Origin of the sequence: Flavobacterium sp. H122, assembly GCF_004959765.1 — a bacterium.
Lineage (GTDB): Bacteria > Bacteroidota > Bacteroidia > Flavobacteriales > Flavobacteriaceae > Flavobacterium.
The window spans coordinates 346,028-403,698 of the sequence record NZ_SJZD01000001.1; the positions used below are offsets into that span (position 1 = coordinate 346,028).

The 57,671-nt window shown below is 33.4% G+C and carries 50 protein-coding genes (2 of these 50 running past the window's edge); 29 read left to right on the forward strand and 21 right to left on the reverse strand.

Translation table 11 applies throughout. The features are described from left to right. Positions 1–1,545, forward strand: partial view of a gliding motility-associated ABC transporter substrate-binding protein GldG gene (gene gldG / locus EZM65_RS01695; RefSeq protein ID WP_136666785.1) — the 3' portion only. It extends 123 nt beyond the left edge of the window; only the last 1,545 of its 1,668 coding nucleotides appear in the window; the start codon falls outside the window, past its left edge; the stop codon is at positions 1,543–1,545. 97 nt (positions 1,546–1,642) lie between these two features. Further along, positions 1,643–2,761, forward strand: coding sequence for a DNA polymerase III subunit beta (gene dnaN / locus EZM65_RS01700; RefSeq protein ID WP_136666786.1), 1,119 nt, complete (start codon positions 1,643–1,645; stop codon positions 2,759–2,761). A gap of 54 nt (positions 2,762–2,815) precedes the next feature. On the opposite strand, the gene EZM65_RS01705 is transcribed toward dnaN, so the two are convergent. Both EZM65_RS01705 and EZM65_RS01710 read right to left on the reverse strand, forming a co-directional pair. Beyond that, on the reverse strand, positions 2,816–3,202 hold the full coding sequence (locus tag EZM65_RS01705) for a two-component system response regulator (protein ID WP_136666787.1): 387 nt from the start codon (positions 3,200–3,202) through the stop codon (positions 2,816–2,818). A 3-nt stretch (positions 3,203–3,205) separates the two neighbouring features. Beyond that, positions 3,206–6,118 carry a PAS domain S-box protein gene (locus tag EZM65_RS01710; protein ID WP_169051614.1) on the reverse strand — a complete coding sequence of 971 codons (2,913 nt, stop codon included), beginning with the start codon at positions 6,116–6,118 and terminating at the stop codon, positions 3,206–3,208. 154 nt (positions 6,119–6,272) lie between these two features. Between EZM65_RS01710 and EZM65_RS01715 the strand changes: the two genes are divergently transcribed. The 8 genes from EZM65_RS01715 (at position 6,273) to EZM65_RS01750 (ending at position 14,606) form a co-directional block, all read left to right on the forward strand. After that, on the forward strand, positions 6,273–7,619 hold the full coding sequence (locus EZM65_RS01715) for a DEAD/DEAH box helicase (protein ID WP_136666789.1): 1,347 nt from the start codon (positions 6,273–6,275) through the stop codon (positions 7,617–7,619). A 176-nt stretch (positions 7,620–7,795) separates the two neighbouring features. Further along, the gene (locus tag EZM65_RS01720; RefSeq protein ID WP_248574817.1) at positions 7,796–8,161 is read left to right on the forward strand and encodes a PaaI family thioesterase; all 366 of its coding nucleotides are present in this window, start codon (positions 7,796–7,798) and stop codon (positions 8,159–8,161) included. Continuing rightward, positions 8,154–8,621: a hypothetical protein gene (locus tag EZM65_RS01725; RefSeq protein ID WP_136666790.1), complete on the forward strand. Its 468-nt coding sequence runs from the start codon at positions 8,154–8,156 to the stop codon at positions 8,619–8,621. Before EZM65_RS01720 ends, EZM65_RS01725 begins: the two co-directional genes overlap by 8 nt. A 51-nt stretch (positions 8,622–8,672) precedes the next feature. Further along, entirely contained in the window at positions 8,673–10,601 is a 1,929-nt protein-coding gene (locus tag EZM65_RS01730) for a BatA and WFA domain-containing protein (RefSeq protein ID WP_136666791.1), read from the forward strand. Next, positions 10,598–11,851, forward strand: a complete 1,254-nt coding sequence (locus EZM65_RS01735) for a dihydroorotase family protein (RefSeq protein ID WP_136666792.1) — start codon at positions 10,598–10,600, stop codon at positions 11,849–11,851. The genes EZM65_RS01730 and EZM65_RS01735 overlap by 4 nt, the downstream gene beginning before the upstream one ends. Positions 11,852–11,856: 5 nt before the next feature. Further along, complete coding sequence (locus EZM65_RS01740; RefSeq protein ID WP_136666793.1) at positions 11,857–12,186, forward strand: DUF4870 domain-containing protein; 330 nt, start codon at positions 11,857–11,859, stop codon at positions 12,184–12,186. 3 nt (positions 12,187–12,189) lie between these two features. After that, positions 12,190–12,840 carry an alpha/beta hydrolase gene (locus EZM65_RS01745; RefSeq protein WP_136666794.1) on the forward strand — a complete coding sequence of 217 codons (651 nt, stop codon included), beginning with the start codon at positions 12,190–12,192 and terminating at the stop codon, positions 12,838–12,840. A 107-nt stretch (positions 12,841–12,947) separates the two neighbouring features. After that, complete coding sequence (locus EZM65_RS01750; RefSeq protein WP_136666795.1) at positions 12,948–14,606, forward strand: S41 family peptidase; 1,659 nt, start codon at positions 12,948–12,950, stop codon at positions 14,604–14,606. 79 nt (positions 14,607–14,685) lie between these two features. Here the strand turns inward: EZM65_RS01750 and EZM65_RS01755 are convergent, their stop codons facing one another. Together EZM65_RS01755 and EZM65_RS01760 are read right to left on the reverse strand one after the other, a co-directional pair. After that, positions 14,686–15,153, reverse strand: coding sequence for a hypothetical protein (locus EZM65_RS01755; RefSeq protein WP_136666796.1), 468 nt, complete (start codon positions 15,151–15,153; stop codon positions 14,686–14,688). A 2-nt stretch (positions 15,154–15,155) separates the two neighbouring features. Then, positions 15,156–15,920, reverse strand: a complete 765-nt coding sequence (locus EZM65_RS01760; protein WP_136666797.1) for an MBL fold metallo-hydrolase — start codon at positions 15,918–15,920, stop codon at positions 15,156–15,158. 83 nt (positions 15,921–16,003) lie between these two features. On the opposite strand from EZM65_RS01760, the gene EZM65_RS01765 reads away from it, so the two are divergent. Beyond that, positions 16,004–17,470, forward strand: a complete 1,467-nt coding sequence (locus EZM65_RS01765) for a TonB-dependent receptor (RefSeq protein WP_136666798.1) — start codon at positions 16,004–16,006, stop codon at positions 17,468–17,470. Between the two features lie 29 nt (positions 17,471–17,499). Here the strand turns inward: EZM65_RS01765 and bcp are convergent, their stop codons facing one another. Further along, positions 17,500–17,952, reverse strand: a complete 453-nt coding sequence (gene bcp, locus EZM65_RS01770; RefSeq protein ID WP_136666799.1) for a thioredoxin-dependent thiol peroxidase — start codon at positions 17,950–17,952, stop codon at positions 17,500–17,502. Positions 17,953–18,017: 65 nt separating this feature from the next. Between bcp and nth the strand changes: the two genes are divergently transcribed. Continuing rightward, complete coding sequence (gene nth, locus EZM65_RS01775) at positions 18,018–18,680, forward strand: endonuclease III (protein WP_136666800.1); 663 nt, start codon at positions 18,018–18,020, stop codon at positions 18,678–18,680. Positions 18,681–18,710: 30 nt separating this feature from the next. Here nth and EZM65_RS15420 read toward each other — a convergent pair whose 3' ends face one another. The 5 genes from EZM65_RS15420 to glpK form a co-directional block, all read right to left on the reverse strand. After that, complete coding sequence (locus tag EZM65_RS15420; protein ID WP_169051615.1) at positions 18,711–18,854, reverse strand: hypothetical protein; 144 nt, start codon at positions 18,852–18,854, stop codon at positions 18,711–18,713. Between the two features lie 52 nt (positions 18,855–18,906). Further along, a complete protein-coding gene (locus EZM65_RS01780; RefSeq protein WP_136666801.1) occupies positions 18,907–19,491 on the reverse strand; it encodes an RNA polymerase sigma factor in 585 nt (194 codons plus the stop codon). A 245-nt stretch (positions 19,492–19,736) separates the two neighbouring features. Continuing rightward, positions 19,737–20,441 carry an MIP/aquaporin family protein gene (locus EZM65_RS01785; RefSeq protein WP_136667154.1) on the reverse strand — a complete coding sequence of 235 codons (705 nt, stop codon included), beginning with the start codon at positions 20,439–20,441 and terminating at the stop codon, positions 19,737–19,739. Between the two features lie 87 nt (positions 20,442–20,528). Further along, complete coding sequence (locus EZM65_RS01790) at positions 20,529–22,082, reverse strand: glycerol-3-phosphate dehydrogenase/oxidase (protein WP_136666802.1); 1,554 nt, start codon at positions 22,080–22,082, stop codon at positions 20,529–20,531. Continuing rightward, positions 22,082–23,569 carry a glycerol kinase GlpK gene (gene glpK / locus EZM65_RS01795; RefSeq protein WP_136666803.1) on the reverse strand — a complete coding sequence of 496 codons (1,488 nt, stop codon included), beginning with the start codon at positions 23,567–23,569 and terminating at the stop codon, positions 22,082–22,084. The genes EZM65_RS01790 and glpK overlap by 1 nt, the downstream gene beginning before the upstream one ends. A 321-nt stretch (positions 23,570–23,890) precedes the next feature. Between glpK and uvrA the strand changes: the two genes are divergently transcribed. Further along, positions 23,891–26,680 carry an excinuclease ABC subunit UvrA gene (gene uvrA / locus EZM65_RS01800; RefSeq protein ID WP_136666804.1) on the forward strand — a complete coding sequence of 930 codons (2,790 nt, stop codon included), beginning with the start codon at positions 23,891–23,893 and terminating at the stop codon, positions 26,678–26,680. A gap of 208 nt (positions 26,681–26,888) precedes the next feature. Next, entirely contained in the window at positions 26,889–28,586 is a 1,698-nt protein-coding gene (locus EZM65_RS01805) for an ATP-dependent endonuclease (protein WP_136666805.1), read from the forward strand. A gap of 219 nt (positions 28,587–28,805) precedes the next feature. Here the strand turns inward: EZM65_RS01805 and EZM65_RS15425 are convergent, their stop codons facing one another. Next, entirely contained in the window at positions 28,806–28,955 is a 150-nt protein-coding gene (locus EZM65_RS15425) for a hypothetical protein (protein WP_169051616.1), read from the reverse strand. 437 nt (positions 28,956–29,392) lie between these two features. Between EZM65_RS15425 and EZM65_RS01810 the strand changes: the two genes are divergently transcribed. Together EZM65_RS01810 and EZM65_RS01815 are read left to right on the forward strand one after the other, a co-directional pair. After that, on the forward strand, positions 29,393–29,845 hold the full coding sequence (locus EZM65_RS01810; protein WP_136666806.1) for a hypothetical protein: 453 nt from the start codon (positions 29,393–29,395) through the stop codon (positions 29,843–29,845). Positions 29,846–29,898: 53 nt separating this feature from the next. Beyond that, entirely contained in the window at positions 29,899–30,483 is a 585-nt protein-coding gene (locus tag EZM65_RS01815) for a transglycosylase domain-containing protein (RefSeq protein WP_136666807.1), read from the forward strand. Positions 30,484–30,817: 334 nt separating this feature from the next. Here EZM65_RS01815 and EZM65_RS01820 read toward each other — a convergent pair whose 3' ends face one another. Both EZM65_RS01820 and EZM65_RS01825 read right to left on the reverse strand, forming a co-directional pair. Continuing rightward, positions 30,818–31,999: a M20/M25/M40 family metallo-hydrolase gene (locus tag EZM65_RS01820; RefSeq protein ID WP_136666808.1), complete on the reverse strand. Its 1,182-nt coding sequence runs from the start codon at positions 31,997–31,999 to the stop codon at positions 30,818–30,820. Between the two features lie 228 nt (positions 32,000–32,227). After that, the gene (locus tag EZM65_RS01825; protein WP_136666809.1) at positions 32,228–33,409 is read right to left on the reverse strand and encodes a M28 family peptidase; all 1,182 of its coding nucleotides are present in this window, start codon (positions 33,407–33,409) and stop codon (positions 32,228–32,230) included. A gap of 215 nt (positions 33,410–33,624) precedes the next feature. On the opposite strand from EZM65_RS01825, the gene EZM65_RS01830 reads away from it, so the two are divergent. Then, positions 33,625–34,311 carry a hypothetical protein gene (locus EZM65_RS01830; protein ID WP_136666810.1) on the forward strand — a complete coding sequence of 229 codons (687 nt, stop codon included), beginning with the start codon at positions 33,625–33,627 and terminating at the stop codon, positions 34,309–34,311. Positions 34,312–34,439: 128 nt separating this feature from the next. On the opposite strand, the gene EZM65_RS01835 is transcribed toward EZM65_RS01830, so the two are convergent. Beyond that, on the reverse strand, positions 34,440–34,853 hold the full coding sequence (locus EZM65_RS01835) for a DUF6691 family protein (protein WP_136666811.1): 414 nt from the start codon (positions 34,851–34,853) through the stop codon (positions 34,440–34,442). Positions 34,854–34,855: 2 nt separating this feature from the next. Then, positions 34,856–35,413, reverse strand: a complete 558-nt coding sequence (locus tag EZM65_RS01840; protein ID WP_136666812.1) for a YeeE/YedE family protein — start codon at positions 35,411–35,413, stop codon at positions 34,856–34,858. Between the two features lie 292 nt (positions 35,414–35,705). Between EZM65_RS01840 and EZM65_RS01845 the strand changes: the two genes are divergently transcribed. After that, positions 35,706–36,161 carry a 2-dehydro-3-deoxyphosphooctonate aldolase gene (locus EZM65_RS01845; RefSeq protein WP_136666813.1) on the forward strand — a complete coding sequence of 152 codons (456 nt, stop codon included), beginning with the start codon at positions 35,706–35,708 and terminating at the stop codon, positions 36,159–36,161. 45 nt (positions 36,162–36,206) lie between these two features. Here EZM65_RS01845 and rocD read toward each other — a convergent pair whose 3' ends face one another. Next, a complete protein-coding gene (gene rocD / locus EZM65_RS01850; protein WP_136666814.1) occupies positions 36,207–37,451 on the reverse strand; it encodes an ornithine--oxo-acid transaminase in 1,245 nt (414 codons plus the stop codon). 100 nt (positions 37,452–37,551) lie between these two features. Continuing rightward, positions 37,552–38,010 carry a DUF1003 domain-containing protein gene (locus tag EZM65_RS01855; RefSeq protein WP_136666815.1) on the reverse strand — a complete coding sequence of 153 codons (459 nt, stop codon included), beginning with the start codon at positions 38,008–38,010 and terminating at the stop codon, positions 37,552–37,554. 243 nt (positions 38,011–38,253) lie between these two features. Here EZM65_RS01855 and EZM65_RS01860 point away from each other — a divergent pair, with 243 nt between their 5' ends. After that, positions 38,254–39,690: an alkaline phosphatase PhoX gene (locus EZM65_RS01860; RefSeq protein WP_136666816.1), complete on the forward strand. Its 1,437-nt coding sequence runs from the start codon at positions 38,254–38,256 to the stop codon at positions 39,688–39,690. Beyond that, positions 39,691–41,466 carry a cytochrome-c peroxidase gene (locus EZM65_RS01865; protein ID WP_136666817.1) on the forward strand — a complete coding sequence of 592 codons (1,776 nt, stop codon included), beginning with the start codon at positions 39,691–39,693 and terminating at the stop codon, positions 41,464–41,466. 164 nt (positions 41,467–41,630) lie between these two features. On the opposite strand, the gene EZM65_RS01870 is transcribed toward EZM65_RS01865, so the two are convergent. The 4 genes from EZM65_RS01870 to EZM65_RS01885 all read right to left on the reverse strand — a co-directional run bounded on the left by EZM65_RS01870 (position 41,631) and on the right by EZM65_RS01885 (position 45,030). Then, on the reverse strand, positions 41,631–42,173 hold the full coding sequence (locus EZM65_RS01870) for a DUF1697 domain-containing protein (protein ID WP_136666818.1): 543 nt from the start codon (positions 42,171–42,173) through the stop codon (positions 41,631–41,633). 4 nt (positions 42,174–42,177) lie between these two features. Next, positions 42,178–42,897 (reverse strand): hypothetical protein, encoded by a 720-nt coding sequence (locus tag EZM65_RS01875; protein WP_136666819.1) that lies wholly within the window; start codon positions 42,895–42,897, stop codon positions 42,178–42,180. Between the two features lie 119 nt (positions 42,898–43,016). Next, on the reverse strand, positions 43,017–43,745 hold the full coding sequence (locus EZM65_RS01880; protein ID WP_136666820.1) for a hypothetical protein: 729 nt from the start codon (positions 43,743–43,745) through the stop codon (positions 43,017–43,019). A 346-nt stretch (positions 43,746–44,091) separates the two neighbouring features. Further along, positions 44,092–45,030, reverse strand: coding sequence for a hypothetical protein (locus EZM65_RS01885; protein ID WP_136666821.1), 939 nt, complete (start codon positions 45,028–45,030; stop codon positions 44,092–44,094). Between the two features lie 393 nt (positions 45,031–45,423). Between EZM65_RS01885 and rlmD the strand changes: the two genes are divergently transcribed. The 9 genes from rlmD to EZM65_RS01930 all read left to right on the forward strand — a co-directional run. After that, entirely contained in the window at positions 45,424–46,836 is a 1,413-nt protein-coding gene (rlmD, locus tag EZM65_RS01890) for a 23S rRNA (uracil(1939)-C(5))-methyltransferase RlmD (RefSeq protein ID WP_136666822.1), read from the forward strand. A 77-nt stretch (positions 46,837–46,913) separates the two neighbouring features. Further along, positions 46,914–47,408 carry a DUF6452 family protein gene (locus EZM65_RS01895; RefSeq protein WP_136666823.1) on the forward strand — a complete coding sequence of 165 codons (495 nt, stop codon included), beginning with the start codon at positions 46,914–46,916 and terminating at the stop codon, positions 47,406–47,408. Then, positions 47,389–48,081: a DUF6048 family protein gene (locus tag EZM65_RS01900; RefSeq protein WP_371682980.1), complete on the forward strand. Its 693-nt coding sequence runs from the start codon at positions 47,389–47,391 to the stop codon at positions 48,079–48,081. Before EZM65_RS01895 ends, EZM65_RS01900 begins: the two co-directional genes overlap by 20 nt. A 675-nt stretch (positions 48,082–48,756) precedes the next feature. Further along, a complete protein-coding gene (locus EZM65_RS01905; RefSeq protein ID WP_136666825.1) occupies positions 48,757–49,698 on the forward strand; it encodes a peptidoglycan-binding protein in 942 nt (313 codons plus the stop codon). A gap of 70 nt (positions 49,699–49,768) precedes the next feature. Continuing rightward, positions 49,769–51,469, forward strand: coding sequence for a hypothetical protein (locus tag EZM65_RS01910; RefSeq protein WP_136666826.1), 1,701 nt, complete (start codon positions 49,769–49,771; stop codon positions 51,467–51,469). Next, positions 51,457–53,010, forward strand: a complete 1,554-nt coding sequence (locus EZM65_RS01915) for a hypothetical protein (RefSeq protein ID WP_136666827.1) — start codon at positions 51,457–51,459, stop codon at positions 53,008–53,010. The genes EZM65_RS01910 and EZM65_RS01915 overlap by 13 nt, the downstream gene beginning before the upstream one ends. Before the next feature lie 26 nt (positions 53,011–53,036). Further along, positions 53,037–53,771: a hypothetical protein gene (locus tag EZM65_RS01920; protein WP_136666828.1), complete on the forward strand. Its 735-nt coding sequence runs from the start codon at positions 53,037–53,039 to the stop codon at positions 53,769–53,771. 486 nt (positions 53,772–54,257) lie between these two features. Continuing rightward, complete coding sequence (locus tag EZM65_RS01925; protein WP_136666829.1) at positions 54,258–55,367, forward strand: protein-glutamine glutaminase family protein; 1,110 nt, start codon at positions 54,258–54,260, stop codon at positions 55,365–55,367. 243 nt (positions 55,368–55,610) lie between these two features. Continuing rightward, a protein-coding gene (locus EZM65_RS01930; protein WP_136666830.1) for a hypothetical protein crosses the window boundary here: on the forward strand, positions 55,611–57,671 show its 5' portion. Its footprint extends 879 nt past the window's final position; only the first 2,061 of its 2,940 coding nucleotides appear in the window; it begins with the start codon at positions 55,611–55,613; its stop codon lies off the right edge, out of view.

Consider the following 57,671-nt stretch of genomic DNA (forward strand, 5'->3'; position numbering starts at 1 on the left):
ACTACTTTAGATATTTTAAAAAATACTAAAGAACCATTGTATATAGATGTTTTCTTAGAAGGAAATTTCCCGGGACAATTCAAAAAATTACAATCGGAAACCAAACAAATGTTAGAAGAATTAAAGGCTTATAATTCTAATATCGTTTTTCAGTTTGTAAATCCACTTGAAAATCCTGATGAAGCTGATGCCATCATGCAACAGTTTTACGAACGAGGACTTACTCCCATTAAGATTTCAGTTGACGACAAAGGAAAACAATCACAAGAAGTTGTTTATCCTTGGGCAATTGCAACTTATAAAAATAAAAGCACTAAAATTCCATTACTGAAAAACAAAATGGGAGCAACAACTGAAGAAAAAGTCATCAGTTCTGTACAACATTTAGAATATGCTTTTGCTGATGGTCTTCATAAAATAACGACTCCTAAAAAGAAAAAAATCGCTGTTATAAAGGGTAAAAATGAACTTCCTGATGTATTTAAGGCCGATTTTCTTCAAACGGTACGTGACAATTATTTCATTGCTCCATTCCCTTTAGATTCGGTAAAAACAAATCCGCAATTATTTGAGAAAGCATTAAAAACTTTCGATTTAGCCATTATAGCTAAGCCAAAATCTGCTTTCTCTGATGTTGAGAAACAAGTTTTAGACCAATTTATTATCAACGGCGGAAAAACACTTTGGCTGGTTGATGCTGTAAACATGGATATGGAAAACCTAAATCAAACAGGAAGTACTTTAGCTTTTCCAATGGATTTAGGATTGAACGACATGTTTTTTAAATACGGTTTTCGAATTAATCCTGTTTTGATTAAAGACATGCAATCTGTTCCTATTGCTCTTGCTACAGGAAAAAGAGGAAGTGAAACACAATATCAAAACTATCCATGGTTATATTCTCCGTTTGTATTTACAGAAAGTAAACACCCAATTGTAAACAATATTGACGGAATAAAATTTGAATTTACCAACCCTATAGACACACTTAAAAACGGAATTAAAAAAACAGTTTTATTGAAATCATCACCCTATTCAAGAAAAATAGGAACTCCTGTTGAAGTGAATCTTGAAATGGTAAATGAAAAACCAGAGGCAAAAGATTATACTCCAGGTAATTTTCCGGTAAGTATTTTGTTGGAAGGACAATTCCATTCGGTTTTTGAGAATCGCGTATTAGCTTTTAAAACAAACGATTTTAAAGCTGTTGGAAAATCCTCTAAAATGATTATTGTTTCTGATGGAGATATCATCAAAAACCAATTGGATGATAAAGGTCAGCCAATGGAACTTGGTTTTGACAAATGGACCAATCAGTTGTATGCCAACAAAGAATTTTTAATGAATTGTGTTAACTTTTTATTAGATGACAACGGACTTATTAACATTCGAGGCAAAGAAGTAGATTTACCATTATTAGACCAGGAAAAAGTTCACGAAGAGTATACATATACGCAATTCCTGACTATTGGACTTCCTTTAGTGATTTTAGGAATATTCGGAATTGTAATAAACTACTTCAGAAAACGTCGATTTGCAAGATAGTTGTTGAAAAAAATATTTCAAAAACTAATTGCTTTGCGATATATTTGTAACACATTAAAAATCCTATGTAAATAGGTAATATTTTAAATAGAGACCAATGAAATTTATTGTATCGAGTTCTTATTTATTAAAACAATTACAAGTTTTAGGTAGTGTTATTAACAGTAGTAACACTTTACCTATTTTAGATAACTTTTTATTTGAATTAAAACAAGAGCAACTTGTAGTTTCTGCATCTGATCTAGAAACTACGATGTCAGCAACTTTAAATATTGATTCAACAAGTGAAGGAAGTGTTGCAGTTCCGGCTAAGTTATTATTAGAAATTTTAAAAACGTTCCCTGAACAACCATTAACGTTCACAGTTGAAGAAAACAACACTATTGAAATCAGCTCTCAATCAGGAAAATATGCACTTGCATATGCTCCGGGAGAAGAATTCCCTAAGGCTGTTGTTCTTGAAGATCCTTCAAAAACATTAGTTCCTGCCGAAGTTTTATCTACAGCTGTTAGTAAAACAATTTTTGCTGCAGGAAATGACGATTTACGTCCGGTAATGAGCGGAGTATTCTTTCAATTTTCACCGGAAGGATTAATTTTTGTAGCTACAGATGCACACAAGTTGGTTAAATATGCCCGTACAGATGTAAAAGCTTCTCAAGTTGCAGATTTTATTATGCCAAGAAAACCTTTAACCATTTTAAAAGGTATTTTAGCAGCATCTGACGCGGAAGTTACTATAGAATATAACGATGCTAACGCAACTTTCTCTTTTGATAATTATGTATTGACTTGTCGTTTAATCGATGGAAAATATCCTAATTATGAAGCAGTAATCCCTAAAGAGAATCCAAATAAATTATTGATCGACAGAACACAATTTTTGAGTTCAGTTCGTCGTGTTTCTATTTTCTCTAATAAGACTACACACCAAATCAGATTAAAAATTGCTGGTGCTGAATTGAATATTTCTGCAGAAGATATTGACTACTCTAACAAAGCTGAAGAGCGTTTAACTTGTGATTATCAAGGTGACGATATGCAGATAGGTTTTAACTCACGTTTCTTAATGGAAATGCTGACAAACCTACAAAGTGATATGATTCAGTTAGAAATGTCTATGCCTAACAGAGCTGGAATTTTAACTCCGGCCGATGGTTTAGACGAAGGTGAAACAGTTACCATGCTTGTAATGCCGGTAATGTTGAATAACTAATTTGATTACCATAAATAGTAAAAACGCCATCTTTTAAAAGATGGCGTTTTTAATTTAATTCAGTGATTCCAGTATTTTATCCAGCTTTTCGTGGTTAATAGGTTTTGAGATAAAATCTTTTACCACTTCATACTTTTTAGCTTTTTCAATGTCGTTGGTATCGATTGACGAGGATAACACAAAAACATTCAATTGATTGCATATTTGGGAAGACTGTAATTCATCTAAAAATTGCCATCCGTCAACCATTGGCATATTCAAATCCAAAAGGATGATACAGGGAAGTTCAGAATTTTTATCATACAAAAGCTCTAAAGCATCATTAGCATTTTTAAAATCAACTACTTTTCCAAAATTTTGATGCTTCTCCAATAGTTTTTTCAGTACAAAAACAAAAATAGAGTCATCGTCAATAATATATGTTTTCTTTATATCAATCATAGGCTATGTAAAATGCAATGTAAATTTTGTTCCTTTATCAACTTGACTCTCAACTTCAATCTTTCCTCCCAAAGACTCAATATGGTTTTTAACCATAAATAATCCAAGTCCTACGGCATCAGGATTTCCATGAAAAGTCTTGTACATCCCAAAGACCTTATCTTTATACTTATCTAAATCTATACCTCTACCATTATCCTCAATAATCATTTTTATTTCACCCACCTCTTTTACAGCGCTTATATTTACTACAGGATTTCTTTGTGGGGATTTATATTTTATAGCATTAGTCAGCAAATTAAAAATAATACTTTCAAGGTAAGATTGCGTGGTTATTATTTCTATTGCATCATCAACAGCAATATTAATTTGCGCTTCATTTGTTCTAATTACTGCATTAATACCCACTAAAGCTTTTTCAATTTCTTCTTTTAAATTAAGAATTGCTTTTTCATTTTTAATACCACTTTGCACTGCAACCGTTTCATTCAAAAAGAAAATCGTATCTGACAATTTATTAGTGCTTTGCTTTAGCATTTTAAAATATTCTCTTTGTTCTTCTAAATTATTAGTATCATCATACAAATCTAAAATCATAGACAAATTACTTGTATGTGATCGAATATCATGAGAAACAATATGAGTAAAATTAATTAACTTTTCGTTTTGTGTTTGAGTTATTTTATAAAGACGATTCTTTTCGTTTTCAGACTCTTTTCTTTCTGTGATATCACGAGTAATGACAATGTACTTTGTATACTTACCATTTTCATCATAGATTACATTAGCAGAATCTTCACGCCAATGATATGTACCATCTACACCCCTGAACCTATGTTCATATTTGATTTCTTTTTCCTGTCTTGCTAATGCTCCATAAACAGTTTGCGTAACGCGTTCTACATCATCGAGGTGCATACAGGCAAAAATATCCTGCATTGTCATTTTGGTATAGGTTTCTTTATTGTACCCCAGCAAATCGGAAAATGAAGGTGAAACATAGGTTAACTTACCATCTTCAATTACCGCAACCCCATCAGAAGTATTTTCAGTGATTAATTTTAACTGTTTGGTACTTTCTAATAATTGTTCTTCAATTTTTTTTCTTTGGTCAATATCACGGGAAGTAATTATATATTTAGAATAATCATCTGAATTTTGTCTATAGATTACATTTATATAATCTTCTCGCCAATAATAATCCCCATCTGTTCCCAAAAAACGATATTCATACCTGAATTGAGATTTCCTCTTATCTAAATTATCATATACAATTCTTCTAACTTCATCAACATCTTCCGGGTGTATATAGCTAAAAAGCTCATCAACAGTCAGCTTATTGACAAAATCCAGCTTATATCCGGAAAGTTTTGAGAAAGCAGGTGAAACATAGGTAATATGCCCTTTTTCAAGTGTCATGATACCATCCGACGTATGTTCAGAAATAAACTCGAGTTTTTTTTGATTCTCAGATAGTTTTCTTTCGGCTTTTTTACGTTTTTCCTCTTCAATTGCAAGACTTAAATAATCAGCTAAAGCTCTGGCAAAAGAAATATCATTTTCGCTCCATACTCTTGGATCATCACGATGTTCACAACACAAAACGCCAAAAAATTTACCGTTTGCTCTGATAGGTACATCTAATGTATCTGTTATGCCAAGAGGTTTAAAATAACTATCAATCAATTCAGATGTTGAATCATTTGAATAAACATCATCAACCACAAGCGCTAATTGGCTATTAACAGTATTAATATATTTAGGAATAGACCTTATATCCAAGGTTTCTACATCTAAAAACTTATTCTCGACGCAATCAAAAAGAGATTTACAAACCAATCTCTTCTTCTTAATTTCCCAATAACTAGACCTCCCCAAACGCAATCCTTCAACCGAAATACCAATAACATTTCTCACCCTTTCTTCAAATGGTAACTCAATATGGGAAGAATATAAATTTAAAAGTAGTTTATTTTGTAAATCTGAAATCTTCTTGTTCTTTTCAAGTTCAATTTCCAATTCTTTTTCCTGAGATATATCCCTGGCAATTGTTACAGCTCTAAAAGCACGACCTGTAGAATCATAATGAATATTCATTATATCCTCCCGCCACATATAAGAACCATCTTTTCTCCTACATCTATGCTGGTATTTTATAGAAAGTTTTTTCTTTTCTATGGCTGAATAGATAATTCCTTTTACTTTTTCAACATCTTCAGGATGCACTAGATAAAACATATCCCTGTTATGAAAATTCAATTTCTCTTCTTCAGTCATACCTATCATTTCAAGGTATCTTTTTGAAGTAAAAACCAACTTATCATCTTCAACTATATAAATCCCGTCGGAAATATTTTCAGAAATAAATTTGAAACGATCCTGATTTTCTATTAATTTTTTCTCAATTTGCCTTTTCTTGAATTCTTCAAAAAACAAAGAATAGATATCTACTATCGATCTAACAAATGAAATCTCCTGTTCTGACCATTCTTTAATTTCAACATGCTCACAACACAAAACCCCCGAAAGCAATCCTTTAGTCCAAATAGGTATGTCCAGCATACTCTTAATATCATTAGGAACAAAATAGCTGAATAATATTTCTGAAGTGTATGGGGAAACAGCAACATTATCTATTGCAATGGCTAAATATTTTTGAAGCGCATCAAAATAAATTGGAAAGTCTTCTTTAAATAAATCATCCTCTACCTTGAAATCATTTTCGTTGGCATCAAAAAGTTTTTCACAATGCAAAACATCATCCTCAAAACTCCAAATACCAACTCTTTTGACACCTAGACCTTTAACTATCGATTTAACAATAGTTTCTTGTAGTTTTTCTAATGAAGCAAAATTTGAAAATGAAGATTTGTATAAACTCAAAAGTATTTCAAACTGCTTTGTTGAAAAATGCATCGGTATTGTGCTATTCTGTGGCATCTGAATACTTTAAATTTTACACGTCCAATATAGCGATTTTTTATCAAAAAACCTTTTTTTCAATCAACAACGACAATAAATTGACAAAATTTAGACTTTAAAACAATACCTTTGCATAAATTTATCTACCATGTCATCATTTGAACAATTTAATTTACCAAAATCATTACAAAAAGCACTTGACGAATTAAAGTTTGTAACTCCTACACCTATTCAGGAAAAGTCATTTAACGTTATCATGTCTGGTCGTGATGTAATGGGAATTGCTCAAACCGGTACAGGTAAAACTTTTGCATACTTATTACCATTATTAAAGCAATATAAGTTTGTAAACACCTACAATCCAAGAATCATGATCCTTGTTCCTACTAGAGAGCTAGTAGTTCAAGTGGTCGATGAAGTTGAAAAACTAACCGAATTCATGTCGGTTAGAACATTAGGCATTTATGGTGGTGTAAATATCAATACACAAAAAAATCAGGTATATCAAGGAATTGATGTTTTAGTAGGTACTCCGGGTCGTGTAATGGACTTAGCACTTGATGGTGTTTTATCACTACAGGAAGTTACCAAGTTAGTAATTGACGAATTTGATGAAATGCTTAATTTAGGATTCAGAACTCAAATTACCTCAATTCTATCAATGCTTAAAACAAAGCGTCAAAACATTCTGTTTTCGGCTACGATGACAGATGAAGTTGATGAAATGCTGAACGATTATTTTGATTTTCCGGAAGAAGTTACTTTAGCAAAATCCGGAACTCCATTAGAAAAGATCGAACAATTATCGTATCATGTTCCTAATTTCAACACTAAAGTCAATCTTTTAAAACATCTTTTGCGTACTGATGAATCATTGGAACGTATCTTAATTTTTGTCAACAACAAAAAAATTGCGGATATGCTTCATGATAAAATTGACGCTGAATTCCCGGACCAATTTGGAATCATCCATTCCAATAAATCACAAAACTATCGTTTGCTGACTATGGCATCGTTTCAAAGAGGTGAAATAAAAGGAATCATTACTTCAGATGTAATGGCACGTGGTTTGGATATTTCCGGAATTACACATGTCATCAATTTTGAAATGGCCGAAATTCCTGAGCAGTACATTCACCGTATAGGTCGTACAGGCCGTGCGGATGCCAGTGGAACTGCTATAAGTTTTATTGCACCGCGTGAAGAAGACATTAAAATTGAAGCGGAAGTATTAATGGAACTTGAAATTCCTATTTTAGAAATTCCTGCCGAAGTAGAAATTTCAACGCAATTAATCGGACCTGAAAAAGAAAAACAAAAAGTAAAACATTTACTTAAAAAACCTAAGATCTCTTCAGGTGAGGCTTTTCACGAAAAAGCTGAAAAGAACAAGAAAGTGAATTTAGGCGGTCCTTCCAAAACAAAGAAAAAAACAGGAACCTCTGTTAACCGAAATATCTTAAAAGCAAGAGCCGCTAAAAAGAAGAAAAAATAGTCTTTATAAAGCTAAACTCTTAAACTCAACATGTACCAGCAACTCTCAAAAATAGCCCGAAAGTTCATGAAGCAGTCTACTTTATTTAAAGTAGGCTTCAATCTTTCACCAATGTACAGAAGAGTACAGCTAGAATTGAATATGTTGCCGATGATTTAAGAACAGTCAGGGTTAAAATTCCGTTAAGCTACAAAAACAGGAACTATGTCGGTTCTATTTTCGGAGGGAGTTTATTTGCTGCTGTTGATCCGATTCCTATGATACAGCTGATGTATTTATTGGACGAAAAATATATCGTTTGGGATAAATCGGCACAAATCCGTTTTAAGCGTCCCGCACGTGAACATGTGTATGCTCTTTTTGAATTTGCAGATGATGAAATTCAGGAGATCATTCAAAAAGTTCAAACGGAAAAAGAAATTGAGCATCCTAAAGTAACTTACATAACCAATAAATCAGGTGATACTGTTTATTGTGAGGTAACGAAAATGATTTATATTGCTGATAAGGAGTTTTATAAAAGTAAAAGAAGAAATGCTTAAATCATTATTTAAACTTTTTACCTTTTCAAAATCTCAAAAAGAATTCGATTTAAAATATAATTCCCAAAAAACTGAGCTTCAAAAAAACGAAAGTATTGACAAAGAAATTTTCATTTGGTGCTTAATAGGGAATATTATTGAAAAAAACATTATTAATGGAGAAATCAAATTTGGTACAAAGCATTTTTCTCCCAATACAAAAGTATATTGTTTTCCAGTACAATGGGGAGACGGATATGAAAACATAATTGTAATTGGCCGACATAGAAAGACAAAAAAACTAGCGACAATAATTATAAAATCGAAGTATATTACCAATTGGAGGATTAAAAAAGTATATAATCCTAAAATAATTCAGCTAATGAATAACAAAAGAGGTTGGACTAATTCAGAAAACGATAAAGAAATAATTTTAAAAATGCTCAATTGGCTTCCAGAAAGAACAAAATTAAACTCTTAAACCTTTAAAATTTTAAACTTTAATTGTATTTTTGACAAACTTTACAACTGAATGCAATTTAAACATCCTGAAATTCTATATTTCCTGTTTTTGCTGGCCATTCCAGTAATAGTGCATTTATTCCAATTACGCCGATTTAAGAAAGAATATTTTACTAATGTAAAACTACTTAAAGAGCTTGCCGTTCAAACACGCAAAAGTTCTAAAATCAAGAAATATTTATTGCTTGCCACCCGCCTACTCTTATTGGCTTGTTTGATTTTTGCCTTTACGCAGCCTTTTTTTAAAGCTATTGACAGCAATAACAAAAACAATCAGCTTTTTGTGGTTCTTGACAATTCGTTCAGCATGCAGGCAAAAGGACAACGAGGCGAGTTATTAAAACGTGCCGTACAAGAATTACTTGAAACCGCTCCTGAAGAAGCTAACCTGTCTGTAATTACTAACGATGAGGATTTTTGGAACACCACTAAAAATTCTATCGAACGTGATTTACAAAAATTAAGTTACAGTCCAATTCCTTTTTCGCTTGAAAATGCATTGACTAAAGTCAAATCACACAATAGTAATCAAGGAAAAGATATCGTTTTTATAACCGATGCTATAGGTTTAAAGACACAGGCATTGGACAAACTTCCTGAAAATGTCAAAACGTATTTTGTAATACCTGAAGCTGAAAAAACCGAAAACATAGCCATTGACAGTGTCTTTATTGCGCAATCTTTGGACAATTTTTATGAAATAGGCGTAGCAGTTTCTTCTAACTTTGAAGAAGAGAAATCGATACCGGTTTCGATGTACAACAAAAACAATTTGGTAGCCAAAGCAATTTTAAAATTAAACCAACGCAAACAAACCATCCAATTTACAATCCCTAAGGATGAGTTTAATGGTTATGTTTCACTTAATGACAATAGTTTAGCTTTTGACAATACTTTTTATTTTGCGATTCCTAAACCAAAAATTGTCAATGTACTTAGCATAGGCCAGCCTGAAAAAAGTAATTTCTTAGCAAGGATATTTACACAGCCTGATTTCAATTATCAAAATATTACCAGTAACACACTTGATTATCGCCAAATTGACAAACAAGACTGTATTATTCTAAACGAGTTAGAAGCAATTCCACTGGCCATGCATACTAACCTGAAGAAATTTGTCGAAAAAGGTGGTAGTCTTACGATAATTCCTTCGGAGAAAAATGAAATTACAAATTTGAATGCGTTTTTAAACAATTTTGGAGGTATTCAGTTTGTTAATCTACAAAATCAAGAAAAGAAAATCACAAAAATAAACTTTTCAAATCCTTTGTTTTCAAATGTCTTTGAAAAGAAAATCAGCAATTTTCAATATCCATCCGTAAAACAAAGTTTTTCTTTAAAATCTGGCATATCACAAGCTATTTCCTATGAAGACCAAACTGGATTTTTAAATACTATTTATAAAAATTCAGGGGCTGTGTATGTTTTTTCTGCACCAGTCAACAAAGAAAATTCAAATTTTCAAAACTCACCCTTAATTGTTCCTACATTTTACAAAATGGGAATCTCCAATGACAAAAACGGTGTTCAATACCAAACGATTGGTCAAAACAAACCTATTTTAGTAAACGCTCAGGTCAGCAAAGATGAAGTTGTTTCCGTAGCGAATGAAGACAGTGATTTTATCCCAATGCAACAAATCATGGATGATAAAATCAAAATGAGTTGTGGTGATAATCCTAAGAAAGCTGGAAATTTCAACATCATACAAAACAAAAAATCTGTTGGTAGCTTAAGCTTTAATTTTGACAGAAAAGAAAGCCAACTAACTAAACCAAGTGACGAAAGTTTAGACAATATTAATCAAATAGACAGTCTCGATAAATTTTTTGAAACCATCCAAATTGAAAGAACCGACAATCAAGTCTGGAAATGGTTTCTTATTTTTGCCTTACTGTTTTTCATTATAGAATTGCTCATTCAAAAATTTGTAAAATGAACTTAATTATCAAAAACGCCCGAATTATTGAGAAAAACAATCCCTTAAACAATCAAATTGCCGATATTCAGATCAGCAACGGAACGATTGAAAAAATTGGAACAAATCTTCAACCTTCAGGCGATTATCAAGAAATTAAGTTGGACAATTTACACGTTTCTTCTGGTTGGTTTGACATCAGCGTTTCATTAGGGGAACCTGGTTACGAAGACAGAGAAACAATTACTAATGGATTACAGGTTGCCTCTAAATCAGGCTTTACAGGAATTGCTTTGCAACCTAATACGTCGCCTGTTTTAGACAATCAATCACAAATACATTTTGTAAAACAAAAAGCGCAAAATTCAGTTACCGATTTATTTCCTATTGGTGCTTTGACAAGCAATAGTGAAGGTATAGCTCTAGCCGAGCTTTTGGATATGAAAAATGCTGGAGCAGTTGCTTTTGGCGATTACAACAAAAGTTTAGACAATGCCAATTTATTGAAAGTAGCTTTACAATACACACAAGATTTTGGCGGAAAAGTAATCGCGTTTTCGATGGATAACACCATAAAAGGAAAAGGAATAGTGAACGAAGGTATCACTTCAACGCAATTGGGTTTAAAAGGAATTGCTTCACTCGCAGAAGACTTAATTATCGCAAGAAATCTTTTCATTTTAGAATACACAGGAGGAAAATTACACATCCCAACTGTTTCATCTGCGAAATCAATTGATTTGATTAGAGAAGCTAAAGCCAAAGGATTGAATATTACATGCAGTATTTCGGTACATCATTTAATTTTCACTGATGAAGTTTTAAACGGATTTGACAGTAATTATAGAGTTATGCCTCCAATACGAACGGAAGCTGATAGAAAAGCTCTAATTGATGCTGTTTTAGACGGAACAATAGACTGCATCACTTCTGACCATAATCCTATCGATATTGAACATAAAAAACTAGAGTTTGATTTGGCTAAAAACGGAACTATTGGTTTAGAAAGTGCTTTCGGGGCATTACAAACTATCTTACCAACAGAAATTATCGTAGAGAAACTAACTTCGGGAAGAACAATATTTGAATTAGAAAACACATCAGTTGCAGAAGGTGACAAAGCAAATTTGACACTCTTTTCAACTGACGGTGATTGGATTTTTGAAGAAACAAACATCTTATCAAAATCCAAAAACTCCGCTTTCATAGGTACAAAAATGAAAGGGAAAATCTATGGAACAATCAATAACAATCAAATGAATTTAAATTAAATAATATGCAAAACTTAACCGAAATTCAGGAAGGAAAAAACATGGCAATAGGTTCATATATAACCATTATTGGAACTATTGTAACAATTTTAATAAATAGTGAAAAGAAAAATGCATTCGCTTCTTTTCACATCCGTCAGGCATTAGGAATTCATTTGACTTATTTTGCCTTAGGGTACTTCATTGGATACTTTGATAGCTGGATGATAACAACTGCTTATTGGACTTTTATATTTATTTTATGGTTATTCGGATTTATTGGGGCTTTAAATGGTGAGTATAAAATTGTTCCATTAGTGGGAGAATGGTATCAAAAAATATTTAAAAGCTTATAATTAATGGAATTATCATTATATCATCTCGTAAGAGAACCTAAAATTAAACAAGAAAAAAATCCTTTATTAGTATTACTTCACGGTTATGGCAGTAACGAAGAAGATTTATTTTCGTTTGCCAGCGAATTACCTGAGGAATATTATGTAATTTCTGCCAGAGCACCTTATAGCTTAATGCACGGTGCTTATGCTTGGTATGCAATCAACTTTGATGCCGATGAAAAGAAGTTTTCTGATTTAGACCAAGCCAGAACTTCCCGTGATTTGATTGTTCAATTTATAGATGAATTGGTTGCAAATTATCCTATTGATGTTGAAAAAGTAACATTAATTGGTTTTAGCCAAGGATGCATTTTGAGTTATTCTGTAGCACTTTCATACCCTCAAAAAGTACAGCGTATTGTAGGAATGAGTGGTTATTTTAATGAAGATATCGCAATAGAAAATTATCAAGAAAACGATTTTTCAAATCTTCAAATATTTGCCTCACATGGCAATGCCGATCAGGTAGTTCCTGTGGAATGGGCTCGTAAAGCAAAACCTACTTTAGATAGTTTAGGCATAAAAAATATCTATAAAGAATACCCCGTTGGACATGGAGTAGCACCACAAAATTTCTATGATTTTAGAAATTGGTTAGAGGAGACTAAATAAAAGTTATTTATAAATAAAAAAAAGGGTTTGAAAATAGAAAATCATTTTCAAACCCTTTTTTTTTCGCATATTTAGACAATAAAATTTCAAACTAAACTAACTTAACCATGGAAAGAATTATTTTACTTTTATTACTTGTATTCTACCAAATAACTTTTAGTCAAAAGGAGCTCAATCAAACTGAAAAATTAACAGCGACTTGTAAAGTTTGGGGATTCCTAAAATATTATCATCCTAATGTAGCTAAAGGTGATTTTGACTGGAGAAACCAATTGACAGAAGTTTTACCCAAAATTGAACAAGCTAAGACAAAAGAAGAGTTTTCTTCTGTTTTAGAAAACTGGATAAATTCTTTGGGAGAAATAAAAAAAGTTGAGCCTATCATAGAAAGCGACACCATCAAATATTTTGATAAAAACTTTGATTTATCTTGGATTAATAAGACTAAATTATTTTCTAAAAATTTCTCCGAAAAATTAAGGTTCATTGAAAAAAACAGATTTCAGGGAGACCAATATTATGTGGGTTATTTACGAGCTCAAAATATATTTGTCAAAAACGAAGACTTTCCAAAAATTTACAATTATAATAAAAACTTAAGGCTTTTAGCAATATTTACCTATTGGAACATTATCGAGTATTTCTTTCCATATAAATATCTAATGGATCAAAAATGGGATGTAACTTTAGAAAAAATGCTTCCTGATTTTATTGTCGAACAAAATGATGATCAATTTTATTTGGCAATGCAGAAACTGACTGCTAAAATTGACGATTCACATAATGTATTTGTTAAATATCGTAGAAATACTTCCTTCTATTATTTGCCAATATTTGGTAAAATAATTGATGAAAAACTGATAGTTACAGAAATATTAAATCCTCATATCACTGAAAATTATGCAGTCAAAGTTGGAGATGTAATCACCAAAATAAATGACAAAAAAATAGCCGATCATATCGCAGAAAACAAAAATTTAATTTGTACCTCAAATGAATCAAGATTTTTACACGATATTGTTGAACCAATTTTATCAGGGAGTGAAGAAAACATAAAACTTGAATTTTTAGTTGACAATAAAACCATTACAAAAAACATTAATTGGGTTGACTATGATTCAAATAGATATGTATTAACTCATCAAAAAGGCTACTCAGCAAAAAAAGAAAAATTCAAAATTCTTTCAAACAATATTGGATATGTAAATATGGAGGTCTTAAAAGTTCAAGACATCCCCAATATGATTGAAAAGTTAAATGCTTCAAAAGCTATAATTTTTGACCTCCGAAATTACCCTAATGGAACTTATGAAGGTATATCAAACTTCTTAAACTCTGAAGAAAAAAAGTTTGCCATTTACACAAGACCTATTTTAAATTACCCCGGAAGATTTAGATGGGATGATCAAGGTTCAAGTTCAGGCACACAAAACAAAAATAATTACAAAGGAAAAGTGGTTGTTTTACTCAACGAAGAATCTTTAAGTCAGTCAGAATGGACAGCTATGTGCTTTCAAACTGCTGGAAATATCACAATTATAGGAAGCCAAACTGCCGGTGCAGATGGTAACGTTACAAGTCTTGATTATATGCCTGCATTGCATACGTCTTTTTCAGGGTTAGGAGTTTATTATCCTGATAAACGCGAAACACAACGAGTTGGAATTATTCCTGACATTGAAATCAAACCTACAATTAAAGGCATACAAGAAGGAAGAGACGAAGTTTTAGAACGTGCAGTAAACTTTATTGAAACCGGAAAGTAATAGCCATTTTACAGTTAAAACAATAAACCCTGACCGATTATATCTGTCAGGGTTTATCTTTATTTATAAAATATTTTTCTTAATTCTGTGGGTACATTAAAATTTCAGCTGGTTCAAAAGTTATTTTACCATCTTTCTCAATAAAATATTTAAAGATTACTTCTCCCCATCCACTTGGCCCTGTAAAATCAGCAATAATCCAACGGTGATTTAAAAAACGTACTTTATTAATAGACATTCCTTCATACGAAATTAATGAATTCCCTTTAGGGTTATTATTGTATTCTAATAATTGTTCCTTAATTTGAGGCATCAATTTATTTACATCATAACCTTCCAGATAATCAATCGCTTTATCATTGTGAGCTAACGAAAAATAATCTCCTTCTTCTTTTTCAGCAACAATCTTAGCAATTGAATCTTTGATTTTTGCTTTGTATTTTTCATTGGTTTCATTATCATGATTAAACTTTTTAGTTGAATACATCAACTGAAAAATATTCATCAAAACAGAAAAAATAAATCCGTATAAAAGTAACTTCTTCATAGTTATATAGTAATTTCTAAATTATCATAAGCAACAAAAACATTGTCTGGTAATCGATCCTGAATTTCTTCATGAAAACCAAAAGTATGACTAATGTGGGTTAAATAAGCTTTTTTAGGTTTAACCAAATTAATAAACGCTAAAGCCTCTTCTAAATTAAAATGGGTAGCATGCGGATCATCGCGTAAAGCATTCACAACCAAAACCTCTAAATCTTTCAATTTTACAAACTCAGTTTCATCAACTGTTTTCACATCGGTTAAATAAGCAAAATCTCCAAAACGATATCCAAAAACCTGCAAATCACCATGCCAGACGTTAATTGGGATGATTTGTTTATCATCAAATGCAATAACTGCATCGTTTATTACTTCCCTCGCATCTACTCCCGGTGCCCCTGGATATTTATTTTCTGTTTCAAAAATATAATCAAAACGTTTTTCCAAATTCTTCAGCACACGATTATGCGCATAAATAGGAATATTTCCTTGTCTGAAAAAGAAAGGACGTATATCATCCAAGCCCGCAGTATGGTCGGCATGTTCATGCGTAAAAATTATGGCATCAATTTTGGGACAATTTGATTGAAGCATTTGCTGACGGAAGTCGGGACCACAGTCAATCACAAACGAATGATTGTCCCATTGTACCCAAACTGATACACGTAAACGTTTATCTTTTGGGTCTTGACTTAAACAAACAGGATCTGTGCTTCCTATTACAGGAATTCCTTGTGAAGTACCGGTACCTAAAAAGTATATTTTCAATTAAAAATGCTTTTTGACAAAAATAAATATTATTTGATTAAAAATAAGCTTTTATTACCTTTGCAACGTATTTAATTATGGAGATGAAAAATCTGGAAAACGAAATTAGATTAAAAGGCGATAGAGATATCGAACAAATCCCTTCGATTGGTGATAAAGCCCTAAGAATCAATCTTAACGAAAACATCTACGGAACTTTTGCCGAAATTGGTGCTGGACAAGAAACTGTTCGTCATTTTTTTAGAGCCGGAGGATCATCTGGAACTATTGCAAAAGCAATGAGTGCCTACGATAAAGATTTTAGTGATGCTATCTACGGAATTGAAGATGACGGACGATATGTTACTGAAAGTCGTTTGCGTAAAATGCTTCAACACGAAATCGAACTTGTTGAACAACGTTTAAAACGTGAAAAACACCCTAATAAATTATTCTTCAGTTATGCTAATACGGTAGCCACTATCGATTTTGCAAAACAATACAAAGGTCATGGATGGGTAGGTATCATTTTTCAGTTAGAACCGGACGAAGCATATAATGAAATCATCATCCACATTCGTTTTAAAGAAACTGATGCTAAATTACAACAAGAAACTCTAGGTAAATTAGGGGTAAACTTGATTTATGGTGCTTTTTACAAATACAATGACCCTAAACGTTTATTACGTTATTTATATGATCATATCGATAAAGACCAATTAGAAATTGATACTGTAAACTTTTCAGGACCTCGTTTTGAAGATGTTGACAACCGTTTGATGAGTTTACAATTGGTTAAAAACGGGATGACTGATGCCGTAATGTTTGACCCGACAGGTAAAAACGTATTACCGGCCCAGGTTTTATACAAAAAGAACATTCTTGCACTTCGCGGAAGTTTCCGCCCAGTTACAAAGGTAAACATGGATATGTATGAGAAATCATTACAAATGTTCCTTCAGGAAAGTAAAGTAAAAAGAGAAAACACTTTGGTAGTTTTTGAAATTACACTTTCCAACTTACGTTCTGACGGAGAAATTGACGAAAGAGATTTTCTCGATAGAGCCGAATTATTATGCTCTTTAGGACAAACGGTATTGATTTCGAACTTTCAGGAGTATTTTAAAGTAGTTGAATATTTTTCAGATTATACTAAAGAACGTATGGGATTAGCCATGGGTGTAAATAATTTGATTGATATTTTTGACGAAAAATACTATCGTCATTTAAGTGGTGGAATATTAGAAGCTTTTGGTAAGTTATTCTACCGTGATATGAAAGTGTATTTATATCCAATGGAAGATGAAGATGGAACAATTCTAACTTCTCAAAATCTAAAAGTACACCCTAGAATGAAAGAATTGTACAAATTCTTTGCTTATAACGGAAAAGTAATTGATATAACTGACTTTGATAAATCACATTTAAAAATCTTCTCTCGCGAAGTATTAAAAATGATTAGCAAAGGACAACCAGGCTGGGAAGAAATGCTGCCTCCGGGAATTGCCGAGCTGATAAAACGCGACCACTTATTTGGTTGCGATGAAAGTAAAATTGTAGAAAAAGTATAACAAAAAAGACCACGAAATGTGGTCTTTTTTTATTTTAAAATCTGATTGGCGTGTTCTTTGGTTTTTACTTTTTCGATGATTTCTTCGATACTACCTTTTTCATTAATTACAAATGTTGTACGGTGAATACCGTCAAATTCACGTCCCATAAACTTTTTTGGTCCCCAAACTCCAAAGGCATTGATAACCGATTTATCTTCATCTGCTAAAAGAGGAAAAGGAAGTTCATTTTTCATTTTAAAATTGGATTGCTTTTTCTTAGTATCGCCACTAACTCCTAATAAAGAATAACCGGCATTTTCAAAACGCTCATAATTATCTCTTAAATTACATACTTCAATAGTACAACTTGGAGTACTTGCCGCAGGATAAAAGAAAACCACAAGTTTTTTGCCGTTATAATCCACCAGAGAATGTTTATTTCCGGCTTGATCTACTGCCGAAAAATCAGGTGCTTTATCACCTATTTTTAAATGAGTCATATTTATAATTGATAGTTTAAAGGATTAAGGCCCCGTTTTTATAATTTTGTCAAAAATAACCAAAAATGACCAAAGCCGAAAAAGTTCAATTCGTAATCGATACACTAAATAAATTTTATCCGGAAATACCTATTCCGCTTAACCATAAAGATCCTTACACATTACTTATCGCAGTATTGTTATCAGCGCAATGTACAGATGCCAGAGTAAACCAAATTACCCCTCTTTTATTTGCCAAAGCAGACAATCCTTACGACATGATTAAAATGACTGTTGAAGAAATTCAGGACATTATTAGACCCTGCGGACTTTCTCCCATGAAATCAAAAGGTATTCATGGCTTATCACATATTCTAATTGAAAAGCACAATGGTCAGGTTCCTCAAAGTTTTGAAGCTTTGGAGGAATTACCGGCTGTGGGACATAAAACAGCCAGTGTTGTAATGAGTCAGGCATTTGGCGTGCCAGCTTTTCCTGTTGACACCCATATCCACAGATTAATGTACCGATGGAATTTTACTGACGGCTCTTCGGTACAGCAAACAGAAAAAGATGCCAAACGACTGTTCCCAAAAGAATTATGGAACGATTTACATCTGCAGATTATTTGGTATGGCCGTGAATATTCACAAGCGAGAGGCTGGAATCTAGAAAACGACATTATCACAAAAACTATTGGAAGAAGTACAGTTTTAAAAGAATATCATAAAAAAAGCATCCTTAAATAAGGATGCTTCTTCAGTTGTTTGTTAGTTGCTCTAGTTTGATAATAACTCAAATTCTTCATTTGCAACTTTTACTACTGTCAACGCTCTCGAGTAGTTTAGAATAAAGTTTACCGTTTCTTTTTTTGGTAACATTTCCTGGGTTGCAATTGTTTTCTTAGTGTAAAGTTTTGCCATAGTTTATTTTAATGAATATAAAACTATAACGCACAACCAATACACATATTGTTTAATTGGTCAAAATAATTTGATTTTTTTCAATAATTCTTCTCAAATTCAGTAATGCATAACGCATACGTCCTAATGCCGTATTGATACTTACCCCTGTCATATCAGCAATTTCCTTAAAACTCAAATCGTCATAAATACGCATTTCGAGTACCTGACGCTGATCATCCGGCAATTCACTGACAAGCTTCAGCAAATCACTTTCCACCTGTGCCGAAATCATCTGACTTTCCACATTTGGGGCATTATCTGTCATATAGGAAAAAATAGAATACTCATCAGTATCCCGGGTCAAAGGCATTTTTTTATCTTTTCTGAAAGTATCGATTATAAGGTTATGCGCAATCCGCATCACCCAGGGAAGAAATTTACCTTCTTCATTATAATGCTTTCCTTTTAAAGTTTTAATGACTTTAATAAAGACATCCTGAAAAATATCGTCCGCAACATCTCTGTCTAAAACTTTAGAATAAATAAAACCGTATATTTTAGTCTGATGCCGGTCAATCAAAACAGCCAATGCGTTTTCATCACCATCAACATAGTTTTTTACCAGCAAAGCGTCAGGAAGTTGAGTCGTAGCCATAACAATACTTTTTAGATTTTGGGTTTAATCGTAAAATGAGAAATTTCTCTTAAAAGTATTGTTGTTCTATAAGCGTACGTTTTTTTGTGTTTAGAAACCAAATTTAAGATTATTTTTTGAACAAAAACAACAAAAAATTACTTTTTTAACATTTTTCACAAAATAAAAACCGCGTTTATTAGTTATAACGCGGTTTTAAAATTTTAAAAATAAAGTATTTTCTGATAGTACTACAGACCTTCAAATTAAATCATAGTAAACAACAAAACTCCCAATCCACCTCCAATCAGTGGCCCTACAACCGGAATCCAGCTATACCCCCAATCATTTCCTCCTTTGTTTTTAATGGGTAAAACAGCATGCATTATTCTTGGTCCTAAATCACGGGCAGGATTAATTGCGTATCCTGTAGGCCCGCCTAACGAAAGCCCGATACCAAAAACCAATAATGCAACCGGCAAAGCATCTAAAGTTCCCAGAGACACATCTGATTTGGTCATAAACAATACTCCAACCACCAGAGCAAAAGTGCCTATAATTTCAGTAATCAAATTATGAAAAGTACTTCGTATAGCAGGTTCATTACAAAATGTCGCTTTTATCAATCCGGCATCTTCCGTTTCATCATAATGTTTTTTATAACCTAAGAAAACCAAAAAGGCTCCTGCCATTGCTCCAAGAAATTGTGTTGCAATATAACCCGGCACTAAATCCCATGGCAATCTGCCTAAAAACGCCAAAACCAATGTAATCACCGGATTCAAATGCGCCCCACTGGAACCTGCGGCAATATACACTCCAGCAAAAACAGCTATAGACCAGCCAAATGTGATTACGATCCACCCGCTGTTATTTCCTTTTGTCTTATTCAGGACAACATTTGCAACTACGCCATTTCCTAATAAAATTAAAATCATTGTACCGACAAATTCGGCTAAATAAGGACTCATCATTGTTTATTCGTTTATTCGTTTATTTGATAATTCGATTGTTCGATTATTTGTATTTTGCTATTTGTTTTTTGTTATTTCATATTTTCACCTAACTAAATACTGCTGTGCCAGACTGGTAAACTGCTTAAGCTGTTCCTGTTCCCATTGAAGGGATTCATTTTTCTCTTTCGTTAATAATTCAGCTACTAATGGAGCACATTCGATAGCCGCTTTGGTGTCCAAAAATAACAATCTAATCCGGCGTGCCAAAATATCTTCAACAGTTTGTGCCATTTCATTGGTGATAAACCATACAACCTCGGCTTTTGTGTAAGGATAATCCGGATGAATTTTTTCGGCTAAATGCGGATTATCATCTATCATCTTTTGAATAAATTCTGCGTCAGCTCCATAAACAGACAAATGTGACTGAATTTCATTCTTAGTCCACCCATGAATTTTAAGCCTTTTAGTTTTACATTTTACAAAAGCCAAATCAGCATTTTCGATTGCCACATCAATAGCATGCTGTGCCATATTCCTATATGTAGTCCACTTCCCTCCTATGATATGAATTAAACCCGAAGACAATACTTTAACCGCATGATCACGGGGCATTACTGCGGTAGATTTTTGATTTTCAACTTTAACCAATGGGCGAAGACCAACAAAAACACTTTTCACATCTTCTCTAGTGATAATAGAATCTGCATATTTATTAAAATGATGCAAGACAAAATTTATTTCCTCGTCCAAAGGTTTTGGTTCAAAAGCGACATCTTTTACAGGAGTGTCCGTAGTACCTAAAATAAGCTTATCATGCCAGGGAATTACAAAAAAAACGCGTCCGTCTTCAGTTTTTGGCATCATTAAAGCTGTACCTCCTTTAAAAAAATGCTTATCAACCACCAAATGTATCCCCTGCGAAGGCGCAATAGTATTTGAATCCGTATTTTCAGCTTTGTGAAGCAATTCATCGGCAAAAACCCCGGTGGCATTAATTATTGATTTGGCCTTCAAAACAAATTCTTCTCCGGAAAATTCATCTTTAGCCACAACCCCGATAATTTTCCCATTCTCTTTAACAAAATCAATTACACCGCAATAATTAATTACCGCAGCGCCGTTTTCAACAGCTGTTTGCGCCAAATTCACAGCCAAACGGCTGTCATCAAACTGACCGTCATAATACAACACACCACCTGAAAGCCCTTTTGGGTTAATATCAGGCAAATACTCCAATGTTTTCTTTTTTGACAGAAATTTGGTTTCACCCAGACTTAATTTACTGGACAGAAATTCATAAATCCACAATCCTGTACCATAAAAAAGCTTGTCATACCAATGATACGAAGGCATTACAAACGCCATCTTTTTACAAACATGAGGTGCATTCCGCAGCATTCGGCCACGCTCAAACAACGCTTCCCGAACGAGTCTGATGTTTCCCTGCGCCAAATATCTTACTCCCCCATGAACTAATTTAGTGGCCCTGCTCGAAGTTCCTTTGGCAAAATCATATTTTTCCAGCAACAAAGTTTTATAACCACGGGTGGAAGCATCAACCGCACATCCCAATCCCGTAGCGCCGCCCCCTATTATAATTATATCATAATCGGTTTGTGACTGCAGTTTGCTTATTTGACTTTCTCTGTTCATTATATAAAAGCTACGGAAGCATTAATGGCTTTCTTCCAGTCTTCATTTAAAGCATTTCTTTTTTCAACATCAATAGTTGATTGAAAAATCCTTTCCACCTGCCATTGTTTTTGCAGTTCCTCAATATTTTCCCAAAATCCAACTGCAAGGCCAGCCAGATAAGCCGCTCCTAAAGCCGTGGTTTCAGTTACTATAGGCCTAATTACTTTAGTATCCAAAACATCTGCCTGAAACTGCATTAAAAGATTATTTACCGTAGCACCGCCATCCACACGCAATTCTTTGATATAAATATCGCTGTCTGCCTGCATTGCCAACAACACATCACGGGTTTGATATGCAATACTTTCCAGAGAAGCACGGGCAATATGTGATGCATTGGTTCCGCGCGTCAATCCTGTTATACTTCCGCGCGCATGCTGATTCCAATAAGGAGCACCCAATCCAGCAAAAGCTGGCACAACATAAACTCCTTCAGTAGTTTCCACTTTTGCAGCCAATTCTTCAATTTCCTCAGAAGATTTAATAATACCCAAACCATCGCGTAACCACTGCACCACCGCGCCAGCCACAAACACACTTCCCTCTAAAGCATAGTGTGTAACACCATCAATTTTCCAGGCTACAGTAGTCAGCAAATTGTTTTGGGAAGGTATCATTTTTTCTCCCGTATTCATAAGCATAAAACAACCGGTTCCATAGGTATTCTTAACCATACCGGGCTGAATACACATCTGCCCGAACAATGCCGCTTGCTGATCGCCCGCAATCCCGGCAATTGGGATTACTGTATGATTATCTAAAATGGTAGTATAGCCATACACTTCACTGCTGCTGCATATTTCAGGCAGCATGGCTTTAGGAATTGTAAGTATATCCAGTAACTCTTCATCCCATTCGCAGGTTTGAATATTACATAACATGGTACGGCTTGCATTACTTACATCGGTTGCGTGTACCTGACCATTTGTTAATTTCCACAATAACCACGTATCTACCGTTCCAAACAACAATTCTCCATTTTTCGCTTTTTCCCTTGCTCCGGCAATAGTATCTAAAATCCATTTCGCTTTCGTTCCACTGAAATAGGCATCAACAACAAGTCCTGTTTTTTGTTGGATAATTTTGTTCAATCCACGTGATTTCAATTCATCACAAAAACCTGCAGTCCTTCTGTCCTGCCATACAATTGCATTGTAAACAGGCTTACCGGTTTGTTTGTCCCAAACCACGGTAGTTTCTCTTTGATTTGTAATTCCTATAGCGGCTATATCTGTTACGGCTATGGCCGATTTACGAATTACCTCCAACATGGTTTCTTTTTGTGATTCCCAAATTTCCTCAGGATCATGTTCAACCCATCCCGGTGTTGGAAAAATCTGACTGAACTCTTTTTGGGCAACAGCAACCACATTCCCCTGATAATCAAAAAGTATCGAACGGCTGCTTGTAGTTCCCTGATCTAAGGATAAAATATATTTTGACATTTTTCTTGCTTTGAAATAACAGTTTTCTCAAATATAGAAAAGTAACGTTAATTTTTTACAGAAATTTCTTCTTTTTATATAAAAAACAAATGGTTTATTTTTAAAAACTGCCACGAATACACAAATTAATTATCCAGCTTATTGATTTTATGGGTATTCCCGATAAATTTTCTAAAATCATCAGCTTATTTTATTAGAATTATTCATAAAACTCTAATCTATCCGCAGCTAAAAAAAATAAAATTTAATACCGAAGAACCGAAATAGAGTAATCTAAAAATTTCTAAAATCATTATCTTTGTAAAAATTGACTTTTTACAGATGATCACTGACATATCAACGCTTGAACCTAAAAAGAACATCATAATAAAAGGCGCTCAGATTCATAATTTAAAGAATCTGGATGTTGCCATACCCCGTAATAAACTTGTTGTTATTACAGGTTTATCAGGCTCCGGTAAATCAAGTTTGGCCTTTGACACCTTATATGCCGAAGGACAACGCCGTTATGTTGAAAGTTTATCGAGTTACGCCCGTCAGTTTTTAGGTCGGTTAGACAAACCTAAAGTAGATTACATTAAAGGAATTGCTCCGGCAGTTGCTATAGAACAAAAAGTAAACACTACAAACGCCCGCTCGACTGTGGGTACGTCAACCGAAATCTATGATTATCTAAAATTACTTTTCGCACGAATAGGAAAAACATATTCACCGGTTTCCGGACAAGAAGTAAAAAAGCATACCGTTTCTGACGTTATTAACGAAGTTCAGAAATTTGAAGAAGACAGCAAATGGCTTTTACTATCCCCAATACATTTGGAAGAAGGACGCCAACTGGAAAACAAACTAAAAGTCTTGTTACAGCAGGGTTTTATAAGAATCCTGGTGGATAACGAAATGGTTCGTTTAGATGAACTGGACCAACATTCGCTTGACAATAAAGATATTTTATTGATTATAGACCGATTAGTCGTAAAACACGAAGAAGATTTTTACAACCGATTGGCTGATGCTGTACAAACCGCTTTCTACGAAGGAAAAGGAATTTGCTATCTGCAGGAGTTAAGTACTGAAAACCGAATGACATTCAGTTCCAATTTTGAATTGGACAACATTACATTTTTAGAACCTAACATTCATCTTTTCAGTTTTAACAACCCTTATGGTGCGTGTCCGCAATGTGAAGGGTATGGAAATATCATAGGTATCGATGAAGACTTGGTTATTCCCAATACCGCTTTATCCATTTATGAAAACTGTATTGCTCCCTGGAAAGGAGAAAGCATGGGATGGTATAGAGACCAACTGGTAAACAACTCACACAAATTTGATTTTCCTATCCACAAACCCTTTTTCCAACTCACCGAAGCACAAAAGCAGTTGGTATGGAATGGAAATCAATATTTTGAAGGGCTTAACGACTTCTTCAAAGAATTAGAAGAAAAAAATTATAAAATTCAAAACAGGGTCATGCTTTCACGTTATCGGGGAAAAACAAAATGTCCTGTCTGCAAAGGAAAACGATTACGTCCTGAAGCCAACTATGTAAAAGTTGGCGATAAAACATTATCTGAATTGGTTGATTTATCAATTAAAAAGCTGATTCCGTTTTTCAAATCACTGGAATTATCAGAATATGATTCCAAGATTGCCAAACGTCTTTTAATTGAAATCAATAACCGATTGGCTTTTTTACAGGATGTTGGTTTAGACTATCTGACCCTGAATCGTAATTCGGCTACATTATCCGGCGGGGAATCACAGCGAATCAATTTGGCCACCTCATTGGGAAGCAGTCTGGTTGGTTCGATGTATATTTTAGACGAACCAAGTATTGGTTTACACCCAAAAGATACCGAAAGATTAATTAAAGTTTTGGAATCCTTACGTGATTTGGGCAATACCGTTATTGTTGTGGAGCATGATGAAGACATCATGAAAGCAGCCGATATGATTATTGACATAGGCCCTGAAGCCGGAACATACGGTGGTGAATTGGTAGCGCAAGGAACCTTTGAAGAAATCTTACAGTCGGATTCCTTAACTTCACAATACCTGAATGGCAAATTAGAAATCGAAACGCCTAAAAAAAGAAGAAAATTCAAGAATCACATTGATGTAATTGGCGCCAGAGAAAACAATTTACAAAATATAGATGTAACCTTCCCGTTGGATGTACTTACTGTGATTACAGGAGTTTCGGGATCAGGAAAAAGCACCTTGGTTAAAAAAATATTGCATCCCGCTTTACAAAAAAAACTGGAAGGTGTAGGTGAAAAAGCGGGTCAGTTTACCGAATTAGAAGGAAGCTATTCGCATATAAAACATATTGAATATGTGGACCAAAACCCAATTGGAAGAAGCTCACGTTCCAATCCCGTCACTTATATCAAAGCGTATGATGATATAAGGGATTTGTTTGCCAAAGAAAAACTATCCAAAAACCGTGGGTACCAACCCAAACACTTTTCATTCAACGTGGATGGCGGACGATGCGAAACCTGTAAAGGAGAAGGAAGCATTAATGTGGAAATGGTATTCATGGCCGATGTATCCTTACCATGTGAAACCTGTAACGGAAAACGATTCAAAAAAGAAATTCTGGAAGTACAGTTTGAAGGCAAAAATATCGACGATATATTAACCATGACCATCGATGAGTCGTTGACATTTTTCAAAGAAAAAAACCAAGCTAAAATAGTCCAAAAACTGCAACCTCTACAGGATGTTGGATTAGGCTATGTACAGCTAGGACAATCCTCTTCCACACTTTCCGGTGGTGAAGCCCAGCGTATTAAGCTGGCATCGTTTTTAGTCAAAGGCGCTACCAAGGACAAAGCCTTATTCATATTTGACGAACCTACCACTGGTTTGCATTTTCATGATATTAAAAAACTATTAAAATCATTTGAAGCCCTCATTGAAAAAGGTCATTCCATTATTGTGATTGAGCATAATCTAGATTTAATCAAATGTGCCGATTATATCATTGATTTAGGCCCTGAAGGCGGAGAAAACGGCGGACAGTTACTGGCTTTTGGCACTCCTGAGGAAATCGTCAAGAACAAAAAATCGATTACGGCTAAGTATTTAGCTGAAAAACTACACTAATTTTGTTGATAACAATGTTGGAAAGCAATATAGGATCCTCAGCTTAGGCTGGGGATTTTTTGTATTTTAGAGGCTATGCTTTTATTTACAGATCCTCAAAAATGATTGTAATTGTTTTTTTTGAGTTGTGTAAATTTAAGAGTTAGCAGCAAGCATTGATCACGTTGTTTATTAAAAAGAAAAATCAAACCAAATATTATTTATCCATATGATTCCTAAATTAATAATTGAAAGTATTAAATTCAACAAAGGAAATGCAATAAAATTAGACGATAGTTCGATAACTATCTTTGTTGGCGGAAATAATGTTGGTAAATCAGTAGGATTAAAAAATCTTTATAATCTAACTCATCCAAATGGATATAGTGTAACTCACAAAGTTATTGAACATGTTGATTTAAAAACAACTGGAAGTGGAGAAGAATTTATTTCATTTTTGCAAACTGATGATTATAACACTCACATTAATGGCGAAAATCAAATTAACATTGGTGGTTACCTCCGTGATTTGGATTTTGCTGGCAAAATTTGGGAAAAAAATCAAGGAAAAGATTTTGGTAATATTTTTATCAAACTGTTAATGACAGAAAATCGACTCAATTTTTCCAACAATGTAGAAAGCAAAGACTTTTATAAAGACAAACCAAATCATCCAATTCACTTAATGTATTTAGATGAAAACATAGAGTTATCTATAAGTGAATATTTCAAAAAAGCATTTAATCTTGATTTGGTTGTTGACCGTTTCGCTGGAAAATTAATACACCTCAAAGTTGGAACAAGACCTACTTTAGTTGAAGGGGAAAATCATCTATCAAAATCTTACAATGAAAGAATAAGAGTACTTCCCATGCTAAGAGACCAGGGTGACGGAATGAGAAGCTTTGTCTCTATCTTATTGGAAATGATTTCAAAAAACCATCATTCCTTACTAATTGATGAACCAGAAGCATTTCTTCATCCTCCTCAAGCTAGGCTAATTGGAAAACTGATTGGAACTTTATTTACAGAAAGGCAAATTTTCATTTCAACTCATAGTTCAGATTTAATCAAAGGTATTTTAGAAAGTAAAAATGAAAAAGTAAATCTAATTCGAATTCAAAGAGAAGAAGAATTTAATACTGGTTCACTTTTAAGCAATGTTGATATTGAAACTATCTGGAAAGATCCAGTTTTAAGGTACTCACCTATTCTTGATGGTTTATTTCACGAGAATGTAATTGTTTGTGAAAGTGATGGAGATTGTAGATTTTTTAACGCATTACTAGAAGCACAATTTCAAAGCGATCCAAGATATTATAGAATCTCGGACACTTTATTTATTCCCGCTCACGGAAAAGCCAAAATCCCTAATATTGTAAAGGCATTAAAGAAAATATCTGTTCCAACTTTTACTATTTGCGATTTTGATATTTTAAACAATATTTCCCCATTAAAAGAACTTGTTGAATCGCATAATGGTGATTGGAGTATTATTCAAACTAAGTGGAATATTGTTTATAATGCAGTAAATCAAATCAAATCTCAACTTGATAAAGAAGAGGCAAAAAGTGCAATTTTGGAAGCTTTTGATTCGGTTTCAACACCTAACCTAAATCAAAAACAAGTTGAAAAAATCAGAGAAGTTTTGAAAGTATCTACTGCTTGGTCTTTTGCAAAAAAGAGTGGTGTAAATTTTATTCCTTCAGGTCAAGCTCATTCAGCTTGTTTAGAGGTTTTAGAATACTTGAATTCGATTGGAATTTTCCCTTTAACAGTAGGCGAATTAGAAAGTTTTGATAAGAGTATCGGAGGGAATAAATCAAAATGGCTTGAAGAAATTTTAAAAAAAGACTTTAGCAATAGTGATGTAGTTCCAGAGGCTAAAAGATTCTTAAGTCACATAGTTGATTCTATATATAAGTAAAATGCCAGCTGCTAACAGGCGTTTAACAAGATTGCGAATTTAGTAGTAAATTCATGTTTACATTTCGCAAGAAATTTTATCTTTAACAGAAAATAATCGGTTCCGAAGCTCGCAACCTCGCCAAGAGCAGGAACGTTATGCGACATTTTGTTATAGAACCCGACAACTAATGAGAATCATTCTAACTATTATTTATCTTGTTTTCAAGAATTACATTTTTTATAATTTGCTAAAAAGCTCACAAATCAGTCGTGTGATGACGATGATTTTGTATTTTGGACAAATGGTAATTTCTATTTTTCTAAATAATATATTCTGGAAAGATGAATCACATTCGCTTGCTGAAGCTATTCCTATGATTGTTAACATAGAATTCTTTTTTGTTATGTTGTTTTTTTTGATGAAACTGCAAATCAAGTTGACAAACAGTATCGCAAATCGAATGAATATAACTCATCCATTCGCACGAATAATTGAATTTAGAAACGATTTTATAAGTCTGTCCAAATTTTATCTGTTTATTAGTGGTTTGGAAATAATTTTAATTTGGCTTGTGTTGAAAAACGCAGCATAACAAAGAACTGTGCTTAAAAACAAAAAAAATTGATTTACTAACCTGTAATAAATTATTTTCCCTTAGCTGACGCGAGCGTCTCGCTCGTGCATATAAAATTTTTAAAATCCAAAAAGTAAACTTTGCTACCCAATTTATATAACTGTAATGTTATGAATGCTGTGGAATAAAAAATGTTATAGAGAAATAAAGATTAACTAGTGCCGACTACATTTTACTAAAAAAATAAACCATGAATTTTCACACCTATAAAACGAATATTGGATATTGCCATATAAACAATGAACTTATTGCTTTTAGTTTAGATAATACTACTGATAAAGTTTCAGATAATTTTATATACAAAGAATATGGAAAATCCTTTATCAAAATAATCTTTACATTTATATTATTTTATTCCTCCATCGATGGATTCAAGACTGATAAAGTATCAACAGGAATAATTTCGTCACTATTAGGATTACTATTTTTAATCGATATTTTAAATTTTGTTAGAAAAAAAGATTACTTATTCAAAAAAAGAATTCTAAAAAATACCATCCAAAAAATAAATGGAGATAAAAGAAATGAAATTGAAATTACTTATCTCAATGAGAAAAACCGGATTACTACCATTTCTATAAAAATACCCGAGAATCAAACAAAAAAAGAAATGGTAATTGAGTCGTTGCTTAACAAAAGATAAGAATATCAATTATTAAAATACAAAATCCTTGATTGCAAATTAAGATGAACTAAATGAAAAACAGAGCGTTTAAAATAATTTGTTCACTATTGATCTTTGGGATATTTTCAGTTGGCTTGTATCTATATCTGCTGAGTGATTTCAACAATCTTTATCAAGATGAAAATTTCATTTTATTAAAAAAATCTATTAAAAACTCCAAAAAAGAGGATTTAAAAGATTTTGTAGAAATTTACAATAAAACACATACAATTATCAGCTACAAAAAAAGCTTATTAAGTGGGTATAATTACAAAGTGGGCATGTCGCCCTTTCATGATGCTGTTAATTCTAGATTATATCGATATGACAGTCAAATAGAAGCGAATTTTAAAAATATACTATATGCTTTAAAATTGGAAGAAGACTTCACTGCTGATGAATGTTTGACTTATTTGTTTTTAAATTGTGATTATCTATACGGGAATAAAGGCATAAAAGATGCTTCAATTTTTTTCTTTAAAAAAAGCATCAAAAATCTTACTCTAAAAGAAAAAATAACATTGGTAATAATGCTTGACAATCCTAGTTTATACAATCCGTTTAGAGAAAGGGATATACTAAAAAGAAGGATAAAGGAGTATGAAAAAATGCTTTAAAACAAAAACTAATGGTTTGTAAAAATGAAAATATGATACCTTTTAATGTATCCCAAAATCTGAAATCAAAATTCTAAATTCTGGACAAACTGAGACAGTGAATATTAAAAAAGCGAGATACTAAGCTAACTGCATCCTAATTTAGTATCATAAACATCAAAAAAAGGTACTTTTTGTATTATTTAATAGAAACGAAACCCAAAAAACCATATTTGGCACGAAAATTGTTATTCATTAATAGAATTTAAATTAGTTTGGTAGGCTAATTATAATAAATTTGGTTAGGTTGGTTTATTTAAAAAAACTCCGTTCGTTGAACGGAGTTTTTTTGCTTTTATTGAATTACAATCTTTTTAGACACTTCGCCTTCATCTGATTGTAATTTTACCAGGTACATTCCCTTCTTAAGTTGGGATACATCCAGAATTTCTGTGAGTTGAGGATGGTCAAAAGTCTTTTCTAAAACTAATTTACCATTTAAGTCAATCAAAGAAACGGCAATTCTTGTAGTATTTAATTCCCCTAGGTTTAATTGTAAATAATCATCAACTGGATTAGGTAATAAATTTACTCTTAAATTATTACTGCTTCCTACTTTTGCAACTGTTGTTTCAGCTTTTGCAAAATGCAATAATCCTCCCACAGCTGCTTTAGCCACATTGTAATTGTATATCGGGTCCATGTTTTTTAACAAATCGGTAGCCGTGTGCTTATGTGTAGTTTCATTGGATTCAAAAAAACCTGTGATGACTTCATTATTGGATTGAAAAGACATATAGTCTGATGCATAAGCATAAGACAATACTGTTTTAAGTGGTGAATATAAGCCCACACATTTAATCAATTCGTTAGTAAATGCAGCAGATGCGGCATTGTTTGTCGACGGTGAATTATTGGTATCTCGCTCACAAGTAATTCTATCATTTACCTTTCCTGCAACCCCACCTACTTCATCTAAATTAAATACTAAACGAATACTCATTTTAGGTCTGGTACCGTTTACTACAGATGCTACATAATGTTTACTACCTTTTAATCCGTCTTCTTCACCGCTAAAATTGATAAATTTTATTGAATACTCTGTATTAACATTTTTTAATAAACGTGCCATTTCTAAAATAGAAACGACACCACTTCCATTATCATTGGTTCCTGTTCCTGTGATAGAATCATAATGTCCACAAACAATTACATAGGTATTAGGATACACGGTGCCTTGTTTGGTCACGATCAAATTTTTACATGTGGCGCCAGAATAACTATAGGTGTCAGTAGAAATTTGTAAATCGGTATACCCATAGCTTTTATATTTTGTTATAAGCCATTGATAGGTATTCTCTAAGGCGGCAGTTTTTCGATACTTTACACCTAAAGCCTCATACTCCTTCAGGTTATTCGTAACATTTGTTTGCGAAACTTGATTGGCAATGTCTGCATAATGTTGTACAAAAGTTTGCGCAAAGCAATTGCCTGCTATAAAAAGCAGTGCAACATAGATTTTAATTTTAGTTTTCATGGTTGGTTTATTTTGATTTATTACTCAAATTTAAGCTTTTATAAGATATTTCCTATAAAATACAGGATTCATTTTCAAGCAATTAAACAAAACATCCAGTAGTTTTTCAACACCCAAAACATATTTCTACAGATAGATTTTTTCAGTTAGTTGGCAGACTAATACATTTAATTTGGACAGGTTGGTTTATTTAAAAAAACTCCGTTAAACAACGGAGTTTTTTTACTTTTATTGAATTACAATTTTTTTAGCTATTTCACCTTCATCCGATTGTAATTTTATCAGATACATTCCTTTATTCAACTGAGACACATCCAGCATTTCTGTTAGTTTAGGATGCTCGTACGTTTTTTCCAGAACCAGCTTTCCATTCAAATCAATCATCGAAACAGCATATTTTTCGGTATTCAAATTTCCAAGATTAATCTGCAGAAAATCATCAGCCGGATTTGGGAAAAAGTTGACTTTAATCTTATTATCAAATTCTGAATTTGATAAGGTTGTCTCGGCTTTTGTTAAATGCAGCAATCCTCCTACTGCCGCTTTAGCCACATTATAATTGTACACCGGATCCATATTTACCAGTAAATCAGTAGTATGGTGCGGATGAGTGCTTACATTTTTTTCAAAGAATCCTGTAATTATCTCACCATTATCTTCAAAAGACATATAATCTGAATCATAGGCGTACGATAAGACAGCATTAAGCGGAGAATACAATTCCACACTGGTCATTAATTCATTTGTAAACGTTGAAGAAACAGCATTATTGGTTGATGGTGAATTGTCGGTATCTCTCTCGCAGGTAATCGTATTGTTAATCATGCCGGCTACCCCTCCTACTTCGTCCAGATTAAATACCAGACGGATGTTCATTTTCGGGTTAGTACCATTTACAACGGAAGAAACATAATGCTTACTCCCCATTAAACCATCTTCTTCACCGCTGAAATTGATAAATTTTATAGAATATTCTGTATTTACATCTTTTAATAAACGGGCCATTTCCAAAATTGAAACTGTGCCGCTTCCATTGTCATTCGTTCCGGTTCCTGTAATCGAATCATAATGACCGCATACAATAATATAAGTATTGGGATAAACCGTTCCTTGTTTTGTCACTATCAGATTTTTACAGGTTGCACCTGAATAACTATACGTATCGGTTACTATTTGTGCATCGGTATAACCGTAACTTTTATATTTATCGACCAACCATTGGTAGGTATTTTCAAGTGCGGCAGTATTTCTATACTTTATCCCTAAACCTTCATAAGCAGTCAGATTATTAGTAATGTTGGCCTGCGAAACCTGATTGGCAATGTCTGCATAACGCTGCACAAAATTTTGCGCATAAAAATTCATAGTAGTTAAAAACAGCACAAACTGCAGTTTAAATTTGGTAGTCATAAGTCAGCTTTTAGATTTGTTAACCAAATTTAAACTTTTATAAGATAATTCCAATAAAAAATATAGCTCTCATTTTCAATCAATTAAACAATTAACAAAACTACTATTACTTTTTTGGCACGCTAATTGGATATCTCTTTTCAACAAGAAATATTTCTTGAAGCGAGCGAGCCGAAAATCGGATAAAGAGTAGGCAACCATTAAACTGTATTGTTATGAAAAAGATTACACTTTTAGTGGCCAGTATCTTCCTGGCGGGAAGTATGGCCCACGCGTCAGAAAACCATGTTTTTTCTGACAACCATGGAAAAGGAAAAGAGAAAGGCTGGAAAGTAGATTACCGCGATGCGGATCCTATTAAGTTCGTGGAAAGAGGTATTGAGTTTTATGTATTCCCAACAGGTGAATTCGACTTCAATACACGTCCGGATGAAGGCTGTGAGACTGATTATTATTTCAAAGCTGCCGGAAGAAGAGGAACTGTTGTTATTGAAAAACACAGACCGGTGAACTATGGGGTAAAAATTGAAAGAGATGCCTTTGGCCGTGTACGCCGTGTAGGAAATACGTTCATCAACTATGATGCTTTTGACAGGGTAAGCCGTATTGGTACTGTGTATATGCGCTACAATAGCTTTGCATTGTCCCAAATAGGTGGATTACGTATTGCTTACGATAGAAAAGGAAGAATCATTGACATATTTGGGGATGTAAAAGGATACAGATCCGGTCACTATTCTGACGGATACGACTATCCAAGAGGAAACGGAAACAATGATGATTATTATTACAGAAGTGAAAACAGAAATGACAGAGATGAAGACCGTGATAACCGCGACGACAGCTATTACTACCGTCAAAGCGATAAAAACGTGAAAGAAGACACTTCCGTTAAAAGATAACGTTAGTTTAATCTCATATTAAAAAATAATTTATAGTGCCTATAAATTAGGTTAGGTTGGTTTGTTTTTATACCCCCGGAAAATCTCCGGGGGTATATTTTTTTATTTATATGATGTGGAAATAATTATTAATGAGGCAGTTTTTCTTTTACCAGTCCGTACACAAACGTTCCTAACAAAGCACCAAACAAAACTACCGCTACAGCAGGAATTCCAGTTCCTAAAAGAATAAAGATAGGACCCGGGCAGGCGCCTACTAATGCCCAGCCTAAACCAAACATAAATCCGCCAACTATGTAACGGATTAGTCTTCTGTCTTTATCATGGATTTCAATAGGCTGGCCTTCAACGTCCTTCAATTCTTTTTTCTTTATGAATTTGATACCGCAGACACCTACAAACACGGCAACTCCAATAATTCCATACATATGGAACGACTGGAACATAAACATCTCATAAATACGATACCATGAAATAGCCTCTGCCTTAGTTAAAGTAATTCCAAACAAAAGCCCTACTGCAAAAAATCTAAGTAATTTCATAGTTAAAAAATTAGAGGTATTAAAAAATGCGCCATAACAAGCCCTCCTAAGAAAAACCCAATCACAGCAATCAATGAAGGTAACTGTAAATTACTTAAACCTGAAATTGCATGTCCAGAAGTGCAACCGCCTGCATAAGGCGTACCGAAACCAATTAAAAAACCACCAAGTAACAGTATAAACAATCCTTTTCCAGACAACATTGCTTCCATACTAAATATTGTATCAGGAAGAAACTTACCGTTTGGAGCATCAATACCTATAGTTTGAAGGTTAGCTATTGTTTTAGGGTTTATATCAATCATATTGGTACCGCCTAAATAATGATAAGCTATAAATCCACCTACAACAGAACCCAGCACTACCGCCAGATTCCATTTTTGTTCACGCCAGTCAAAATTAAAATATTGCGCCGTCTTCCTTCCACCGCTCATAGAACAAATTGTTCTCAAATTTGAAGACATTCCAAAAGTCTTACCCAGATACGTAAGTAAAAGCATTACCAGTCCGATTAACAATCCTGAAACGGACCAATGCCATGTGTTAGTAATAAATTCCATCTAGCATTTTTTTTTGCAAAAATAACATATTACAATTATAATAAAATTGTAACTGTATAAAAAGAAAAAAGCACCTCAAATGAGGTGCTCTTATTCGAAATTTAGATAAACTTTTTTATTAACCCAACCAATATAATGAAAAAAGAAATATCGTAAAATTTCAAGTTTAGAACCTGAAACCAAATTTCGGTACAAATTTAAGGCTATAAAAATGAATTTTCCAAGTATCATAGCAACTTTCTTCTATTTTGTAATCAAATTTTGTCATTATATTTGCCCAAACTATTCAAAAATGAAAAAACTAAACATTTCAGTACTTATAATCATGTTTTTTTTAAGCTCTTGTATAAGTACCAAAAACACTATCAGAAATATTGACAACAGTATTGCGGGACCTGGACTGAATCAAGCTCTGAACAGTTTTATTATTACAAAAAAAGCATCCGATAAAAAATATGCTTTTACTGAATATTATCCGGTAAATGTTGGTTTTACTTCAATTGAGGATGGGGAAAAAAACGAAAAAAGATATCTCAACGCATTGGCCGGACCTAACGGAGAAAAAATCACATATACATTAATTGAATCATGTTGTCCTTTTCCAACAACCAGAACTGACATGGGGGCTGGTATGCTGGATATTTATGAAATTACTTATAACGGACTTAACAAACCAATTCGTATTTATCTAAATAAGTTTGAAAGAGGAGAATTGATGATTCCTGTTGGTTTTACTGCAAAAAAATAAAAAAACACACTGCTTTTAAGGTTTAAAAGCAGTGTGTTTGCAATTTTATTTTTCAAATTCCTTTAAAGTAGAAATTATTATAGAGATACAGTCTTTTAACTGCTCTTCATTCATTACCAATGGTGGTGCAAAACGGATGATGTTTCCGTGGGTAGGTTTAGCCAGTAAACCATTTTCGGCCAACTTCATACAGATATTCCAAGCCGTATCGCTTTCTTCTGTGTCATTGATTACAATTGCATTTAGTAATCCTTTACCACGAACTAAAGTCGCAATGTTTGAAGTTTCAATGTATTTCGCGATTTCACTTCTGAAAATCTGACCTAAACGCTCCGAATTTTCTGCTAATTTTTCATCCTTAACAACTTCCAGTGCTTCGATTGCCACAGCCGCAGCAACAGGATTTCCACCAAAAGTAGAACCGTGCTGTCCCGGTTTGATAACATTCATAATGGCATCATTTGCTAAAACAGCAGATACCGGATAAGCGCCGCCAGACAAAGCTTTGCCCAGAATTAAAATATCCGGCTGTATATTTTCATGATGCACTGCCAGTAATTTACCTGTACGGGCAATTCCTGTCTGAACCTCATCAGCGATGAATAACACATTATGCTTTTCACATAATGCTTTTGCTTTTGCCAAGTATCCTTCAGACGGCACATAAACACCTGCTTCACCTTGAATTGGCTCTACAAGGAAACCTGCAATATTAGGAGATGATGCAATTGCTTTTTCCAAAGCTTCTATATCATCATAAGCGATTTTGATAAATCCTGCGGTATATGGTCCAAAGTTTTTACGTGCATTTTCATCATTAGAGAATGAAATGATTGTAGTTGTTCTTCCGTGGAAGTTATTTTCACAAACGATGATCTGCGCTTCGTTTTCGTTAATTCCTTTTTTCTCGTAAGCCCATTTTCTGCAAAGTTTCAAAGCGGTTTCTACTGCTTCGGCACCTGTATTCATTGGCAATACTTTATCAAAACCAAAATAATTGGTGATGTATTGCTCGTAAGCTCCTAATTTATCATTGTAAAATGCTCTTGAAGTCAATGTTAACGTTTGAGCCTGTTTAACCATAGCACCTACGATACGTGGGTGACAATGCCCCTGATTTACTGCCGAATAAGCTGACAGGAAATCGTAATATTTTTTTCCTTCTACATCCCACACGTATACACCTTCCCCTTTATTCAATACCACCGGTAACGGATGGTAATTATGTGCCCCGTGTTTGTCTTCTAATGCAATGGCTTCTGCTGAACTTAATTTTTCTAAAACTGCCATGATAATAATTTGTTATTGATTGGTAAAATCGCAATTCCTTCTTACGGAGAGAAATCATCCTAAATATGTTACAAATTTATAAATTAAACTTCAAGAAAAATTACTTCTTGAGTTGAGATTTGATATCCTCCAAAAGCTTGATCTGCATTTCCTGAATTTTAAGCATTTCCTGATGCTGATGTTCTAAAATATGGTCTAATTTTCTTTGAAGAATCCTTATTTCCTGTTCCGCCTTTAAATTGATCTGAAAATCTTTTTTAGCCCGTTCCCTGTCTTTCTCTTCCTGACGGTTTTGACTCATCATAATAATAGGAGCCTGTAAAGCCGCAATACAGGATAATATAAGATTTAAAAGAATAAAAGGGTACGGGTCAAAACCATCATTCAATAAAAAATAGGCATTGAAAATTATCCATACCAGTAAAAAAAACAAAAATGACAGAATAAAAGTCCAGCTTCCGCCAAAGTCTGCTACTCTATCAGCTACCCTTTGACCAAAAGTTCTTTTATCTTCCTTTTCCTCAAGTTCGGCTATACTTTTAATTTCTTTATTAGTCATAATGAATACTAATTTTTGAATTGACAGAATATTAACTCAAAAATACAAATTAGATATTCTAAAAACTAAATTAAATCGGGCAGAAGTTATAATCCAATAAATTAATGGTAACCAAATATAAATCTAACACAAAAAACACATTCTGTTATTTTGTTAACATTTTCTTACAATTTTAAAAATATTGTGATTAAAGTTTCATAACACTAAGGCTATATGTTTGCACCGCAATCAAAATTAACTGTAATGAAAATTTCAAAAACTTTGTTGAGTGCGGCTTTATTAGGATCGTTTATTGCCTGCAACTCTGATGATGACAAAAATGAGTCAAACCCAGTAGTATTAAAAAACCATTCAAAAACACCTGTTTTAATTAGTAAAAAAGCGGGGTTTGAAAATCTGGAAATCTACTCTATTCTTAGTTCAGAGGATAAATTAGCTGAATCTCCGGATTTTGTTTATGGCTCTATGGCTGATGGAAACGGTTTATTAAAAAATCCTGACGGTACTTTTTCACTAATGAATAATATCGAAGCACATTATTCTGTGGCACGTATAACATTTGACAAAACATTTAAACCGGTAAAAGGAGAATATGTATTAAATGCTGCAGGTACTGCTAATACGGCAATGTGCTCAGGTACACTTGTAACACCGGAAGAACACGGGTTTGGGCCGTTATTTTTATCAGGCGGTGAGTGGGACGGTAACTCTAAAAACGTCTTTGCTACAAATCCTTTTAAAAATACTGCAGAAGCAGGAACAGGAAAAACATTACCTGCATTAGGACAATGGGATGTCGAAAATGCGGTACCTCTTGGAAAAGATGCGTACAGCAACAAAACTGTTGTTTTAATCGGGGACGATTATGCTGACAACTTTACTCCTAAAGGCCAGTTAGGAATGTATGTGGGCAACCGCGGCGATTTGGAAGGCGGTAAATTATACGGTTTAAAAGTCAATAATTCAGCGATAAAATTTGAGATGGATATGGCTGAAGGAACTTCTTACGATATTTCTTTTGTTGAATATACAGAAAAAACATATAACGAAATAGAAGCAGAATCTGCAACAAAAGGAATCATGGGATTCTCAAGAGTAGAAGATATAGATTACAGAAAAGGATCTTCTAGTAACAATCGTGAATTCTATTTTGCGGTTACTGGTAGAAAAAAGAATGATCTTATAGGTAAAGGAACTATTTATGGTAGAATTTATAAAGTAGTATTAGACGAAAACAATCCTTTAAAAGGAAAAATTACTTGTGTTCTAGATGGAGATAAATTAGATGGAAAAGCGAAACAATTTCATAGTCCTGACAATGTAGTAGCAACTAAAGATTATTTATACATCTTAGAAGATCCAAACGGATACCCAGATACAGTTGATAAATCTCACAACGCTTATGTGTACCAATATAATTTAAAAACTGGCGCGTTAAAAGTTGTTCTTGAATGTGATCAAGAAACAGCACAAAGTAAAGGATACGGGACTAAATCAGTAGCATGGGAATTTACAGGTATGGTAGATGTGTCTGACAAAATTGGTGTAGAAGGTTCTTTCTTACTTATCACACAAAACCACGGATGGAATAACGATAATTTCTACGATCCAAAAGCAGTAACCTCAACAACTTATAAAGAAGGAAGTACATTATATTTAATCAAAGGACTGAAAAGATAAATGAAAAACGTTTTAAGTTTAGTAAAAAAGGCTATTGTTTTAAATAGCCTTTTACTACTTACATTAGGCTGTAAAAATGAAAAGGCTTACGAATCGAGAGAAACTTTTATGCAGCTTGAGAAAGAATACAAAAAATATTTAGAAAATTCCGCTTTAGCTCTCGATAAGATTAATGCTGGAACTTCAATAAAGGAAATGAAAAGTCTTTATAAAGAAGCGAAAAAACAATTTAAACTGGCAGAACCTATTTTAGCTTTTATAGACGACAGTAATTATAAAGCTATAAACCAACCTAACATAATTAAAGTAAACGAAGAAGATGCTACCAATATAAGAATTAGCAATCCTTTTGGTTTTCAAGTATTGGAAGAAATCATTCACAGTTCAAAGCCAGATTACGAGCAAATTCAAAAAGAGGCAAAATTAACTTCCGGCAGACTTAAGCTTTTAAAAAATAACGGTTCCTTGTCACAATTAGGAAACCATCATATTCTTTGGATAATTCGTGATGCAATTAACAGAGTGGCATTAAAAGGGATAACGGGCTTTGACAGCACTGTGGCATTAACTTCATTGGAAGACAGCAAAAATGTTTATGAGTCCATTAAAAAAATACTTACCATTTTTGAAGCGTCTTTTACAGACAAACAACTTTATAAAGATTGGATTACAGAAATTGAAACTTCTCAAAAATTGCTGCAAACTGATTTTAATAAGTTTGACAGATATAATTTTATAAAGAACCACACTCATAAAAGTCTGGGAATTTGGAACAAAACTGTAAAAGACTGGAAGATAAAATTTGAAATAAAACAGGCTCTTAATTACAATATTATATCGCTTTTTGACAAAAACACCTTTAATACAGGACATTTTACAGATCAGGATGAACCTGATAACAGTGATAAAATCAGTCTCGGTAAACAATTATTTAATGATGAGAAACTGTCTGATTCCAAAACTATGAGCTGTGCTACCTGTCATAAACCCGAACTGGCATTTACAGACGGAAAGAAGAAATCAACAGAAACAGGACGCAACTCACCTACTCTATTGTACGCCGGACTTCAAAAAGGCTTTTTTTATGATAACAGAACAGGCGGATTGGAAGGACAAATAGTTGACGTAATTAACAATCCCAAAGAATTTCACAGTTCCTTGGACAAAATTGCTGACTATGTAAAAAAATCAGATATCTATCCGGCTTTATTTCAAAAGGTATTCAAACAATCTCCTGCCGATTACAGCATAAGAAGTGCTATTGCAGCCTATATTTTGTCTTTAAATCCTTTTAACTCAAAATTTGACAGAAATATTTCCAACAAAGAAAATACTTTAACGCAAAGTGAAATTAACGGCTTTAGCCTATTTATGGGCAAAGCCAAATGTGCTACCTGTCATTTTGCACCGCTTTTCAATGGAACTGTCCCTGGAAGTTATCGTGAATCTGAAATGGAACTGATTGGTGTTCCTGAATCTAAGAGCAAAACAAACCCTAAAATTGATTCTGATTTAGGTCGATTTGAAGTTTTTAAAACGGAGAATAGAAAATATTTTTTTAAAACACCAACACTTCGCAATATTGCCAAAACAGCTCCATACATGCACAATGGCGTATATACCACTTTGGAGGAGGTCATCGATTTTTATAATTCAGGAGGCGGCAACGGATTAGGCTTACAGCTCGAATTTCAGACCTTGCCATTTAATAATTTAAGTTTAACTGACAAAGAAAAATCCGACTTAGTTGCGTTTATGAAAACCTTAAGTGATTAATTATTATTAGATAAAATGTGTGTGTGTTACCCGGTGATTGATTATGTTTATAAAGTCGCCGGGTTAATTTTATTTTTTACACAGTCTGAATAAAACAACTTGATGATAATCACCCTCCCCGGCTAACCGGGTCTTCATAGATTTGCTTAAAAAAACTTGATAAGCTATTCATTATACATTTCCAGAAGCTTGGTAACGGTATTCAAATTTCGCATTGTTGCCGTTACATTAAGCTTTTTCTCGATGTACTTTTGGTCAAAACGGGTCTTCCCTGCCCCTACTGCATATTTTATATAAATCCGGTTTTTATCAATCGCCGCTTCATCAGGCTTTACCTGACTCATTTTAAGTTCGTGTATGCTGTTATCGCTCAATTCTTTTGAAATAAAAGTAAAATACAGTTTTTTTGTATCAACCTCTTTTTCTTTCAGATATGGATTATTTGCAAGACAAGCTTCCAAGTCTTCTTTAGAAACCACTATAATCGGCACATCATAGCCCCATTCCTTAAAAATCTCCTGTTTTATTTTGAAACCTACACTCGGTCCATGCTCTTCTTCTGAATCCACAAACACATTACCTGACTGAATGTATGTCTGTACATTTTGAAAACCCATCTTCTCCAAAAGAGCTTTCAGATCGTCCATTTTAATCATATTATGTCCGGAGACGTTTATACCGCGGAGAAGTGCAAGGTGTGTGTACATTCAATTATTTTTTATATTCTTTCCTTTTTTGGATCAAAAATTCAATCACATCAAGTTCATTAGACTTAGGAATTTGAGTTGATGCAAAATCTTTACTGCAAAAATCAATAAAAAAAGGGATTTCTTTTTCATTCAGGTTCAATTTATTTACAAAAAAGTCAGTGGAAAAATTCCTTTCAATATAATTCCTGAATTCAACCACCGCTTCTTTTTTAGGAACCCTTTGATTTTCACCTTTAAATAAAAGCATTATCTTCTCTCCTACCTTTACAAAGTCAATCCCATTTGGAATTTCTCCGGTATAAACACCTATTGGTTTTGGTCTTGCCTGCGTTTTTTCCAGTTCAACGGTTTTCAAGGCATCAAGATTAACATCTGCATTCAGTTCCGCTTCTTTTTTTACTTCAACCTCTTTCAATTCGATTGCCATTTTGGGCATTTCAATTATCAAATTATTGGAACTAAAATCTTTTTCAGTTACTATAATCTTTTTAATCAAATAATCTTTAGTCAAAGCAATTAACTCGTCATTATTTTTTGCAAGAATAGAAAATTCGCCTTTTTTATTTGTTTTCGTTGTAGTTTTATTTCGGCTGTTAACAACTTCAATTTCATTTAACGGAATACCTTCGGATTGTACTTTTCCATTAATTCTTTTTTCCTGCGCCCAAATTACATTTCCAAATATAAAAACACAGATAAGATAAAATTTTAAGCGTATCATGTCAATTGGTTTAATGATTAATAATCGCTTTCAAAACATGCTTTTGAGTCAGTTTTGACTTTAGAACATCCTTATATCAACAAGTTACGAATAAATTCTAATTATAACAAAAGTAAGTTTTATTTATCCGGTTTAAATTCACGGCGCTTTTTTAAAAGAAATTCAAGTGCTTCGAGCTTATTATCTTTAGAAACTACTGTAGCCACCAGATTATCATTTTTACAAAAGCGTATAAATAAATCGAATTCATTTTCCGGAAGATTTAATTTCTGAACTAAATATTCATTTCCAAAACTTATATTTATGTAATCCTCAAATGACGTTTTAATTTTTCTCTTTTGGATATCTTCATTTTTCTTAAAAATCTTTCCAATCAAACTAGCTATTTTGTTTCCAACAGCCATAAAATCAATCCCGTTTTGAAATTCTCCAGTATAAACTCCTATAACTTTAGGTCTTGATTGATCTTTCTCGATTTTTGCCATTTTTAATGACTCATAATCATTTATAACATATACTTTGGGTGCTTTTACAATTTTAACTTCATCCAATTCAATAGGACGTCTCTTTAAAACAACATTGTTATGAACAGCCAAATGTTCCATTTTTATTTTTTCATTCTTCTGAAGGTAATTCTTCAAGAAAAATACAATCTCATCATTTACTTCTACCTGAATTTGAAATTCTCCTCTATCATTACTTTTCACAGCATTTTTTTTGGGTACATTGACAATTTCAACATCAGCCAAAGGAATACCTTCACTTAATACAATCCCTTTAAATTTTGATTGGGCAGATATTGAATTAACACAGGCAATACTAATTATTAAAAAATAAATCTTGTTCACTTCGTTTTAGTTTGGTTATTGTTTCCCAAAAGTAACCACCCAACATAGTTTGGATTATTAATTTTCTGTTAATTGAGATTTCATTAACGAACAAGGCTTGTGAAATTTTACCATGTATTTTCATCACTTATCATTAGAAATCAATCTTGTTTCTGAATTAAAACAAACCTTTTTAATTACCATTTCAACTTTATGAGACTCCTCGTTGTCTCGGAGTGACAAAATAGACAGAATAGCTTTGCGAACATTGTGTAAAACTTTGCACCTTTGCGGTTAATTTCTAAATTCTAAAACCGGAGTGAAAACAGCATGAAAAAACTTTGCGTAGAAATATTATTTTAAAAAATTATATTTGAGTATCAGGCATTATTTCAATTGATATTTCGCAAAATGGTTCAATTGTATTCATAAACAAAAAGAACAATAACTCATACCCTTCAACAAAATCAAAGGTTTTTTTTTGATTCTGCATAATTAAAGCTAATTCATCATAAGAATAATTTGTGTAACCTAACCAACCTGTTTGTTCATCTTCTCCGTAATGTTTAAAACGAACTGTTGAAAAATATTGGTTGAATTTATTATCATCAAATATTTCAGAAATACATGCGCTGTAATTCTTATTAATTTCAAATATTGGGTAGACATGGTTAACCCTCTCGAATATATGTCTATAAAACAATCTATCTGATGATTCAAATGTTCCTTGAGATTTAAATGATCTTAGTGGATAAGAAAGATCATCTTTACTAATTAATTTTCTATATAAACATTCGCAAAATGGATCAATTACATTGAAGTATAATAAATTTAACAAACTAAAATAATCTACCCTGGAAAACTCTAGAATCCTACCATCGCATATTTTTTTTCTGTATTTATCACCTTCATAAATCCAAATTCCTTCAATATATTTTGTTGCCTTCTCTACATCTGTTATATCCTTAATCGCTAATTCATAATAATAATCAGCACGCTCTATTTCATATTTTGTTCGAACTATATTTAGTCTATATTCTGTTAATAAAAAATATTGTAAACAATAATGTGGTGACACAGCAGTTCCGTTTTGAACAATTTCGCCAAATTTTTTACTAATATATGCTGAACCCAAACCCACAAAACTTTTATTTAAATCACCTGTAGCTAAATATTCTTTTGAATTTATACCAAATTCAAAAACATCAGCATATTCTTCTAAGTACATTGGATCAGGATGCCATCTATCATCAAAATTTTCCAGAACATATTTATTTATTAATTCTCTTGCTTTTGTTTCGTTCATATGTTAAACTCTATGGTAGATAAGAATCAAATATATGGATAATAAATTCTTTCTAAAACAGTTTTGATTTTAGAAAGTTTATTAAAAACGTTGGGGTTAAAAAATCATGCGACTACTTCATTTTTTACTATCACAGTTATACTCACTCCCTAAAACTGACAAAATAGACGAAAAACGCGAATTTTGCCTATACTTTACGAACCTTACGGTTAAACAAAACACACATGCTTTTTATCCTGAAAACTAAATTCTAAAATCGGAGTGACAAACCATATAGAAAAACATAGCGAACTTTGCCTAAACTTTGCGAACCTTGCGGTTAAAAATAATTCTAAATTCTGAAATCTAAATTCTAAAATCAGAAATATAATATCAATTATTATCTTTGCGCCTATGGGAAGAAAAAAAGATAAACAAGTCGTATTCGAAAACGTTAAAGTCCTTGATGCAGGTGCAAAAGGCGTATGTGTGGCAAAAGCCCCTGAAGGTCAGGTAATTTTTTTAAGTAATGTAGTACCTGGCGATGTAGTAGACATTCAAACCTTCAAAAAACGTAAATCGTATTATGAAGGGAAAGCTATAAAATTCCATTCGTATTCTGAACATCGTGTTGACCCTGTATGTGACCATTTTGGGGTCTGCGGCGGCTGTAAATGGCAGAACATGAATTATAACCAACAGTTATTTTACAAACATCAGGAGGTGGAAAATAACTTAAAACGCATAGGTAAAATTGAATTACCAGAATTCGAACCTATTTTAGGTTCTGAAAAGCAGTTCTTTTACCGTAATAAAATGGAATTCGGGTTCTCTGCGACACGTTGGATGACTCCGGAAGAAATTAATAGTGGAGCGGAATTAGACAATAAAAATGCAGTAGGTTTCCATATCCCTAAAATGTGGGATAAAATTTTAGACATTCAAAAGTGTCATTTACAACAAGACCCATCCAATGACATTCGTAATGAAATTAGAAAATTTGCAAACGAAAACAATCTTTCTTTTTTCAATCCAAGAGAACACAGCGGCTTATTACGTACTTTAATGATACGTACAGCATCAACAGGAGAAATCATGGTGCTGATTCAGTTTTATGACAACAATCAAAAAGAAATTGAATTAATGATGAACTTCTTAGCGGAACGTTTTCCTGAAGTCACTTCGCTGCAATATGTAATCAACCAAAAAGCTAACGATACGCTGTACGACCAGGATATTATTTTATTTAAAGGCCGTGATTACATTCTGGAAGAAATGGAAGGGCTACAGTTCAGCATCAACGCTAAATCATTTTACCAAACCAATTCTGAACAAGCATACGAATTGTATTCAATCACCAGAGATTTTGCCGGATTAACTGGTAATGAACTGGTATACGATTTATATACAGGAACCGGAACCATTGCACAATTCGTTTCCAAAAAAGCGAAAAAAGTAATTGGTGTCGAAGCGGTTCCGGAAGCTATAGCTGATGCCAAAGTAAATGCAGAGAGAAACAACATAACAAACTGTGAGTTTTTCGTCGGTGACATGAAAAATGTTTTCAATGATGAGTTCATAGCCACTCATGGTCATCCCGATGTTATTATTACTGACCCTCCACGTGACGGTATGCATGCTGATGTAGTGGAGCAAATTTTAAAAATTGCACCGGAAAAAGTGGTATATGTAAGCTGTAATTCTGCTACACAGGCACGTGATTTAGCACTTATGGATGAAATGTACAAAGTGACCCGTGTACGCCCGGTAGATATGTTCCCGCAAACGCATCATGTGGAAAATGTTGTACTTTTAGAGAAAAAATAAGTAAATAGTGAAAAGTGATTAGTAAAAAGTATTAAAAACTAATCACTCTTTACTAATCACTAATTACTGAAAATAATATGAAAAAAATACTTTTTGGATTATTCACTATCCTTTTTGCAATGGCCTTTTTCAACTGTGAAAAAGATGATATCTGTGAAGAAGGAACACCTACCACTCCAAGGATGATTATTGAGTTTTATGACAACAATAATCCAACCAACAAAAAAACAGTAACCGACTTAAAAGTTACTGCCGATGGTATGACTACTTCATTAGATTATAATGGGGTAAGCAAAATTGAACTTCCTCTAAAAGTTAATGAAAATACAGTAAGTTATTCTTTTATTTTAAATTCAAAAAGTACCACTTTAGCATTAGAAGATAAAATTGACATCAATTACACTAGAAAAGATGTTTATATCTCCAGAGCTTGTGGTTACAAAACAGTTTTTACATTGAATTCTCCTAACGGAATGACTTTAAGTACACCTAAAAACTGGATTCAGGAAATTGCTGTCCAAAAATCAATTATAGAAAACGAAAATGAAACACATGTTAAAATATTCTTTTAGTCTGCTTCTTACATTGTTTTCTATTGCAATTCAGGCACAGGAACAACCTAAAGACACTATCAAGAAAACAGAACGTTATGGATTGCGTATTGGAGCTGATATTTCCAAACTGGCCCGTACTTTATATGACAAAGACTATAAAGGTTTTGAACTTGCAGGTGATTATAGGATTACCAAAAAGATGTACATTGCCGGTGAATTAGGAAACGAAAACAAAACGACGGATGACGACCGATTAAATTTCACCACCAAAGGAAGTTATTTCAAAGCAGGGTTTGACAATAATTTTTACCAGAACTGGTTAAATATGGAAAACATGATTCATCTTGGTGTTCGATATGGTTTTAGTACTTTCAGCCAGCAGTTAAACAGTTATAAAATATATGACAATTCAGGTTACTTCCCTCAAGCACCTGAAGTTGCAGCTGGAACTAAATATAATGGTTTATCGGCGCATTGGGCAGAAGTTGTTGCCGGAATGAAAGCCAAGCTTTTTAACAATGTATATGCAGGCTTTAGCTTACGTTTAAATTACTTACTTACAGAAAAAAAACCTGAAAATTTTGACAACCTATATATTCCAGGCTTCAATAGAACGTATGATGGGAAATTTGGTGTCGGATGGAATTACACTATAACTTATTTTATTCCTTTCTATAAAAAGAAAAAATAAATTAAATCCCAAATCTAGAAATAAAGGTTTGGGATTTTTTTATTCGTTTTTTTTTTAGTTAAAAGCATAATTAGTCATAAACAATCCTTAAAAAAAACTTAAAAATAATTATTGGATTGTATCATTTTATTTGTTAAATTTAGTGTACCAATTTAAGAGTAAGACTAAATATTTAAAATGCAATATTTATCAATTACATCTCCCAATAATTTGATAAATATTAAAATGTTTTTGTACTAGTGCTTTTTGTGTAAAAAAGTATTTATTGTATTTTGAATTTTGCTATACTATCAAATAATTTATCCAAATTGTAAAGCGATAAATATTACTGTTTTCAAAATACATGTAATTTTTACTTCAAGCATTATCATTCACCACTAAATTGAACTTTTCAACAACCCTAAGAAGAGTTTTCAATTATTACATTCCAGCAAAGTATCCAACACATCTAAACCACATTTGTGCTATCTACTTATGTGTCATAATTTAAGATAATAATAATTTTAAAAAAAAAACAGAACCTGTATCTGTTTAATCATTTCTTCTACTGATAAAATTAATCGAATTACCCAATCCATTTTTTACTTGAAAGAGAGCTATAGTTTAAAATTCATAAAAAATCACCACAAAATTACAGATAGATTTTTAATTAAGAATAATTAAAAAAGCAAGACTATGTCAAGACAAGATGTACTCAACAAAGCAAAATCACAGGAAGGTACAATAGAATCACCTCCTAACAGTAACAAAACATTCTATAGTCAATGGTATGAACCTTCCTTAAACGGACAGAAATGGTGCGCTATGTTTATAAGCTGGGTGCTTCATCACGCTGGTCACCCTCTGGGACATATCCAAACAAAAAATGGCATTCATCACTGTCAATCGGCACATAATTACTACAGAGAAAAAGGAATGCTGACAAAAAATCCTGAACCAGGTGATATCGTAATTTATGACTGGGAAGGAAACGGTCATGCCGATCATATTGGAATCTTTATTCGATGGACTACACCTGATAGATTAGCAATAGAATCTTGGGAAGGCAATACTTCTGGTGCAAATAATAGTGATGGTGGCCGTGTGATGAAGCGCATTCGTTCCCGAAACATTATAAAATCATTTATCAACCCGGGAGTCTACAGTGAATCAACAGTTATACCGGAAGTAGATACACTGAGTAAAGGCGAAAGAGGTTCGGAAGTTGTTCAAATTCAAAAATATCTCTACGCCTTAGGTTATAACATAGAAATTGACGGTTGGTTTGACAATCAAACTGAAACAATGCTTAAAGATTATCAATCAAAAAACAGCATGTCAGTTACAGGTATTGCGGATGCTGTTACTGCTGGAGCTTTACAGGAAGATGCCAACCAAATAGCTGTGGCAAAATCTAAATTCGTGTCAGGCAGTTATCTCCGACGTGGAAATGTTGGTTTTATGGTAACTGAAGTACAACGGGCTTTAAACTCTAAAGAACCGATGTTAAAACTCCCTGTTACAGGTAATTTTGATTTGGAAACTTTGCAAGCAGTAAAGGCATTTCAAGCTAAGAATCTATTAGAAGTTGATGGAATTGTAGGTCCAAAGACTTTTGGAAAACTGGGGATAGGGTAGCCAATCAAAACAGAAGATAATCACATGAGATTAGAAAAATGATAAACCATAAAACTAAATTCAACTTATCATGTCATTAACCGATTTTTTAATTGCCTTCAGTATCATCATGATGATGCTAAGCTTTATATCTGAACGAGCTTCTAATTTTATTAAATTATATTTTCAGAGCAAGAAAATTTACATTCCATTTATTTATATCGACAAAAACCAAAAATTAAAGTGGTTTCTTTCAGCTGAACTTCAAATCTTGGCATACAAACAGCCTACTGAAGGCGGAGAAAAAGAAAGAGAATATCGAGTAATGATTATTAATATCATCATTGGTATCATTATTGCAGCATTAACAAATGCCAACTTTTTTGAGATTATAAAAAAAATAACTTCTAGCACAACTAACAAGGATGTAGTAATAATAGAAGGCTGGCTAATGGATGACATTGACAAAGCTAAAATAATCGGATTTTTTTATTTATTAACTTTCTTGTGGTCGTTGAGTTTAATGTTTTTCAACAAATTACAAGAAAATAATACGGTTGTTAATCAATATTATGTAAGGACACCATTTTTACTTTGGTTTCTATTCACTATCCTTTTTTTAATATTAAGTGGAGGAGAAAAAGATACTGAATATCTGAAAATAATAAACCACACTATTGGCTATGTTTTTGTAGGTGTTTTTTTAAGCTTGGGATCAAAGTTTTGGCATGACTTATTAGACTTACTTTTCAAATTTAAAAACACACAACAGGCTCTTTCTGAAAATAAAACCTTTACCGATTATGATACTGCAGATAAGGTGATGGCTCGCGCAGAAACGTCTCAGTATAGCATCGTAGAAGGATTATATGGAAAATATGAAAAAGAAATAAAAACTATTAAAGGAGTTGTTTCTCATGGAATACATACATTATTAGACGAAAGGTCAAAACTATACATTAAGATAATTGAAGTAGAATTTACGACCCCCGAAGCACAAGATGAATTAGACCAAATTAAATTCAGTGGTTCCATAACCATAAATTACAATGTTTTTTACTTAAAAGATTACCTTCAATACAAGCGTACTTCAAGACTGATCGCTGTATCATCTATTGATTCATCTCCAATCTGCTATGCTCATAATGCAAACATTTATAATACCAATCAATCTCGAGGCTCATTCTCAGTTTACAAGGATGGAAACGAATATTTTGCAATAAGCAATCTACATGTTTTTGCAGATGATGAAGAATTCAAGAATTTTGAAGACAATCCCAATCATAAGCTCAGTCTCAAAATGGTACGGTTTGTTGTAGGAGATAATAATACACATACTGGGGAAATTATAGATTACAAATTTGGACAATATGATAGTTACGGATTTGATCTCTGTATATGTAAAATTGAAAAAGCACTATATGACTTATTTAAAAAACAAATTGATATTGATAAACTCATCGATATTGATGAGTACAGCATGAGTATGTATGGTGCTTTTTCTAAAAAAATAAATTTTCACGCATTCAGAAGTCCAACTACTTGTTATGTAGAATATGAGGGATTCACAAATACAAAGGAATTGTATTTATTTAAAATTGCTTCATCATCACCGGGAATCCAAAATATAAGTAAAGGAGACAGTGGCTCAACAGTATATTATAAAATTAAGGATAAAAACACGGTACTGCTTGCAAGAGGAATCATAGTCGCAAAAAGTGATGACTATGCTTATATTTTCAGGGAGGAACCATTAACTAACACTAATAAACTAGAATTATGGAAAAATTAATTATTACACTGCTCCTTTTTACAGCATGGAATACTGCAAATTCACAAATCAAGGTAGAAGTAAAAGCCGGACAATTAGATATCAATAGTGATGTCGCCGACAAAAAGGAAATACACTTGATTTTCACTAATGATCCAACCCAGAATGTCAAAATAACTGAAGCTTCTTTCAATATTGCAACAGACGGAAAGATAATTTTATTTAAAGATATTATTAACTATAAAAAGGTAGCGTCTGAAGACAAAATAATTTTTTGGAAAAAAAATGAGTTAGAAGAAAATGCACAGCCTTTGTTTTTTTGTAAAACCGAAAAAATATTTGTTAAGGAATTAAAAAAATGTATTGAAAAACCAACTATAAAGAAAACTGAATATGATTTTGTATCACAAAATCCATTTCCTATTTTTCAGGATACTAACAACGATGAATTACCCAATAACAAATCAAATAGGTATTTAATAGTAGATGCCTCCTCAAAAACCATAAAAAAAATCAACAACAGTCTTTTTAAGGCAAAAAATGTTGATACAATAGTAAAAAAGAATACTTTCAAGGACAATTTTAAAAAAGCAAGTGCACTGCCTGTCAACAGCAGTTTAACAATTTTTGTACGGAACTATAATTTCCATGATTTGGAAAAAGTAACGGTTGATATATCAGGTTCCGACTACTCATACAATCTCAGCATAAATGACATACTGAAAGACATTGGAAAAAAAGTAACAGAAGATGCCTTCAAAATTGAAGCTACAAGTGAAGATTCTGTGAAAAGAACAAAATTAACAAATAATCTATCGGAGGTCTTAGATGCATTAGAAAAATACAAATCATTAAATATTAACGACTTATACATAATCGAACAATACAAAAAAAATATCTATGAATTCTATCAAAACCACTTCAAGGATTTCAAAAAAGAGGACATTGAAATACTGGGCAAAATCATAAACTGGTATCCAGAGTATTTATCCATTACACCTTTTTCAATAACAGTTCCTGAAAATGACGAAATAACTGTTAAAGTAAAACTTAAAAACAGTAATGATTCAAATATTAGTGAGATGAAGGTAGGTGTGTTTAAAACCTCTGGTGGCATAGGTTTTAATTTAGGTGGCATGTTATATATGACCAACCTCAAAAATAATGCTATTTACACACAACCTTCTGAAACATCAGGAAATGTAAGAACTTTTATGGACTCTGAAAACCAAAATTCTGTTGGAGTTGGTATAAACGGAGAAATCTATTTACGAACTGGATATTTAATTCGTCCAACATTAAACATGGGTTTCTTTGTTCCTTTTGATGAAGATCTTACTCCGATTGGCGCAATAGGTCCAGGTATCAGCATAGCATCTAAAAAAGTAAAATTTAGTTTTTCTTGGGGATTGGCTATTGGAAAAGTTAATACAATAAAAGATGAATATCGTGGGAAAGAGTTTGATCCAACGGGCATATCCAATGAACAATTGGGTGAAAAAGTATGGCAATACAAAAACTACTTTGGTTTTGGATTAACATATAATCTAACGACAAATTAATTCATTTCACCATAAAATACTATCCAATGAAAAAAACAAATCAACAATCAGCATCCATAACCGATGCATTAAATGTAGACTTCAAAGAAGATGACACACTATGGCTTACTAACAGTATAACTCTTCGTAAACTAATTGGTATATTAGGAATGGCATTGCCTTTACTCCTATTTTTATTTTTGTATATTGACAACGGCATGAGTAATCCTCTGCCGTCCATCAGTCATTATTACTATACCCGAGTTAGCAGCATTTTTGTAAGTATAATGAGTATTTTAGGCATATTTCTAATAGTCTATAAAGGAAAAGAACCTATTGATTTCTTTATCTCATCTGTGGCTGGTTTTTTTGCCATATCTGTAGTATGTTTTCCAACCAGCAATCTTTCAGGTTGTTGTGATCCACTAAAACCATTTTCGGTGATGCATTTAAATGTAAGTCCATTTAGGGAAAATTTCCATTATATTTCAGCAGCTATTTTTTTGAGTTGTTTAACCTATATGTCTCTATTTTTATTTACTAAATCAGATAAATCACCTTCAAATAGAGGAACAAAAAAAACTATCCGAAATAGGATTTATAGAGTCTGTGGAATATTAATGTTTGTGGCAATACTAACAATCTTTGCCGGTTTTCTTAAAATCATCCCGGAGGATTATTATGATGAACACAACATTACTTTTTGGATGGAAACTCTAGCTGTGGAAAGTTTTGGTTTTTCATGGCTGATAAAAGGAGAAACATTGTTTAGAGATATGTAATTAACATAGTTTCTTAATTAAAAAAGGTTAACCCATTTTACAAATATAAATATTGAAGAATTATGTAAAAGTTTTTCTAGTTGACAATATGAATTTCATTATTATTTAATCTCTTTCAACTCTTTTCTGAAAATCCATTTCATAAAAAGTTTCCACTCTTCAATCATATAACTCAAGTAGAAAAAGGATTAAAAATAGAATTTTAACTGAAAAACCATAAAACTCTATTTCAAACTAACAATAATTTTAATACAGGAATTATCTGACAAATGACCATATAAAAATTGAACGTTTTAATTGGCAAATTATAGGGTATCTTTTTTTAAAGTTGTTATGCGTCATGTTTTGGCGACATTGAAAACTTGTTAGGTTAGTGCAAAGACATTTCAAAAAGTAAAAAATAAAATGGAGTAATCCGAAAATCCGACAAAGAGTAGGAAAACTAAACAGTGCGGAGTCAGCACTATAATCACTGACAAAAATAAAATGCAAAATCCCAATACTGTCGTTTCGAAAATAATTAGGTTTAAATCCGCAACTGAAGGCAATGTTTCCGAACTCTTGAAAGGAGGGCGCCAACTTTCTATTGAATTGGAGGGCGGTCGACATGTCTTATTAGATCCTTCCAATCCCCGTTCAGCCGGATTCGCACAGATTCTTGAAGGAGTTTTCAAACTACGAATTCCTGTCTACATGGAAATTGATTCTAAAAGCGAAGCGGTCACGCTTATCCTTATTCCATATGTAGCTCGGGTATTTGAGATGCAACAGATTGATTCACGATTCATGAGCGTTGAAATATCTTCTTCACATGCTCGGCATTTGTTGGCTATCGATAATCCTGATTTTCTTGAAATGGAAAAATTACTTCGCGTTTCAATTCGCGATGGGATACCAGTCACCATAACAGAAAATGATGCACATGAAATTATTAATGTTCACCTCTATACCCCAGAACCGGGAGAACCACCACTCCCTTTTTTTAAGCCAAAGTTACTTCCGAAGTTAAAGTGGCGTTTATGCTGGCTCAAAATAATATGGTGCTGGTTTTGGCCATGGTGTAGGTGCTTGTCATTTGTCAAAGCACAACAAGTCTTCGATGCGATGAACGCAACAACTTGCAACCCTTTGACAGTTCCTCCACCGTGCATTCCATTTCTTTATCCTGATGATGGTTGCTGGGGGCGTGCTCATGAAATGTGTCGCTTGATGATCAACATGGGACTCAAACCAAAAAAAGTGTGGATTCAGGGAAGCTTACACGTCAGCACAAAAAATAACCCGAACTGCAATGTCTATTGGGGATGGCATGTTGCGCCCACGTTATGCGTGCGAGGACCCGGTTTCTTCCAAGTAAGAGATATGGTCATTGATCCGTCGCTTTTCACCACGCCAGTCTCCAAGCTTACTTGGAAGAGCATACAAGGAGACCCAGGTGCAACATTAACAGACAGCGCTGCTTCTATTTTTTATCTCTGGGGTAGCTTAACAGACCCTAATTATGTTCAAACAAATCAGGTTCTTGCCACTTATCGCCTGCAATTACAAAACAGATCACTGAATGTAGGGGTACCACCATACGCAAATTGTCAGTGATGTCCACAATCATTTTAAAAACAATAAAGGGAGTAAGCAGAAAACTGGAAAAAGAATAACATGAAGCAATAATATGAACTTAGCGAAAGTGGCGAGTGGTTAATTGAACATTTATACATCGTATCAAGTGCAGTGATGGCAAAAAGTTTTATACTTCATAATCATCACCTTCGCCAAGCCACGAATCGTTATGAATAACAAAGTTGAGAATAATTTTAAATAAAACCACTTAATTTTCACAATATGAAAACCACATTTGATCAGAAAATCAAGGGTATGGTAACTCTTGACAATAAAGATGTCGCAAGACAAATTCTACACCTTCAGCAACCTTACGATTGTGAAGCTGAGGTTCCCCGCCAGGCAGCGATTGATTATGCTATCCAAATGGCGGACAGATTCAAAATCACTCCAAATCAATTGAAATCGGCTAATAAAAAAGTGGATTATTTCAATCCAAAAACCCAGGAAATGGAATTCAGGCAATCAGTTGAAAGACACTTTTTTGATTCAGTGACTGTCGAATTTACACAAACGTTGAATAATGTCCCAATTTGGCGAAAAGGACTTGGAATTACAATGCAAAAAAATCCAATTGCAGTGATGCATGCCGCAAACAATACTGTCAAAGAATTCAAAGCTAAATTACCCACAGAGAATAAAATTCGGTATTTCCAAGAGATTTTCGCAACACTTCAAAGCCGACCTTATATCAAACTTCTTACAAAAGAGGGGCAAATTGATGATGAGAAAACTGGCCCTTTAGTGAGATCTTTTATACTGCATTCAGATTTCAATAAAACAAGTGCTAATCTTAAATCACAACATCCAGCCAGATTACACCAGGGACGATTTTTTTATTATAAGTTTGATGCTGATAATAGACAACCGAAAGGTGAAGCTCAAATAAGTAAACGCGACAAATTCAGCTTTAATACTGAAATACACGACCATCCTCAACTGGATCTTCAACCAGTTGATATATCCATTAAGGATGGACAATATTACCTTGTTGCAGAAATTACATTTGCTTGGAAAGTGGCTGGAAAAGAAATGTCGAATTGGTTAGCCTTAGTTGAATTAGAAACTTCCAGTATCCTGTATGCAGAATCTTTAGCGGCTGGTGTTAATGGATTGGTCTTCAACCAAGATCCTCTGACTAAAACTGGAGTGCTTACCAATACTGCAAATAATTCCAATACAGTACTCAATGCTTTGCGGGACGACGTTACATTGCCAGCTCTTGATGCACCAGATAATGCGGGTAAACAACATCTAAGTGGAACTTATGTTCATATAGTGGATGTCGATGGCCGCACTGTTTCTCCACCAACAACCAGTGGTGGTGATTTCGATTTCAATGTTCGCACTAATGATTTTGCAGCGGTCAGTGCCTACTTCCATGCAAGCAATTTCTTTTCAACTGTGGAAAGTCTTGGATTTAATCTAGCTACCTTTTTTCCTGGAACTACTTTTCCTGTTGACATTGATCATTCTGATCAGTCGGACGTAAATGCGCATTGCGTTGGCAATGGATCATTTGGAATTGACCATAGTGGTTATGGTTATGGTGATGATACAAACACAACTGATCCTTCAATCGGACGTGCGGTAGACAAATATGTTCACTGGCACGAAATCGGGGGACATGGTGTATTGTATGGATTTGTAAATACAGCAAACTTTGGATTTTCTCACAGTGCCGGAGATGGTTTGGCGGGTATTCAGAATGATCCAACCTCTGAGTTACGTGCCACTGGCTCTATCGAACGCTTTCGATATGCACCATTTCGCTATAATCCATTGGACAGATGGCTAAATAGAGATGTTACTTCAGGCTGGGGTTGGGGTGGCAGCTTAGATTTAGGAGGTTACAATAGTGAACAAATACTGGGAACTACCCATTTCAGATTGTATCGTTCTATAGGCGGAGATTCAGCGTATTTAAACAAAAGACAGTTTGCATCACGTATGGCAACATATCTTATTCTTCGCGCCATCAGTACGCTTACTCCAGGTACAAATCCAAACAACCCCTTAGGTTTTTGTAATGCTTTAATGGCTGTTGATTTGCTTGACTGGACCTCAGAAGGAATTTCAGGGGGTGCGTATAACAAAGTAATTCGCTGGGCATTTGAAAAGCAAGGATTGTTTCAGCCTGCAGGAGCACCAACCCCAGTTATAACTGAAGGTACTCCACCCGCTGTTGATGTATATATTGAAGATGGACGCACCGGTGAATATGATTTTCAAGAAGTATTTTGGAACAATACAAGTATCTGGAACCGCACACATCCCGATGGT

Coding starts and splice junctions, on each gene's coding strand:
- EZM65_RS01730 (WP_136666791.1), top strand. CDS start 8,673: ATGCAATTTAAACATCCTGAAATTCTATATTTCCTGTTTTTGCTGGCC.
- EZM65_RS01845 (WP_136666813.1), top strand. CDS start 35,706: ATGAAAAAACTAAACATTTCAGTACTTATAATCATGTTTTTTTTAAGC.
- EZM65_RS01825 (WP_136666809.1), bottom strand. CDS start 33,409: ATGACTACCAAATTTAAACTGCAGTTTGTGCTGTTTTTAACTACTATG.
- EZM65_RS01905 (WP_136666825.1), top strand. CDS start 48,757: ATGTCAAGACAAGATGTACTCAACAAAGCAAAATCACAGGAAGGTACA.
- EZM65_RS01865 (WP_136666817.1), top strand. CDS start 39,691: ATGAAAAACGTTTTAAGTTTAGTAAAAAAGGCTATTGTTTTAAATAGC.
- EZM65_RS01710 (WP_169051614.1), bottom strand. CDS start 6,118: ATGCATTTTTCAACAAAGCAGTTTGAAATACTTTTGAGTTTATACAAA.
- uvrA (WP_136666804.1), top strand. CDS start 23,891: ATGATCACTGACATATCAACGCTTGAACCTAAAAAGAACATCATAATA.
- EZM65_RS01785 (WP_136667154.1), bottom strand. CDS start 20,441: ATGAGTCCTTATTTAGCCGAATTTGTCGGTACAATGATTTTAATTTTA.
- EZM65_RS01925 (WP_136666829.1), top strand. CDS start 54,258: ATGCAAAATCCCAATACTGTCGTTTCGAAAATAATTAGGTTTAAATCC.
- EZM65_RS01870 (WP_136666818.1), bottom strand. CDS start 42,173: ATGTACACACACCTTGCACTTCTCCGCGGTATAAACGTCTCCGGACAT.
- EZM65_RS01875 (WP_136666819.1), bottom strand. CDS start 42,897: ATGATACGCTTAAAATTTTATCTTATCTGTGTTTTTATATTTGGAAAT.
- rocD (WP_136666814.1), bottom strand. CDS start 37,451: ATGGCAGTTTTAGAAAAATTAAGTTCAGCAGAAGCCATTGCATTAGAA.
- EZM65_RS01805 (WP_136666805.1), top strand. CDS start 26,889: ATGATTCCTAAATTAATAATTGAAAGTATTAAATTCAACAAAGGAAAT.
- glpK (WP_136666803.1), bottom strand. CDS start 23,569: ATGTCAAAATATATTTTATCCTTAGATCAGGGAACTACAAGCAGCCGT.
- nth (WP_136666800.1), top strand. CDS start 18,018: ATGACCAAAGCCGAAAAAGTTCAATTCGTAATCGATACACTAAATAAA.
- EZM65_RS01740 (WP_136666793.1), top strand. CDS start 11,857: ATGCAAAACTTAACCGAAATTCAGGAAGGAAAAAACATGGCAATAGGT.
- EZM65_RS01835 (WP_136666811.1), bottom strand. CDS start 34,853: ATGAAATTACTTAGATTTTTTGCAGTAGGGCTTTTGTTTGGAATTACT.
- EZM65_RS01745 (WP_136666794.1), top strand. CDS start 12,190: ATGGAATTATCATTATATCATCTCGTAAGAGAACCTAAAATTAAACAA.
- EZM65_RS01790 (WP_136666802.1), bottom strand. CDS start 22,082: ATGAACAGAGAAAGTCAAATAAGCAAACTGCAGTCACAAACCGATTAT.
- EZM65_RS01840 (WP_136666812.1), bottom strand. CDS start 35,413: ATGGAATTTATTACTAACACATGGCATTGGTCCGTTTCAGGATTGTTA.
- EZM65_RS01715 (WP_136666789.1), top strand. CDS start 6,273: ATGTCATCATTTGAACAATTTAATTTACCAAAATCATTACAAAAAGCA.
- EZM65_RS01750 (WP_136666795.1), top strand. CDS start 12,948: ATGGAAAGAATTATTTTACTTTTATTACTTGTATTCTACCAAATAACT.
- EZM65_RS01855 (WP_136666815.1), bottom strand. CDS start 38,010: ATGACTAATAAAGAAATTAAAAGTATAGCCGAACTTGAGGAAAAGGAA.
- EZM65_RS01820 (WP_136666808.1), bottom strand. CDS start 31,999: ATGAAAACTAAAATTAAAATCTATGTTGCACTGCTTTTTATAGCAGGC.
- EZM65_RS01810 (WP_136666806.1), top strand. CDS start 29,393: ATGAATTTTCACACCTATAAAACGAATATTGGATATTGCCATATAAAC.
- EZM65_RS15420 (WP_169051615.1), bottom strand. CDS start 18,854: ATGGCAAAACTTTACACTAAGAAAACAATTGCAACCCAGGAAATGTTA.
- bcp (WP_136666799.1), bottom strand. CDS start 17,952: ATGACTCATTTAAAAATAGGTGATAAAGCACCTGATTTTTCGGCAGTA.
- EZM65_RS01885 (WP_136666821.1), bottom strand. CDS start 45,030: ATGAACGAAACAAAAGCAAGAGAATTAATAAATAAATATGTTCTGGAA.
- EZM65_RS01780 (WP_136666801.1), bottom strand. CDS start 19,491: ATGGCTACGACTCAACTTCCTGACGCTTTGCTGGTAAAAAACTATGTT.
- EZM65_RS01900 (WP_371682980.1), top strand. CDS start 47,389: ATGTTAAAATATTCTTTTAGTCTGCTTCTTACATTGTTTTCTATTGCA.
- EZM65_RS01860 (WP_136666816.1), top strand. CDS start 38,254: ATGAAAATTTCAAAAACTTTGTTGAGTGCGGCTTTATTAGGATCGTTT.
- rlmD (WP_136666822.1), top strand. CDS start 45,424: ATGGGAAGAAAAAAAGATAAACAAGTCGTATTCGAAAACGTTAAAGTC.
- EZM65_RS01830 (WP_136666810.1), top strand. CDS start 33,625: ATGAAAAAGATTACACTTTTAGTGGCCAGTATCTTCCTGGCGGGAAGT.
- EZM65_RS01915 (WP_136666827.1), top strand. CDS start 51,457: ATGGAAAAATTAATTATTACACTGCTCCTTTTTACAGCATGGAATACT.
- EZM65_RS01765 (WP_136666798.1), top strand. CDS start 16,004: ATGAAAAATCTGGAAAACGAAATTAGATTAAAAGGCGATAGAGATATC.
- EZM65_RS01705 (WP_136666787.1), bottom strand. CDS start 3,202: ATGATTGATATAAAGAAAACATATATTATTGACGATGACTCTATTTTT.
- EZM65_RS15425 (WP_169051616.1), bottom strand. CDS start 28,955: ATGTTAACAATCATAGGAATAGCTTCAGCAAGCGAATGTGATTCATCT.
- dnaN (WP_136666786.1), top strand. CDS start 1,643: ATGAAATTTATTGTATCGAGTTCTTATTTATTAAAACAATTACAAGTT.
- EZM65_RS01755 (WP_136666796.1), bottom strand. CDS start 15,153: ATGAAGAAGTTACTTTTATACGGATTTATTTTTTCTGTTTTGATGAAT.
- EZM65_RS01910 (WP_136666826.1), top strand. CDS start 49,769: ATGTCATTAACCGATTTTTTAATTGCCTTCAGTATCATCATGATGATG.
- EZM65_RS01920 (WP_136666828.1), top strand. CDS start 53,037: ATGAAAAAAACAAATCAACAATCAGCATCCATAACCGATGCATTAAAT.
- EZM65_RS01815 (WP_136666807.1), top strand. CDS start 29,899: ATGAAAAACAGAGCGTTTAAAATAATTTGTTCACTATTGATCTTTGGG.
- EZM65_RS01735 (WP_136666792.1), top strand. CDS start 10,598: ATGAACTTAATTATCAAAAACGCCCGAATTATTGAGAAAAACAATCCC.
- EZM65_RS01725 (WP_136666790.1), top strand. CDS start 8,154: ATGCTTAAATCATTATTTAAACTTTTTACCTTTTCAAAATCTCAAAAA.
- EZM65_RS01895 (WP_136666823.1), top strand. CDS start 46,914: ATGAAAAAAATACTTTTTGGATTATTCACTATCCTTTTTGCAATGGCC.